Raw genomic sequence first — 57,671 nt, forward strand, 5'->3', positions numbered from 1 at the left:
GCGCATGAGCGCCACATCGTCGGCTCGGGCCGCAAGGCCGTCGAGCATCCGGCCTTCACGGCCGTCAACATCGTGCTCGGCAATCTCAAGACCGCGATCACCGGCACCTATCACGCCTTCGATTTCGCCAAATATGGCCATCGCTATCTGGCCGAAGTCGCCTATCGCTTCAACCGTCGGTTCGATCTGTCCAGCATCCTCAGGCGCCTGATCCGCGCCGCCGCGCGGACCGCACCATGGCCTGATCCCAAGCTCAGGTTGGCTGCGATTCGCACCTAATCAGGTTCGGAAATGCCATCAGGCCTGATGGCCCGTACCGTTCCCGACTCTACCGAGGCGATACGGCACTTGCCACCTCGCGCGGATCACGTCGGAATCGAGCATTGGTGCCGACAGAGGGACTCGAACCCCCGACCCACTGATTACAAATCAGTAGCTCTACCAACTGAGCTATGCCGGCGCGCGCCGGATTGTAGCCGGGATGCCGCCGCGCCAGACAAGCCGAGCTGTATCACGGCCAGCACTGCCACGATAATGCGCGCTTTCCACGTTCTGCCTGCTGCGACCCATGAGCGAAATCGAACTGCACCGCAAACTGCTCGGCGATGCACCACGCAATGCCGCTTTTCACCGCGCGCTGCAGCAACTGATCCGGCCAGGCCACAGCACGGTGCTCGACATCGGCGCCGGGACCGGCTTCCTGTCGTTTCTCGCACGTCGCCTCGGGGCGCGCCAGGCCACCTTGATCGAATACACCGACGCCCTCGAGCTGGCCGAGGAACTGGCACGCCGCAACCGCATCGACGGGCTCAGCTTCCTGAAGGCCCACTCCAGCGAGGTCCGGCGCAAGATGTCGGTTGACATCGTTGTCACTGAAACTCTCGGAAACTACGCGCTGGAAGAGAATTTTCTGGAGACGGCGATCGACGCGCGACGCTTTCTCAAGGCCGATGGCGCCATCATCCCCGGCCGCCTGCGCCAGTTCGTCGCGCCGGTCTTCGCCTCCCGCCTGCAGGCCGAGATCGATGTCTGGCCGCAGATCGGTTATGACCTCGATCTGGCGCCGGCGCGCAGCATCTCGCTCAACAATATGTACGTGCGCAGCATCGAAGCGAGTGACCTCGGCGGCAGTGCCGAGCATGCTCAACTCTGGGATGATCTGGACGTCCGTCCGCAGCGTCCGGCACCGCCGAGTGCGCGGCGCCGGACGCTGCACTGGAAGGCAGCAGCGCTGCCTTCCTCGCGCATCGAAGGCTATGCACTGTGGTGGGAGGCGGAACTCGTCGAGGGCGTGACGATCTCCACCTCGCCGTTCTCGCCGCCGACGCACTGGCAGCAGATCTACCTGCCGCTGCTCGCTCCCTGCGTGCTCGACGCGGGCGACACGCTGGAGCTGACACTGGGCTCCGATACCCGGCCGGAAGTCGGCGTGCGGGTCTCATGGAAGACCCGTGTGCTGCGCGCCGGCAAGGTGATTCAGGAACAAGCGCTCGACAGCCTGCGCGGCCAGCTCTAGGGGTTGCGGTTCGCCACCTGGCCAGGCGCCGTGTCCCGTTCGAGTTCACTCAGATGCCGCAACGCGTACTCGCGACCGTCGCCGCACATCTCCAGGCTCGGCTGCAGGCCGCCGCAGACCGCCGGCCGACGCGGATCGCCGAACAGGTCGCAGCCGAGGTCGGTCCGCAAATGCAGACAGGGCACACCCGCCGGCTTGCCGCCCGGCATCAGCGGCAGCGGTGAGCTGATCGACGGCGCGATACAGCAAGCGCCGCAGCGCGGCCGGCACTTCATCGCGTCAATGCCTTAGGCTTGCGCCACGAAATTTCTGGCTTTGGATTCCATGACATGAACCGCATTCTCAAGGACCTCGTCAATCTGCTCAATCTCGAGACCCTCGAGGACAATCTGTTCCGCGGCGAATCGCGCGATCTCGGCGGCAAGAGCGTGTTCGGGGGGCAGGTCATCGGCCAGGCGCTGGCCGCGGCGTCGCGCACGGTCAGCGACGCGGTGCCGCACTCGCTGCATGCCTACTTCCTGCGTCCGGGCGACATGAGCCGCTCGATCGTCTACGAGGTCGACCGCATCCGCGACGGGCGCAGCTTCACGGCGCGACGCGTACAGGCGATCCAGGGCGGGCAGCCGATCCTGTCGATGATGGCTTCGTTCCAGCGCCCCGAGGCCGGTCTGGAACATCAGGCGCCGATGCCGCCGGTACCGTCGCCCGATCAGCTCAAGCCGATGTCCGCGTACTACGAGCAGTGGCTCGACGAAGTGCCGGATCTGCCCGAACGCGTGCACACCGCCCTGACGCGCGAGGTCGCGATCGAATTCAAGCCGGTGAATCCGTACAACCCGCTGAAGCCCTCGCAGCTCGACCCGGCGCAGGGTATCTGGTTCCGCGCCGGCGGCAAGCTGCCAGACGACCCGCTGCTGCATCGCTGCGTGCTCGCCTACGCCTCCGATTTCCATCTGCTGTCGACGGCATTGCGCCCGCACGCCAGGACCTGGCTCACCGACAGCATGGCGGTCGCCAGCATCGATCACGCGATCTGGTTCCACCGCGAGCTGCGTGTCGACGACTGGCTGCTGTACGCGATGGACTCGCCGACCGCGCAGGGTGCGCGCGGCCAGTCGCGCGGACTGATTTATGACCGCGCCGGCCGGCTGGTCGCCAGCGTCGTGCAGGAGAACCTCATGCGCGAGCTCTCGCCCGGCTGAAGCGCCAGCGCTGCATGGCGCCGCCACCCGCCGCTGCCGCCCCGCCAATGCAGACCGCGCGGTAGAGGCCTAAGCTGCCGGCATGAACAAGCGAGCCGGACATCCGCCGCCGAAGCGTGTCGCGCCAACCGACCTGCAGCGCTGGCGCGGGCTCGTCTCGTTGTGCGGCGACGCCTACGCGCAGGCGAGCGCGCGCATTCACGACTTCCATCGCGCGATTGCCCGCCGCCCGTTCGCGGCGCTCGATGCCGTTCCGGGCATCGCACAGGCGGCGACGCCCGTGCGCGTGCTGCATGACGGCATCACCGACGGCGTCTATCTCGGCGTGCACCAGATCGGCGCGCTGGCCTTCGACACCGCCACCGCCGCGCTCGACGCCGCAGCCCGCATACGCGGTGCCGAAGCGCCGCGCGCACGGCCGCGCTTCGACGCCATTGCCAGCGCCCTGAGCGGCGCCTTCGGCGACCACCTCGCGGTCCGGCGCAGTGCGCTCGCCCCGCGCGCGGCCTTCCATGCCGACGGCCTGCCCCTGCCGCTGACGCGCGAAGCGCTCGCGCAATCGTTCGCGGCGCCGCAGCCGCGGCTCGTCGTGTTCGTGCATGGCCTGTGCTGCAACGAGACCAGCTGGCAGCTCTATCGGGATCCGCAACGCCCGCAGACGCGCCCCTACGGCGAACGCCTGCAAGACGTCGGCTACAGCGCGCTCTATCTGCGCTACAACACCGGCGCGCATATCTCGCACAGCGGCCGCCGCCTCGCGCACTTGCTGCGTCGGCTCGTCGCGCAATGGCCGGTCGCGGTCGACGAGATCGTGCTGATCGGGCACAGCATGGGAGGTCTGGTCAGCCGCGCCGCCATCGCCCACGGCTTGCGCCGCGGCGACGCCTGGACGACGGCCGTGCGCCATGTGTTCTGCCTGGGTTCGCCGCACCGCGGCGCTCCGCTCGAAAAAGCCGTGCACGGCGCGACGCAGCTGATGCAGGCCTTCGAGCTTTCGCGGCCCTGGGCGCAGGCGCTCGATCTGCGTTCGGTCGGCATCCGCGACCTGCGCCATGGCGCGACCGCCGACGCCGACTGGCGCCAGGCCGCGCGGCGTGAATGGCGCCCGCCGCAGCCGCTGCCGCGCGCCGGACACGCGCGCTACCACTTCATCGGCAGCAGCCTCGGCCTCGATGCCCGCGACTGGCGCGGTCGCTGCTTCGGCGACGGCCTCGTGCGCCTGCCGAGCGCGCTGGCCCATGAACTCGCCGACGCCGACACCGCGGTGCTGTTCGGCCGCCATCACCTGCAGCTGCTCAACGACCCGGACGTCTACCGCCTGCTCGCCAGTACGCTCGGGCTCGGCACCGGCGCGGACGAACGCTTGACCGACGCGCCGATCGCGTCGGCCTGAGCGCGCTCAGGCGACGGCCGACTCGACGCCGTCTTCGAAGAAGCGCGCCACGGCCTCGCGCTGCAGGCGCACATCGGTGAGCTGATTGATCGCGCCCCAGAAGGTGGCCGCATCCGGCTGCGCCTGGCAGTACCACTGGATGTGCTTGCGCGCCACGCGCACGCCGCGCCCTTCGCCGTAGAAAGCGTAGAGCGCGTCCAGATGCTCCAGCAGCCAGCGCCGGATCTCGAAACGCGACGGCGGCGGCAGGGGCTCGCCGGTCGCCAGGAAATGAGCGATCTCGCGAAAGATCCACGGTCGCCCCTGCGCCGCACGACCGATCATCAGTGCGTCGGCGCCGGTGCGGCGCAAGACCTCGCGCGCCTTCTGCGGCGCATCGATATCGCCATTGGCGATGATGGGAATCCGCAGCGTCTGCTTGACCGCCGCGATCGTCTCGTACTCCGCCTCGCCCTCGTAATGATCCTCGCGCGTGCGCCCGTGCACGGTCAGCGCCTGGATGCCGCAGTCCTCGGCGATGCGCGCGATGCGCAGCGCGTTGCGCTCGGCGCGCGAGAAACCGGTGCGGATCTTCAAGGTCACCGGAACCTCGACCGCGGCCACCACCGCAGCGCAGATCCGCGCCACCAGCGCCTCATCGCGCAACAGCGCCGAGCCGGCATCGACGCGGCAGACCTTCTTCGCCGGGCAGCCCATGTTGAGGTCGATGATCTGCGCCCCGTGCGCCACGTTGTAGCGCGCCGCCTCGGCCATCTGCTGCGGATCGTAGCCGGCAATCTGCACCGCGATCGGCGCGTGCTCGCCGTCGTGATCGATGCGCAGCCGCGACTTCTCGGTATGCCAGAGGCTGGCGTCGGAACTCGTCATCTCGCTGACCGCGAGTCCCGCTCCCAGCCGGCGGCAGAGCTGCCGGAACGGACGATCGGTGACGCCCGCCATGGGCGCCAGCAGCAAGGGAGTAGCGATGGAGTAAGGGCCGATCTGCATCGGCGTATTGTCGCGGAGCGGCGCCAGCAAGTCATTCAAATACTTTGAAGTCATACCTCAAATCATTTTGCTGTCGTCGCTCAGAGGAGATGACTATTGTGAACGCTAACAGCCGGTCCCCCAACGTCATCCGTCCCCCCCCCCCCCCCCCGGATGACGTCCCCCCGACGGCGGATCGCAAGATCCGCCGTTTTTTATTGCGCGGCGCCGAGAGCTCGTCCGGAAGGGCGCGAACCCGGCCGCGGCCGGCCATCGACCTCGATGCGCCGGGCGCTGGCCATCGGCTTGGCGCCAAGCTTTATCGACGGCGGCAGAACGCGCGTGCGGCCGGAAACGGCGTCGGCGCTACTCGGCGCGCCGCGCTTCGCCGGACTCAGAAACCGTCGAGCGGCATCGTCAGGCAAGTCTCGTCGAAGCGAACGAGCAGCGCCGCCAGCCGCTCGATCTTCGGCAGCTCGTAACGGGTGAAGAAGCGGCAGGCGTGGCGCTTGCCGCGATAGAACGCCTGTCCGGCCTCGTCGGCCGCCGCCGCCAGCGCGCGCTCGGCGACGAGGGCCTGCAGCAGCCACATCCAGGCGACGACCACCTGCCCCAGCATTTCCAGGTACGCCGTCGCGTTGGCGAGGAAGCGTTCGATCTCGCCGCGCTGCGCGCCCGCGGCGAGCTGCGCGGTGACGTCGGCGACCCGCGCGACCGCGGCGCGCAGCGCCTCGGCATCCTCGGCGAGCGCCGGCAGCGCCGCCGCCTCGTCGGCGGTCGCCGTGATGCGCGCAAGCAGCAGACGGAACGCCGCACCGTTGGCCATCAACACCTTGCGGCCGAGCAGGTCGAGCGCCTGGATGCCGGTCGTGCCTTCATGGATCGGATTGAGCCGGTTGTCGCGGTAGAGCCGTTCCAGCGGATAGTCGCGCGTGTAGCCGTAGCCGCCGAGCACCTGGATCGCCAGCTTGTTCGCCTCCAGCCCGAATTCGCTCGGCCAGCTCTTGGCGATCGGCGTCAGCACCTCGAGCAGCTGATGCAGCGCGTGGCGCTGCGCCTCGTCCTCGGCGATCGCCTGCTCGTCGACCAGCCGCGCGCAGTACAGGCACAGCGCCAGCGCGCCCTCGGCATAGACCTTCTGCTGCAGGAGCATGCGGCGCACGTCGGCATGCTCGATGATCGGCACGGGTTTGGCGTCGGGATCCTTGTTGGCGACCGGCCGACCCTGCGGCCGATGCCGCGCGTAATCGAGCGAATAGCGATAACCGGCGCAGGCCAGCGCTGCCGCGCCCATGCCGACGCCGATGCGCGCCTCGTTCATCATGTGGAACATGTAGGCGAGGCCATGGTTCGGCTCGCCGATCAGCTCGCCGACCGCCGGCTCGCTCTCGCCGAAGTTCAGCGCCGCATTGACGGTGCCGCGATAGCCCATCTTGTGATTGAGGCCGGCCACGTGCACGCCGTTGCGCGCACCGATGCGGCCTTCGCCGTCGACCCGGAACTTCGGCACGATGAACAGCGAGATGCCGCGCACGCCGGACGGCGCGCCGTCGATGCGCGCGAGCACGTGATGAACGATGTTCTCCGACAGCTCGTGATCGGCGCCCGAGATCCACATCTTGTTGCCGACCAGGTGATACGTGCCGTCGGCCTGCGCAATCGCACGCGTGCGGATGTCGCCCAGCGAGGAGCCGGCCTGCGGCTCGGACAGGCACATCGTGCCGAACCAGCGTCCTTCGAGCATCGGCCGCATGTAGCGCGCCTTCTGTGCGGCGCTGCCGTGCGCACGCTGCAGATTGGCAGCCGCCGCGGTCAGGAACGGATAGCCGGCGGTGCCGGCGTTGGCGGCGGTGAAATAGCCCATCGCCGCCCCGGTCAGCGTGTACGGCAACTGCAGGCCGCCGTCTTCGATCGGGAACGCGGCGGCGATGAAGCCGCCGTCGATGTAGGCGGCGAGCGCCTGCTTGACCTCCGGAATCAGCGCCACGCGACTGCCGTCAAAGCTCGGCTCGTTGGCGTCGAGCTTGGCCGCATGCGGCAGGAACTCCTCTTCGGCGATCTTCTGCGCCGCGTCGAGCACGGCATCGAAGCTCGCACGGTCGTGCATCGAAAAGCGCGGCGCCGCGGTCAGCTCGGTGAGGCGCAACACTTCATGGAGCAGGAAGTCGAGATCCCGGCGTTCGATCAGCTGCGGCACGGCCGCTCTCCTTTGATGGTTCGTTCTGGACCGCAGCCGACGGCGCCGCGGGCCGGCAGGATAACGAGCGTCGCGCACCAGCGTCGAGCCGCGCCGCGGTCAGCACGCATCCGCTAAGCTGCGCGCCGCTTTGTCATTTTCGTCGCGTCCATGCCCGTCCAGAATCTTCCGGCGCCGAGCACGCCGCTGCTGCTGCTCGAAACCCGCCTCGGCCTCGAGCTTGCGTCGCTCGCCCTGGCTTATCCGCGCCTGCGCCGCACGCTGCCGCGCGGCAGCGGCCAGCCGGTGCTGGTCATCCCCGGCTTCGGCATGAGCGATCGCACCATCACGCCGCTGCTGGCCGTGCTTCGGCGCCTCGGCTATGCCGCCTGCGGCTGGGGCCTCGGCCGCAATCTCGGCATGCGCCGCGGCGTCAAGGAACAGCTGGCGACGCGTCTGCGCGAACTGCACGAGCAGCACACGCAGCCGGTGACGCTGGTCGGCTGGAGCCTCGGCGGCGTCTTCGCGCGCGAACTGGCCCGGCATCAGGCCCCGTACGTACGCCGCGTCATCACGCTCGGCAGCCCGATCAACGGCCACCCCGACGCCAACAACATGGTCACGCTGTTCCGCCTCGCCAACCGCGGCCAGCCGGTCAAGACCGATCTCGACGGCTTCGCGCGGCGCATCGCGCCGCCGCCGGTGCCGTGCACCGCCGTTTACACGAAGACCGACGGCATCGTCGCCTGGCGCGCCTGCCTCGAAGATCCGGCACCGAACACCGAGAACGTCGAGGTGCACGGCAGCCATCTCGGCCTGCCGTTCAATCCGCAGGTCCTGCGCGTCATCGTCCAACGCCTCGCGCGCGCCGACTGAAACCCGTCGCTGTCGCCGCAGACCCTGCGGCTCGATCTGACGCGGCACCGGATTAGACACGTGTTGAATTACTGACACTGCGTCAGTAAAGTCGGGCACAGAATCTGGGAGGAGAACCCGTGAGCCGCGCCCGAACCGCGAGCCGCAGCCATAGCCGGCAGCGCCGCGACGACGAGAAGGAATTGCGCCGCGAAGCGATCATCGATGCCGCCGAGGCGGTCTTCGCGCGCGCAGGTTTCGAGACCGCGAAGATGGAGGACGTCGCGCGCCGCGCGCGCATCTCGCGGGCGCTCGTCTACCTGTACTTCAAGAACAAGGCCGAGCTGCAGCTGGCCGTCTGCCGGCGCGCGCTTAACATCCTGCGCGAGCGGCTCGTCGCCGCCGCGGCGGCGGCACCGAGCGGCTATGCGCAGATCGGCGCGATCGGCCGCGCCTACATCGCCTTCGCCGACGAGTTCCCGCTGTACTTCGCGGCGCTGTCACGCTTCGAAGCGCACCGTCCGGAATCCGTGGCGCCGGGCTCGACCGAACGCGCCGTACTCGAAGCCGGCGTCGCCGTGCACGAAGTGACGATCGCCGCACTCCGCCAAGGCATGCGCGATGGCACGATCCGCCGCATCGACAAGCCGATGCTGGTGGCGCTGACCCTGTGGGGTTTCACGCACGGCGCGATCCAGATCGCGCAGACCAAGGCCGCCTTTCTCGAGGAAGTGGGCCTGTCGGCCGACGAATTCCTCGGTCATGCGATCCGCTTCGGCACCGGTGGGCTGCAGCCCGCTGCCGCACCCGCCAAAGGCAAGCGCAAATGAGCATGGCGATCACCAGACGGGCGTGGCTCGTCGCCGCACTGCTGGCGCTGCCGGCCGGTCTTGCCGCCGCCGGCGATGAGAACCTGCAGGCCTATCTCGACGAGGCACTCGCCGCCAACCCGGTGCTGGCGGCGCGCGGCGAGGACGTGCGCGCCAGCGACTACGCGCTCGACGACGCCCGCGCCCAGCAGTATCCGCAGCTCAGCTTCAACGCCCGCTACACGCAGGCGCACGGCGGACGCACGATCGACCTGCCGGTCGGTGACCTGCTGAATCCGGTCTACGACACGCTCAACCAGATGCTCGTGCAGCAGGGCCAGCCGGCGCAGTTCCCGAACATCAACAACCAGCGCATCCGCTTCCTGCGCGAGCACGAGCAGGAAACCAAGCTGTCCCTGAGCGCGCCGCTGTTCACGCCCGAATTGTGGGCCAACGTCGACGCCAAGCGCGCGCTGGCCGGCGCCAGCCGCGCCGAACGCGAGGCGTACGCGCGCAGTCTCGTGCGCGAGCTCAAGCGCGCCTACTACGGCGCCGTCCAGGCCGAGGCCGCGGCCGGCATCCTCGAAGCGAGCGAACGCCTGCTCGCCGAAGACGTGCGGGTCTCGCAGTCGCTGACCGATGCCGGCAAGGCGACGCGCGATCGCGTGCTGCGCGCCGAAGCCGAGCGCCTCGCCGCCGTGCAGCGCCTCGATGAAGCGCGCGCCCAGGCCAAGCAGGCACGCCGGCTCGTCAATCTGCTGCGCGCGCAGCCGGACGATGCGCCGCTGACGCTGCCGGCGCCGGACTCCCTGCATCTGCCGCCGGCCGCGGCGCCTGCCGCGCAGACACGCCCCGAACTGCGCCAGCTCGACCGCACACTGAACGCCGCCGAAGCCGGCGAGCGCGCCGCGCGCGCCGCACAGTGGCCGACGCTCGGCCTGGCTGCCGACTACGGCATCCAGGGCGAGGACTATCGCAGCGACAGCGAATCGGACTTCGATACCGTCTCGCTGGTCTTGCGCTGGAATCTCTGGGATTCCGGCAGCCGCCGCGCGCAGCGCGGCCAGGCCGCTGCGCAAAGCGCCAGCCTGCGCGCCGAGCGCGACGATCTGGTCCGTCGCCTGCGGCTGGCGCGCCTCGCCGCCGAGGACAATCTGGCCACGGCGCTGCGCGCAGTCGACAGCGGCACCGCGCGCCTCACCGCCGCCGAGGAAAGCTTCCGCATCGCCGAACGCAAGCGCGCCGCGGCGGCGCTGTCGCAGATCGAGTTCCTCGACGCCGAGCGCGCGCTGCGCGAGGCCCGGCTGGGGCTGGCGATCGCGCGCTGCGGCGCGCTCGATCGCGGCGCCGAGCTGGAGCTGGCGAGCGCGAGCTATCCCCTTCCCGACTCTCTCGTGGCGCCCTGACCGATGAACGACTTCCACGCCTGCATCCGTCGTGCGCCCTGGCTCCTCGGTGGTGCGTTCCTGCTCAGCGCCTGCGGTCCGGGCCAGGCTCCGGAACCGGCGGCGGCGGCGCCGCGCGCGGTGCGCGCGGCGCTGGTCGCAAGCGGTCCGGCCGAAGCACCTATCATCGCCAGCGGCGTGCTCGCCTCGCGCGACGAGGCGCGGCTCGCGTTCAAGTCCGGCGGCGTCGTGCGCCGTATCGCGGTGCGCGCCGGCGACAGCGTGCGCAAGGGCGAGGTGCTCGCCGAGATCGAGACCACCGAGATCGGCGCCGGCGTCGCCCAGGCGCGCGCCGCCCACGACAAGGCGCGGCGCGATCTCGAACGCGGCCGCCAGCTCTACGCCGACGACGTCATCACCCGCGAGCAGCTCGACGATCTCGGCACCGCCGAGACGGTCGCGCGCGCGCAGCTCGACGCGGCGCAATACAACCTCGGCCACGCCCAGATCGTGGCGCCGGCCGACGGCGTCGTGCTGCGCCGCTACGTCGAGCCGCGCGAAACGGTTGCCGCCGGCCAGCCGATCGTCGAGATCGGCCAGACCGGCTCCGGCCACGTGCTCAAACTCGGGCTCGCCGACCGCGATGTGGTGCGCGTGATGCTCGGCGACCGCGCCGATGTCGAGTTCGACGCCTATCCGGCGCAGCGCTTCGCGGCGCGCGTGGTCGAGATCAGCCGCGCCGCCGACCCGCGCAGCGGCACCTTCCCGATCGAGATCGAACTCGACGCCGCCGCGATTGCGGCCGGGATGCGCCTGCCGAGCGGCCTGGTCGGCCGCGCCACGATCACCGCGCGCGGCGCCGGCGCGACGCGCAGCTACGTGCCGCTCGCCGCGCTGGTCGAAGGCGACCAGCACGCGACCACGATCTTCACCCTCGACGGCCAGGTCGCGCATCGGCGCAAGGTGGCCATCGCCTTCGTCGCCGGCGAGCAGGCCGCGCTCGAACAGCCGCTGCCCGAAGGCACGCGTCTGATCACCGACGGCGCCAGCTATCTGGTCGACGGCGAGACCGTGCGCGTCGTCGACTGAGCCGCCGCCATGCGCATTTCCGAATTCGCGGTCCGCAACGTCCCGTTCATGCTGGTCGCGTCGCTGCTGCTGACGGCGCTCGGCATTTCGGCGTGGACGAAGATCTCGCGCACCGAAGATCCACATTTCCCGATCTCGGCGTTCTCGATCGTCGTGCTCTATCCGGGCGCCGATCCCCAGGAAGTGGAGCGTCAGGTCGCCGAACCGATCGAGGACGCGATCCACACGCTCGACGATGTCAAGGAGATCGTCAGCACCGCCGACGACAGCCTCGGCATCGTGCGTGTCGAGTTCGAGGCCTACGTCGATACCGACAAGAAATACGACGAGCTGACGCGCGAGCTCGATGCCCTGTCGCGCAAGCTGCCGCCCGGCGTCGCCAGCGTCGAGATCAACAAGATCAATCCGGGCGACGTCAACATCGTGCAGTACGCGCTGGTCTCGGCCGATGCCTCGTACCGCACGCTCGAGGATGCCGCCGAGGACCTCAAGGACGCGCTCGAGCGCGTGCCGGGCGTCAACAAATCGGAGACCTGGGCCTACCCGCAGCGCGAGCTGCGCGTCGAACTCAATCTGGAACGCATGGCCGAGCTGCGCCTGCAGCCGGCCCAGGTGCTCGGCGTGATCCAGGCCGACAACACCAACGTGCCGGGCGGCGCCGTCGAAGCCGGCCCGCGGCGCTTCAACATCAAGACCAGCGGCGCCTTCCACAGCCTGCAGCAGATCCGCGATGCGGTCGTCACCGGCAACGGCGCGCATGCGATCCGCGTCGCCGACATTGCCGACGTGCGCTGGGACGCCGGCCCGTACGACTACGTCGCCCGCTTCGACGGCCGCCGCGCGGTGTTCGTGACCGCCAACCAGAAGAGCGGCCGCAACATCTTCGAAACCAAGCAGGCGATCGACGCCGCGGTCGCGGACTACGCGAAGACGCTGCCGGCCGGCGTCACGCTCGAACTCGGCTTCGACCAGTCGCGCAACGTCAGGACCCGCCTCGACCGGCTCGGCCACGACTTCATGCTGGCGATCGTGCTGGTCGCGGTGACGCTGCTGCCGCTCGGCCTGCGCGCCGCCGGCATCGTCATGGTGTCGCTGCCGCTGTCGCTGCTGAGCGGCCTTGCGGCGCTGTACTTCGCCGGCTTTTCGCTCAACCAGCTGTCGATCGCCGGCTTCGTGATCGCCCTCGGCCTGCTGGTCGACGATTCGATCGTCGTCACCGAGAACATCGCGCGCTTCCTGCGCATGGGCCATTCGCCGGACGAAGCGGCGATCCGCGCGACCCGGCAGATCGCGCTCGCCGTGCTCGGCTGCACGGCGACGCTGCTGTTCGCGTTCGTGCCGCTGCTGGCGCTGCCCGGCAACCCCGGCAAGTTCATCCGCTCGATGCCGCTCGCCGTGGTGCTCACCGTCAGCGCCTCGCTGCTCGTGTCGCTGACGGTGATCCCCTTTCTCGCCTCGCGCGTGCTGCCGCGCGACGGCGGCGAGGAAGGCAATGCCCTCCTGCACGGGCTGATGTACCTGATCCGCCGCATCTACTCGCCGTGGCTGCGCCGCGCGCTGGCGCATCCGCGCCTGACGGTGCTGCTGTCGGCGCTCGCCTTCGCGCTGAGTTTCGCGCTGGTGCCGCTGATGGGCCTGTCGCTGTTCCCCAAAGCCGATACGCCGCAGTTCCTGATCACGATCACGACGCCGAACGGCAGCAGCCAGACGCGCACCGGCGAAGCGCTCAGCGCTGTCGAGGCGATCCTGCACGCGCATCCCGAGATCAACCACACGCTGTCGAATCTCGGCCACGGCAACCCGCGCATCTACTACAACGTGTTCCCGCACGAGAACGCCGCGAACTACGCCGAAGTCTTCGTCCAGCTGCAGCGCTACGACCCGCAGACGACCCCGGCGCTGCTCGACACCTTGCGCCGTGAGTTCGACGCACTGCCGGGCACCGAAATCGTCGTCAAGGAATTCGAGAACGGCCCGCCGATCGAGGCCCCGATCGCGCTGCGCGTCATCGGTCCGGACCTCGACCGCCTGCGCGAGCTGGCTGCCGAGGTCGAAACCCTGATGCGGGCGACGCCCGGCGTGCGCAACATCAGCAATCCGCTGCGCCGCGCGCGCGTCGATCTGCAGCTCGACGTCGATACCGCCAAGGCCGGCCTGCTCGGCGTGCCGGTGCTCGATCTCGACCGCGCCGTGCGTCTGGCCGTCGCCGGACTGTCGGCCGGCGACTTCCACGAGCCGGACGGCGACAAGTATCCGATCGTGCTGCGCGCACCGATGCGCGAGCGGCCGACGCTGGCGACCCTCGAAGGCATACACGTCGCCACCGCCGCCGGCGTGCAGGTACCGCTCGCGGAGCTGGCGACGCTCAAGCTCAGCGAATCCTCGCCGCGCATCTATCGGCGCAACCGCGAACGCGCGGTGTCGATCTCCGCGTATACCGAGAACGGCTACAACACCGAGTCGCTGACGCAGCAACTGCTCGCCGGCCTTGCGAAGATGGACCTGCCGCCGGGCTACCGCTACGAGGCCGGCGGCGAACTCGAAGGCCGCAAGGACAGCTTCGCCGGCTTCGGCACCGCAATCATCGTCGCGATCGCCGGCATCATGGCCGTGCTGGTGCTCGAGTTCGGCAGCTTCAAGAGCACGCTGATCGTCGCCGGCGTGATTCCGCTCGGCGTCACCGGCGGCATCGTCATGCTGTTCGTCTGCGGCTACACGCTGAGCTTCACGGCAATGATCGGCTTCATCGCCCTGATCGGCATCGAGATCAAGAACTCGATCCTGCTCGTCGACTTCACCAATCAGCTGCGCGAGCAGGGCAAGCCGCTCGACGAGGCGATCGCCGAGGCCGGCGAGATCCGCTTCCTGCCGATCCTGCTGACCTCGGTGACGGCGATCGGCGGCATGCTGCCGCTGGCGCTGCAGGACTCGCCCCTGTATTCGCCGATGGCGCTGGTCATCATCGGCGGCCTGATCAGCTCGACGCTGATCGGCCGCCTGGTCACGCCGGTGATGTACAAGCTGCTGCCGCCGGAACTGCGCACGCAGCCGGCAACGGTCGGCGCGCTTAGGCGCCGACCGCACGGCGCTCGTACCAGCGCCGCGAGCGGCGCACGATCGCGACCACGCTGAGCATCACCGGCACCTCGACGAGCACGCCGACGACGGTCGCCAGCGCCGCGCCCGAGTTGAGCCCGAACAGGCTGATCGCCGCGGCCACGGCGAGTTCGAAGAAGTTGCTCGCGCCGATCAGCGCCGACGGCCCGGCGACGCAGTAATCCTCGCCGCTCAGGCGGTTCAGCCAGTAGGCCAGTCCGGCGTTGAAATAGACCTGCACGATGATCGGCACCGCGAGCAGGCCGATCACCAGCGGCTGCGCGAGCAGCCGCTCACCCTGAAAGCCGAACAGCAGGACCAGCGTCGCCAGCAGCGCGAACAGCGAGACCGGCTGCAGGCGCCGCTGCAGCGCCGCGAGCCAGCCGCCGCGCAGCGCGAGATGGCGCAGCGCCTGGGCGAGCGCGGTCGGCACGACGATGTAGATCAGCACCGACAGCGCCAGCGTGGCCCACGGCACGCTGATCGCCGAAAAGCCGAGCAGCAGACCGACGATCGGCGCGAACGCGACGACCATGATCGCGTCGTTCAGCGCCACCTGGCTCAACGTGAAATGCGGCTCGCCTTCGCACAGATTGCTCCAGACGAAGACCATCGCCGTGCATGGCGCAGCGGCGAGCAGGATCAGGCCGGCGATGTACGAGTGCAGCTGTTCGGCCGGCAGCCAGGCCGCGAACCAGTGACCGATGAACAGCGCACCGAGCAGCGCCATCGAGAACGGCTTGACCGCCCAGTTCACGAACAGCGTCACGCCGATGCCGCGCCAGTGCCGCGCCACGCCGCGCAGCGCGCCGAAGTCGATCTTCAGCAGCATCGGCACGATCATCAGCCAGACCAGCAGCGCCACCGGCAGATTGACCTTCGCCAGCTCGATGCCGCCGAGCGCGGCGAAGCCCTGCGGCCAGAAGTGGCCGGCGCCGATACCGGCCACCATGCACAGCAGCACCCACAGCGTCAGCCAGCGCTCGAAGAAGCCGATCCGCGGCGCGCGCGGCGCCGAGCGCATGGTCGCCGCGCTCATGAGCGGACGATCTCGCGCACGCGCTGCTGCAGCGTCATGCGATCCAGCGACTCGAGCGGCAGACTCGCGAACAGCTCGATGCGACGGCACAGCTCGCGCCAGGTTTCGGAGAACGCGCGGCGCCGGACCTCGTCGCTGCCGACGACAGCGGCCGGGTCCGGCATGCCCCAGTGCGCGGTCACCGGATGACCCGGCCACAGCGGGCAGGCTTCACCGGCGGCCTGATCGCAGACCGTGAAAACGAAATCCATCGCCGGAGCACCGGCCTGCGCGAACTCGTCCCAGCTCTTGCTGCGCAGCGTATCGGTCGCAATGCCGATCTCGCGCAGCAGCACCAGCGAGTTCGGGTTGACCTCACCCTTCGGCTGGCTGCCGGCGCTGTAGCCGCGGAAACGCTCGCGACTCACCGGCAGCGAGTTGATCGCGGCTTCGGCCAGGATCGAGCGCGCCGAATTGCCGGTGCAGAGGAAGAGGACGTTGTAGGGCGCGTGCGGCATGGTCTTGCTCATGAAGGTGGCGGAGGAAGGGCAAATGGCGGAGAACTGCGGCTGCGCCGCGATCGCCGCCGGCGCCGCGTCGCGCGGCAGGCGGCAATAGCCACGCGCCGCGAACAAAGGCTCGGCGCTGTTGGTCAGCAGGTACAGCGCCGACAGGCGGTGGCGGCGCGCCAGGGTCTCGGCGGCAGTGATCAGCGCCGCGCCGGCGCCTTCGGCGCGGCGCCGCGGATCGACCGCGAGCGAGCGCAGCAGGCCGACGTCGCCGACGATGTCGATACCGACCGTGCCGAGCAGCTCGCCGGCTTCGCGCCAGACGAGAAAGTGCGCGCAGGAGGCCTGCCCCAGATCGTCGACCGGCAGACCGCAGGCCGCGAGCAGGCCGCGGATCGCGGCGCCGTCGTCGTGCGTGGCGGGTGCGATGTCCATCAGCAGCAGCCGCTGCGGGCGCAGGGCGCGGATGCCGGGGCCACGGCGATCGCGGCGAGATCACGGGCGCGGTCGGTGACCGGCGTGCCCGCTTCCTTGCGCTCCGAATAGCGATCGGTCAGCGCCGCGACCTGCGGCCGCAGCAGGACCGTGAAGCGCATCAGCTCTTCGACGACGTCGACCAGGCGCTCGTAGTACGAGGACGGCCGCATGCGGCCTTCGGCGTCGAACTCGTCGAAAGCCTTGGCGACGCTCGACTGGTTCGGGATCGTGAACATGCGCATCCAGCGGCCGAGCAGGCGCAGCGTGTTGACCGCATTGAACGACTGCGAGCCACCGCTGACCTGCATCACCGCGAGCGTCCGGCCCTGCGTCGGACGCAGGCCGCCGCTGTTCAGCGGCAGGTGGTCGATCTGCGCCTTCATCACCGCGCTGATCTGGCCATGCCGCTCCGGGCTGCACCAGATCTGCCCTTCGGACCACAGCGAGAGTTCGCGCAGCTCGCGCACCGCCGGGTGATCATCGCGCGGCACCTGATCGGGCAAGGGCAGCTCGCGCGGATCGAAGATCCGGGCCTCGCCGCCGAAGTAGCGCACGAGGCGCGCCGCTTCCTCGACGAGCAGGCGCGAGTACGAGCGCTCGCGCAACGAACCGTACAGCAGCAGGATGCGCGGCGGATGACCGAGCGGGTCCGGCAGGCCGGCCGCCGGGCGCCGCTGCGCGTAGCGGGTGTCGAGCGCCGGCAGGCGCTCGGGATCGGGCAGTTCGCGCAAGCTCATCGCGCGGCCTCCTCGGCGGATACCGGCGTGCAGCCGACGCCGCAGGAGGCGCCGCCGCAGCAGTTCTCGGTCAGATAGCCGAGCAGCGCGTTCATCGCCTTGAAGTCGGGCGCGTAGTAGATGAAGCGGCCTTCCTGACGCGACTTCAGCAGGCCGGCGCGGCTCAGTTCCTTGAGGTGGAACGACAGCGTCGCCGGCGCCAGTCCGAGCCGCGTCGCGATGTCGCCGGCGCAGAGGCCTTCCGCGCCCTCCTGCACCAGGCAACGGAAGATCGCCAGGCGTGATTCCTGGGCCAGTGCGGCGAGCCGCTCGACAGCGATTTCAGCTTTCATGTTTTTATAATCATCAAAATAAAGTGGCGCGTCAAATTTCGATGTTCATCGAAATGTCATCCGCGCCTGTACGGCCCCGGCGATCGCCGCAAGGCAGCCGCGCGCGACGCGCCGGCTGCGCGCCGCACGCCGTCCGCGCCCCTCAGTGCGGCAGGTACTGTGCCGCCATACGCGCCAGTCCGTCGCGGTAATAGCCGAAGCGGTCGGCCAGCTCGCGGAATACCTGCTGCACGCCGAACTCGGCGGCGAGCGGATGACGCGACGCGGTGCAGTAGTACGAACGCCCCATCCTGCAGTAGTACTCGACCGTCACCGGCCGGCGCTTGTAGCGATGGCGGTGCTCGACCCATTCGGCGCACAGGCCCGCGGTGTACATCGCGTAGTTGCCGATGTGCGAATGCACGAGAAAGCCGCGCTCGGGGCCGGCACGCGAAGCGGCGGCGACCAGATCGACGAGATACTGGTAGGCGGCTTCGTCATCGCGGCTGACGCGATACAGGCGATCGGTGCGCGTGAACAGGCCGAGCAGGTTGGCGAGATACTGGATCGCCTGGCGCTCGGCGGCATTGCGGCGGCCGGGCAGGCAACGGCGCAGCATGATGCTGAAGAACAGCGCCGGCGATACCTCCAGCCATTGCGTCTGCCGGTCGCGCAGCGCCTCGTAAACGTAGTCGGCCTCGAGCATGGAGTCGAGCGTCGATGGCTGCGCGATGACGCGCTGCGCGGCTTCGACGGCGTCGATGCCGGGCACCGGGAAGTGCTCGAACAGGAAGATCAGATCCTGCCGCGTCAGCGATGGCGACTGCCATTGCGCAAAGTCAGGTGCGTGCATCCGTCCCTCCGACTTTCTGACATCCACGATCGACGAAGCAATTCCTTTGCCACGCGCCGCGCCGCAGCGTGCCGGCAAGCGGAGTTCAGTGCCCGTTCACGCCCGGCACAGCCGCATGGCGCGCCGGCCGTCCCTCGTTATGATGGCGGCGACGGCCCGCCGGCCGGCCGACATCCTCCGATCACGCGAACACGAATGGAAAGACGAGACCTGCTGAAGTCGGCCGCGGCCCTGGCGGCGGCCGGTTGGATCGCCCCGGCCGCCTTCCTCGGCCGCGCCGCGCAGGCGGCCGAGGTGATGCCGCTCGGCAAGCCGCAGCCCTTCGACTATGCCAGCCTCAAGGGCCGCGCCCGCTTCATGGCACAGCAGCCGCATCAGGCGCCGTCGAACGCGCTGCCGAAGCCGATCGCCGATCTCGACTGGGACCGCTGGCAGTCGATCCGCTTCAAGGACGAGCACGCGCTGTGGAAGGACCAGAACCTGAATTTCCAGGCGCGCTTCTTCCATCTCGGCTTCACGATCCGCACGCCGGTACATATGTACGAGGTGGTCGATGGACAGGCCACCGAGATCGCCTACGACAGCGCGATGTTCGACTACGGCAGGAGCGGCGTGAAGGACGGCGCCCTGCCGAAGGATCTCGGCTTCGCCGGCTTCCGCCTCAACTACCGTGACGATTTCGTCCGCGACGTCGCCGCCTTCCAGGGCGCCTCCTACTTCCGCGCGGTCGGCGCCGAGAAGCAGTACGGCCAGTCGGCGCGCGGTCTGGCCGTCGACTGCGGCCTCGATCGCCCGGAAGAGTTTCCGATCTTCGTCGCCTATTACCTCGAACGGCCGGCGCGCGGCGCCAACACCGTGACGGTCTACGGCCTGCTCGACTCGGCGAGCGTGACCGGTGCCTACCGTTTCGTGATGACGCCGGGCGAGAACTTCATCATGGAGATCGACGCGGCGCTGTATCCGCGCAAGGCCATCGAGCGCGTCGGCATCGCGCCGCTGACCAGCATGTACCAGTTCGGCGAGAACGACCGCCGCATGGCCAACGACTGGCGCCCGGAGATCCACGACACCGACGGCCTGCAGATCTGGACCGGCGGCAGCGAGTGGATCTGGCGGCCGCTGGTCAATCCGCGCACGCTGCACGTCAACTCGTTCCACGACGACAATCCGCGCGGCTTCGGCCTGATGCAGCGCGACCGCAACTTCGATCACTACCAGGACGATGGCGTGTTCTACGACAAGCGCCCCTGCGCCTGGATCGAACCGAAAGGCGACTGGGGCAAGGGTTCGATCATGCTGGTCGAGATTCCCACGGCCGACGAAACCTTCGACAACATCGTCGCCTTCTGGCACCCGGACCAAGCGATCGTGCCGGGCAAGGAATACCTCTACGCCTACCGCCTCAGCTGGGGCGCCGCCAATCCGTATCACCCGCCGCTGGCGACGACGCAGGCGACGCGGACCGGCATCGGCGGCGTCATCGGCCAGCCGCGCCGCTACTTCTCGTGGCGCTTCGCGATCGATTTCGCCGGCGGTCCGCTCGCGCAGCTGCCGCGCAACGCGAAGGTCGAGCCGGTGATCAGCGCCTCGCGTGGTCGCGTCGAAATCACCTCGGCCCGGCCGCTCGACGCGATTCACGGCTGGCGCGCGATGTTCGACGTGGTGCCGGACGCGAGTCCGGACCCCATCGACCTGCGCCTGTACCTGCGCCTCGACGGCAAACCGCTGACCGAGACCTGGCTCTATCAGTACACGCCACCGCCGCCGGGCGAGCGCCGCTTCTAGCCTCAGCGCTGGGCCGCCTCCGGTGGCCGCGACACGTCGCGGAAAACCAGCATCTCGCCGAGGCGCAGGGACGCGCCGTCGTGGAAGCCGGTCGCCGGAGCGAAATCGGGCGGGTTGCGGAACGTGCCGAACACGAGATCGATCAGCGGCAGGTCGGCGTAGTTGTCGCGATGCCGGTCGCGCGCGTGGTGCCAGGAGTGCGACTCGGGACGCTGCAGGATGTAGCCGAGCCACTGCGGGGTCCGCACGTTCATGTGCTGGAAGATCGTCATCAGCGAGACTGTCAGCAGGACGACGGTGGTCGCCTGCGCCGACAGGCCCACGATGATCGTCAGCGATACGCTGGCCACCGCCGTCCAGCCGACCATGTCGAACGGGTGAAACCAGAAGGCCCCGTAAGTGTCGAGCCGTTCGGCGCTGTGGTGCATCTGGTGCATGCCTCTCCAGAGCAGGTTCGAGGCATGCATGCCGCGGTGATAGACGTAGCCGACCGTCTCGTAGACCAGCAGGCCGACGAGCGCGCCCGTCCAGGTGCCGAGACCGCTGAGATCGAACAGCTGCAAGGGCAGCAGGTACGCCGTCCATAGCAGCGGCAGATAGCTCGACAGCAGAAAGTACAGCGCGAACGCCGCAAGCCCGCGCAGGCGCCAGCCGGGAACGTCGGGCAGCGCCCGCGCCGGCACCCGCCACTCCCACAGCATCAATACCGCATACATCGCGAACACCGCGAGCGAAACCGGATCGAGCAGAACGTCGACGAGCGTAGGCATGGCGAGCCCCCCTTTGCGCGAGTCCCTACGATAGACTGCGGCGCAGCACGAACCCACAGCCATTTCGGCAAAGGATCGGACGATTCGGCCATGCCCACGCCCCGGCAGCCCCTGGTTGCGGTCCTGGCAATGCCCGAGAGCTCGGCCTCGGTCCTCTACGGCATGTATGACGTCTTCCTCTCCGCTGGCCGCGACTGGGACTATCTCGTCGCCGGCGCGCCGGGCACCGGGGCCGTGCGCACCATCGTCGTCGCCGCACGCACGGAGAGCTTCAAGGTCCTCAACGGCGTCAGTATCACGCCGGAAGCGAGCCTCGACGAGATTCCGATCCCCGACGTCGTCTGCGTGCCCGATCTCGCCGTCGATCCGCTGGCCCCGATCGAGGACGGCCGCTTCGCGCGCGAGGTCGCATGGCTGCGCCGCTGCCACGCCGGCGGCGCCATCCTCGCATCGGCCTGTTCCGGCACCGTGCTGCTCGCCGAGACCGGCTTGCTCGACGGCTGCGACGCCACCACGCACTGGGCGTATGCCGCCGCCATCGCGCAGCGCCATCCGCGCGTGCGCATGCGCACGCAGAGCGCGTTGATCGTCGCGGGCGAAGGCCACCGCCTGGTCATGGCCGGCGGCGGGACCTCATGGAGCGATCTGACGCTGTATCTGATCGCACGCCTGACCGGCGTCGAGCGGGCGATGCAGGCCGCGCGCATGAACCTCATCGAATGGCATGCCGTCGGCCAGCAGCCGTATGCGCGGCTGGCGCGCACGCCGCAGGCCGCGGACGCCGTCATCGCCCGCTGCCAGGTGTGGATCGCCGAGCACTACGCCATTCCTTCGCCGGTCGCCGCGATGGCGCGCCTCAGCGCACTGGCCGAGCGCACCTTCAAGCGCCGCTTCCAGAAAGCGACCGGACTCGCGCCGCTCGAATACGTGCACACCTTGCGCCTCGAAGAGGCCAAACAGATGCTCGAGGCCGGCAACGAATCGGTCGAGGCGATCGCCAATGCCGTCGGCTACGAGGACGCCGGCTTCTTCGGCCGCCTGTTCCGCCGCAAGGTCGGCCTGTCGCCGCTGCAGTACCGCCGCCGCTTCGGCGCGATGCGCAGCGCGCTGGCGGAGAAGTGAACGCAACAGCCGCGGACTGCCGCGCTCGCCTCAGGCGGGCGCCGGCTTGTCGGCCTCGCCAAGCTCGATGCTGCCGGCCAGCGCGCACATGTCGCGAACCTGTTCGCGAATGATCTCGGACAGCCGCCAGGCGCCGCGGCCCGGATAGTCGCGGTCGGCGAAGACGAGGTAGAGCTCGGCGTAGCGCTCGCCGCCCTCGCGCAGCGGCAGGCGCTTGAGTTCGCCGCGTTCGAGCTCGCCGCGTATGGTTTCCTCGGCGAACCAGGCGAAGCCGAGTCCCATCCGGGCGGCGGCGATCTGCGTGGCCTTGTGCGTTACCGTCCAGCGCTGATCGGCGCCGAGCCAGGCGCCGGAATCGCGGACGCGGTTCTGCGCCGAATCCCGTATCACCAGCTGCCGGTACGGCCGCAGGTCGCGATAGGTCAGTTCGCGGCCGAGCCGATGCAGCGGATGATCCGGATGCGCGGCGGCGACGAAGCGCACGCGCAGCAGCGGATCGCCGATGAAGCCGCCGGGCACATGCCCGGCGATCGCGAAATCGACCTTGCGCTCGATCAGCGCTTCGTCGGTGCCGCCGAGCACGGTCTCGTAGAGCTGGATGCGGGTCTGCGGATGCTCCTGGGCGAAGGCCTCGAAACAGCGCAGCAGCAGCCAGGTCGGGAACACGATCTCGGCGGCGATGTTGATCTCGGCCTCCCAGCCCTCGGCCAGGCCGGTTGCGCCGTCCTCGAGCGCCGCCGCTTCAGCCAGCAGCGTCTGCGCGCGGCGGTACAGCACCTCGCCTTCGCGCGTCAGCTGCGCCTTGCGACCGTGGATCTCGAAAATCTTCAGGCCGAGCAGCGTCTCGATCTTCTGCACGGCATAGGTGATCGTCGACTGGGTCTTGTGCAGGACCTCGGCGGCCTGCGCATAGCCGCCGGCTTCGACGACGGCGGTCAGCGCGCGCCACTGCTCAAGCGTGATCTTGGGATGGCTCATATCGAACGGTTCGATGTTTAAGGCCGATAAATTCCGCTTTTTTATCGAATCCCGCAATCGTTAAATGGCGCCACTTCTTCAAGAACAGTGGCGCAAGCCACGGAGTCGTGTCATGACCACCCTGCTTCAGATCAAGACCAGCGTCTTCTCCGACCACGGCCATTCGACCCAGCTCGCCAACGAGTTCGTCGCCCAGTGGCAGAAGCACCACCCGGACGGCCGTGTCGTCGTCCGCGACCTCGGCAGCGAGCCGCTGCCGCACCTGAGCGCCGAGCGCGTGCAGGCCTTCTTCACGCCGCCCGAGCAGCGCACGCCGGCGCAGCAGGCGCACGCCGACGCCAGCCAGGAGCTGATCGACGAGCTGAAGGCGGCCGATGTCGTCGTCATCGGCCTGCCGCTCTACAACTTCGGCGTGCCGTCGACGCTGAAGGCCTACTTCGACCACCTCGCCCGCAACGGCATCACCTTCCGCTATACCGCCAACGGTCCGGAAGGCCTGATCGCCGACCGCAAGGTCTACGTGTTCGCGGCGCGCGGCGGCTTCTACAAAGACACGCCGGCCGACTCGCAGACGCCGTTCGTGAAGGCCTTCCTCAACTTCATCGGGCTGAAGAGCCTCGAATTCGTCTATGCCGAAGGTCTGAACGTGAGCGAGGATGCCAAGCGCACGGCGCTCCAGGCCGCCTCGCAGCAGATCGAACAGCTCGCAGCCTGAACTCAACGTCACGGGAGGCTGAACATGGACAAGATTTTCGACAGCTTCAAACCCTACGCCGAGCTCGCCGGCCGGATCCTGATCGCGGCGCTGTTCGTGATCTCCGGCTGGGGCAAGATCAGCGGCTACGCCGGCACCCAGCAGTACATGGCGGCGATGGGCGTGCCGGGTGCCATCCTGCCGCTGGTGATCGCGCTCGAGCTCGGCGGCGGCCTCGCCATCGTGCTCGGCCTGTTCACGCGGCCGATCGCCCTGCTGCTGGCCGGCTTCAGCATCGTCGCCGCCGTGCTCTTTCACGGCGCGCCGGATCAGGTCAACCAGATCATGTTCCTGAAGAACTTCGCGATCGCCGGCGGCTTCCTGTTCCTCGTCGCCAACGGCGCGGGCAAGCTGAGCGTCGATCAATTGCTGCGCAAGTCCTGAACCCACGCGCCGCGGACTGCACATCCGCGGCGCCACGAAGGAGAAGCCCCATGAGCACCCTCCGCACCCTGCGCCACGTCATCCCGTCGATCGCCACCGCCGACGGCGCCGGCGTCAAGCTGCGCCGCAGCATCGGCAGCCAGCGCGGTCTGTATCTGGACCCGTTCCTGATGCTCGACGAGTTCTACTCGGACAATCCGGACGACTACATCGCCGGCTTCCCGCCGCACCCGCATCGCGGCTTCGAGACGGTGACGTACATGCTCGACGGCCACATGCAGCATCAGGATCACCTCGGCAACGTCGGCGATCTCGGCCCGGGCAGCGTGCAGTGGATGACGGCGGCGCGCGGCATCATCCACTCGGAAATGCCGAAGCAGAGCGAGGGCCGCATGCGCGGCTTCCAGCTCTGGCTGAATCTGCCGGCCGCCGAGAAGATGAAGCCGGCCGGCTATCGCGACATTCCCGCATCCGAGGTACCGACCGTGCCACTCGCCGACGGCATCGAGGTGCGGGTGATCGCCGGCACGCTGCTCGACGGCGCGCGCCGCATCGACGGCCCGGTCAATCCGGCCGGCGCGCGGCTGTCGACCGATCCGCTGTACTGGGACGTGCGCATCCCGGCCGGCAGCCGCTTCACGCATGCGCTGCCGCAAGGCCACACGGCTTTCGTCTACGTTTACGAAGGCGACGCGGCGATCGCCGGCAAGACGCTGCCGAACCGCGCGGCCGGCGTGCTCGACGCCGGCGACACGGTGACGATCGACGCCGGCGCCGGCGGCGCGCGTGTGCTGCTGCTGGCCGCGAGGCCGATCGGCGAGCCGATCGTGCAGTACGGTCCGTTCGTCGTGAACACGCGTGAGGAGATCGAGCAGGCGATCCAGGACTACCAGAGCGGCGTCTTCGGCAAAGCCGCCTGAGTCGGCCAGGCGGGCATCAAAAGGGCTGGCATCCGCCAGCCCTTTTTCGTTGCGGCGGCGTCACCGCGCCAGGAGCCGGCGCGATGATCGATCGATATGGAATCTTTATGACCCTGATTTCAACAATCAATTTTGCAAATCGATTCGACGCGCCTAGGATGTCGGCTCCGTATCCACCACCACGACTTCAAGAGGGATTTCCGATGTCGCTGATCAACACCCCCGTCAAGCCGTTCAAGACCCAGGCCTTTCACAACGGCAAGTTCATCGAAGTCACCGAGGCCAGCCTGAAGGGCAAGTGGTCGGTCGTGATCTTCATGCCGGCCGCGTTCACGTTCAATTGCCCGACGGAAGTCGAGGACGCCGCCACGCATTACGCCGAGTTCCAGAAGGCCGGCGCCGAGGTGTACGTCGTCACCACCGACACGCACTTCTCGCACAAGGTCTGGCATGAGACCTCGCCGGCGGTCGGCAAGGCCAAGTTCCCGCTGGTCGGCGATCCGACGCACCAGCTGACGCGCGCCTTCGACGTGCATATCGAAGAAGAAGGCCTCGCGCTGCGCGGCACCTTCATCATCAACCCGGAAGGCATCATCAAGACGCTCGAGATCCACTCGAACGAGATCGCTCGCGACGTGTCGGAAACCCTGCGCAAGCTGAAGGCCGCGCAGTACACCGCTTCGCATCCGGGTGAAGTCTGCCCCGCCAAGTGGAAGGAAGGCGCCAAGACCATCGCCCCCTCGCTCGACCTCGTCGGCAAGATCTAAGCGATCTGCGCGATGCGTGCCGCCACGGCGGCACCACGAGGTGAGTTGAGCGGCAAGCCGTAAGACCCTCGTCCGGTTCCCCGGACCGGACGAGGTTTTTTGTCCCGAAATTTCCCTTTCAAGATGCTGCAGGAGGAGTCCATGCTGGACGCCAATCTCAAAACCCAGTTGCAGGCCTATCTGGAAAAGGTCACGCGGCCGATCGAGATGGTCGCGTCCCTGGACGACAGCGCGGCATCGAACGAGCTGCTCGAGCTGCTGCGCACGATCGAATCGCTGTCCGACAAGATCACGCTGTCGACGCACGGCACGGACGCGCGCAAGCCGTCGTTCGCGCTGACCACGCCCGGCCAGTCGATCCATCTGCGCTTCGCCGGCATCCCGCTCGGCCACGAGTTCACCTCGCTGGTGCTGGCGCTGCTGCAGGTCGGCGGCCATCCGTCGAAGGCGGCGCCCGAGCTGCTCGAACAGGTGAAGAACCTGCAGGGCTCCTACAAGTTCGAGACCTATTTCTCGCTGTCCTGCCAGAACTGCCCGGACGTCGTGCAGGCGCTGAATCTGGCGGCGGTGCTGAACCCGGCCATCGAGCATGTCGCCATCGACGGCGCGCTGTTCCAGGACGAGGTCGAGCAGCGCCAGGTGCTGTCGGTGCCGCAGGTCTTCCTCAACGGCGAGCCGTTCGCGTCCGGCCGCATGGATCTCGAACAGATCGTCGCCAAGCTCGACACCGGCGCCGCCGCGCGCGACGCCGACAAGCTCAAGGCCAAGGCGCCGTTCGACGTGCTGGTCGTCGGTGGCGGCCCGGCCGGCGCGGCGGCGGCGATCTATGCCGCGCGCAAGGGCATTCGTACCGGCGTCGCCGCCGAGCGTTTCGGCGGCCAGGTGCTCGACACCATGGCGATCGAGAACTTCATCTCCGTGCCGGAGACCGAGGGCCCGAAGCTCGCCGCAGCGCTGCAGCAGCACGTGCAGGCCTACGACGTCGACATCATGAACCTGCAGCGCGCCGAGAAGCTGGTGCCGGCCGGCGCCGACGGCCTGATCGAGGTCCGGTTCGCCAACGGCGCGACGCTGAAATCGAAGACCGTGGTCGTCGCCACCGGCGCGCGCTGGCGGCAGATGAACGTGCCCGGCGAGAACGAGTACCGCAACAAGGGCGTGGCCTACTGCCCGCACTGCGACGGCCCGCTGTTCAAGGGCAAGCGCGTCGCCGTGATCGGCGGCGGCAACTCCGGCGTCGAGGCGGCGATCGACCTCGCCGGCATCGTCAGCCACGTGACGCTGCTCGAGTTCGATGGCCAGCTGCGCGCCGACGCGGTGCTGCAGCGCGCGCTGTTCAGCCTGCCGAACGTCACCGTCATCACCTCGGCGCAAACGACCGAGGTCACCGGCGACGGGCAGAAGGTCAACGGCCTCGTCTACAAGGACCGCAGGAACGGCGAGACGCAGCGCATCGAGCTCGAAGGCATCTTCGTGCAGATCGGCCTGCTGCCGAACAGCGAATGGCTGAAGGACACGGTTCAGCTCTCGCCGCGCGGCGAGATCGAGATCGACGCGCGCGGCCAGACCTCGGTGCCCGGCGTGTTCGCCGCCGGCGACGTGACCACGGTGCCGTACAAGCAGATCGTCATCGCCATGGGCGAAGGCTCGAAGGCCGCGCTGTCCGCCTTCGATCACCTGATCCGCAGCTCGGCACCGGCGCAGTCGAAAGCCGCGTAAGCCGCGGTCCGTTCGCGGCCCCGTCAAGGCCTCCCGCTCCGGCGGGAGGCCTTTTTGTTCCGGCCGACGCCGCGCAGAGGATCCGGCTCACTCGCCGCGCAGCGCCACCAGATCGGTCTGTCGGCGACCGAGGACCGTCAGCAGCACGCGCTCATCGTCCGCCAGCGCGATCGAGTTGTAGATGCGGATCGCATTGCGCGGCAGCTCGACGACCGCACGCTCGTCGCCGCCCTGCAGCGAGCGCTGCATCAGGCGGTCATGCGTCGGCGTCCGCAGCACGTAGTACAGCGCGTCGCCGCGAATCCGCCAGTTGCCCCAGTCATCGATGCCCAGCGCGTCGAGCACGCGCTCCGGCTCTGCGGCGCTGCCGATGCGCAGGCGCCACAGGCCGGGCACGCCGGGCCGCGTGTGATAGAGGCCGTCGCCGACGCGCTGGCCGTAGATGCCGCCGACCTGCGTCAGCGGCGCCAGCGCGCCACCGTCGATCGCGTAGCGCCAAAGCTGCCAGCTGCCGCTGCGATTGCTGCTGACGATCAGGGCGCGGCCATCGGCCTCGAAACTGATGTGCTGGTAATCGTGTGCATCCGCAAGCACGACATGCCCGGCGCGCGTACCGTCGTCGCCGACATACAGCGCATCGTGCCGCGCACCGAACGGCCGCACCGCGACCGCGTAAGCCCCGCCCACCGGTGCCGCCGCCGGAACACCGGAGGTGCCGCGCGGCAGCGGCAGGCGCCGCGCATCGCGTCCGGCCGCGTCCGTGCTCCACAGCTCGAGACGGCCGCCGCGCGTCGAAATCAGCAGAATCCGCTGCAGCCCGGCCAGCCACTGCGCGTAAAGATCGCGCCCGCTCGACGAGATCGTCGACATCAGACTGCCGTCGCGCAGCGAGCGGATCTCGATCTGCTCGGCGGTGCGGTGCTGGGCGACGACAATGCCGCCGCCGGCAAGGGCGTCCATGTTGAACGGCGATTCGAGACGCGAGTAGAGGCGCGGTTCACCGCCGTCGGCGGCGATCCGCCAGATGGCGAAATTGCCGTCGCGCGTCGAGTTGAAGGCAAGCTCGCGGTCGCCGGCCAGCCAGGTGAGGCCGAACACGCCGGCCGCGCCGTCATCCGTCAACTGCTGCAAGCGCCCGCTGGCGAGATCTGCGACGTACAGCTCGCCGCTGCTGTAGCCGCGACGCACGAAGGCGAGACGACGACCGTCGTGCGAGAACGCCATCTGGCTGTCCTGCTTGCCATCGGCCGGCTGCGTCAGACGCCGCAGCGGCCGGCCATCGACTTCATAGAGGAAGATCGACACCGTGCCGCCCCCGGCATCGCGTTGCGCGATGGCGAAGGTTCTTCCGTCGGGCGACCAGTCGAAGATCGCATGCAGGCGCTCGTAGAAGCAGGCCGCGACGCGCCGTTCCTCGAAGCTCCGCAGGTCGCGCACCCAGACCGCACAGTCACCGGCCGGCGTCACGCGCGCGAACGCCAGCGACTGACCGTCCGGGCCGAACACCGGCCGCAGCTCGCTGTCTGCGCCCAGCGTCAGTTGCCGCAGCGGCGCCGCCGGATCGTGCAGGTCGCGGGCGTAGATCTGGCTCGGACGATCCTCGCGCTCCCAGGTGAACGCCAGCCAGCGCCCGTCGGGTGACAGGTTCGGGTACTCCTCCATGCCGTCGTACTCGGTCAACGATTCCGGCCGCGGCGGCGGCGCAGAGCTCGGCGGCGGCGCGTGCACCGGCCACGGGCGCAGCGCCGCCGCCACGGCCCCGAGCGCCAGCACCGCCAGCAGCACCGCCAGGATCCAGCGCCGTCGCGGCACGGGTCGGCGCGCCGGTTCGTCGAGCGCCAGCACCGGCAGCGTCAGCCGGTACCCGGTTTTGGCGATGGTCTCGATGGCGCTGTCCGCGGTGCCCTCGGCGTCGAACAGCCGGCGCAGCTGCCAGATCGCATTGGTCAGGCCGCGCGGCCCGGTGTAGGCGTTGCCGAGCCAGACCTGCTCGATCAACTGCTCGCGGCCGACGACGACGCCGGGCTGTGCCGCCAGCGCCTGCAGCACTTCGGCGACTTTCAGAGGCAGCGTCTCGCTACGGGTCTCGCGCCACAGCCGCCGCGACGCCGGCTCGAAATGCCAGTCGCCGATCTTCAGCACGGCCGCGCCGCGCCCCTCCGCGGAACCCTTCATTGCCCTTCACATCCCTGCTGAAGGCCGCGGCCGGCGCTCGATGGACGGCTCGCAAGCCCATGTTCCAAAAGAAAATGACAAAAAAATGATGTTGCTTCGAGAAAAAAGCGGTGGCCTCCGCATTGCCGGTCGCCAGCCGCCGACGCTATCACGGCAGCCGTCGACTCTCTGAAGGGGCTTCCATGCGTCATCTGCTCACCGGCCTTGTTGCCGCCCTGCTCGCCACCAGCACGCTCGGCGCCTCGCACACGCCGCCCGAACGCCTGCATCGCCAGACCCTGGGGGCGGCCAGTTCCTCCGCGAGCGCATCGCGATACACGCTGCAACTCACCGATGCCTCGCTCGATGACCGCAAGCTGGGGGCGGCGCTCGCCAAGGCCGCTCCGGGCGCCAAGCTGCGCTGGCGCTCGCGCCTGTGGCCGCAGTTCGCAATAGTCGAGGCACCGGAAGACAGTGCCAGCCGCCTGCAGCGGATACCCGGCGTCAGTGGCGTACAGCTCGCACGCTACACGCCGGCGGCCGTTGCGCGCAGCACCGGAAAAACCACCACTGCAGTTCCTCGCCCCGCGCCTGCGAATTCGGCCGCCCTTGCCGAGCTGCCGCTCAGCAATGATCCCCTGGCCGGAAACAACGTTCGCGTCGGCATCATCAGTACCGGCATCGATTACACGCACGCTGCGCTCGGCGGCCCGGGCACACAGGCCGCATACGACTCCGCCTGGGCCAATGCCGCGGCGCCGTTCGACGGATTTCCGACCGACGTCGTGGTAGGCGGCATCGACCTCGCCGCCGAGAGCAATCTGGCATCCCGCGGCCGCAATCCGATCGACTCCAAGCTGCCCTGGGAAGACAGAGGCTTCGTCTATCCGACGGGTCGGGGCACCTATCTCGCCAGCATCGTCCACCGTCTAGCCCCCGGCGCGAAGCTGGTGGCGCTCAAGGGCAGCGCGGTGTTCGAGAGTGAGGGCGCACGGGTTCTGAAGTACGAGCTCGAAGCGATCGCGGCCGCCTTCGAGGCAGCGCTCGATCCGAATCTCGATGGCGATACCTCGGACCACGTCGACGTGCTGCTCTACGATGACGATGCCGGCAGCTTTGCCTACTACGATCCGGGCAGCACCAGCCCGTCTCCCGACAGCATGATCGCAGCGATGGTCGCCGGCGTGGCCGCGCGCGGCATTCCGGTCGTCGTCGGCAGCGGCGAGCTCATCTTCGACACCCCCTACAGCATCGCCCATGCCGGTGCCGTGCCGGATGCCGTCACCGTCGGCGGCCTCCAGCGCATCAGCGACGCCGATGTGGTGACGTCGTTCTCCGGCCGGGGGCCGGTACGTGGCACGGCGCGCTTCCTGAAGCCCGAGCTGGTGAGCGACAGCGTCTCCATCGACGGCGCCACGGTTGGCAGCGCAGACGGCATGGAAGTGCGGACCGGCGTCGATGCAGCGGCGGCGCGAATTGCCGCGGCGCTCGCGATCCTGAAGCAGCAGCGCCCTTCGCTGAGCAGCCTCGAGCTGAAGGCCGCGCTGGTCAACACCGGCACGCGCGATGTCGGCCACGAGCCCGCACACCCCGACCAGCCCGCTGATGTCAGCCGTTCCGGTCTAGGCCGGGAGAACCTCGAAGGCGCAATCGCCACGCCCCTGCTCGCCTGGGATGAGGATACCCGCCAGCCTTCGATCTATCTGGGCTTCAAGGAAGTGTCCGGAACGCAGCGCTATGTTCGCCATCTCCGCATCCGGAACCTATCGAATCAAGCGCAGAGCTACTCCCTTCAGGTTCAGAGGGTCGGCGAAAAGCCGGGATTCTCCGCGCTGAAGATCGAGGCGCCGGTCAGTGCCCAGGTCCCCGCCGGCAGCAGCATCAGCATTCCGGTCGCCTTCGAACTGGATGCCGCAAAGCTGCCGCCCTGGACCCTGCGTGAAACCGGCGATTTCAGCGCCGCGAAATGGTCTCAGGCCGAGCTTTCCGGTTATCTGGTGCTGTCGCGGCCGACGGCGCCGGACGTGGCCGTCAGCTGGCTGTTGATGGCGCGCGCGAAGACCAGCATTACCAAGTTCGCCGACACGATGCGCGAGAGCTACAGCAGTCAATTCTGGCAACAGTACCTCGGCATCGACGAAACCTTCGAACTGACGCAGGACTTCCGCAACGACAACCTTCACGCCGCGGACTTCGCCGTTTACCCCGTCGTCGCACGCGTCGACTACCCCGAATACGACAAGCAGAGGGCGTCCGGCAACATGCTGCGCTATGTCGGCGTTCGCGTCTTCGACGAAGCCGGATGCAGCTCCGGGCAGAAGCTGTCGATCGCGGCAAGTTTTTTCTCCCCGGCCGCGATCGCGCTGGCCAATTACTTCGAGCGCGGCTCGCAATTGCTGTACTGGGAGATCACGCCCAACCCTTTCAGGTCCGACGTCACGACCGACACCATCGGCTACGGCTGGGTTGAAATTGATGCCCAGGGCCAGCCCTTCACGACCTACATCGATCTGACGATCCCCTACGACCCGAGCAATCCGACGGGGCGCTATCGTCGTGCCAAGCTCCCCGCCAAGATGGCCAGCCATACGCGCAACGTCGTCAGCGAGGTCTGCCTCGATGAGCTCTATCACGACGACGTCACGAGCCCTGCCGCGTTCGATGCCAGATTGCGCTGGGTGTTCTCGACGGATCGCGACGCGATTCCCCGCCAGGAGAACGACCTCTTCCTGCACAATCCCATGCGGCCCGGCTATGACGCCTTGTTACGCGAACCGGACGGCTCGCCGAGCAATTACGTCGAGCGGCTCGGCGCCGCAGGCGGCGCCACCCTGACCTTGACCGGGGCGAAGCAGGATGGCGGCATCGGCCCGATGTCGGAGGGGCGCCTCTACGAGCGCGACGGCTTCCTGCTCATCAGCCTGACCGACGACTTCGCGCTGTTCTCTCCGATCGACTACAGCGAAGTGTCGTCCGTTGCGGCGCCTCGCGCCGATCAGACCTTCTCGGTGCGAGAAGATGCCGCATCGGGCACCGTGCTGGGACGCATAGAGACCGATGTCGAGCAGTTCTTCGGCATCGGCAAGACATCCGAATTTTATCGGCTCGTGCTCGCCGGCGCGGTTCCGGGCGATCCCTTCAGCATCACGGATGAAGGAGATCTGGTGCTGAGCAACCCCGCCGGGCTCGACCACGAGATGGCGGCCACCCTGATCGTGCCGGTATACGCGCAGTACGGGCAGGCCCTGGGCGTGACCGTGGACCTCGCCGTGCAGGTGATGGACGTCAATGACAACTCGCCGGAATGGATCGGCGAAGGCAGCGCACTCCCGGACGCTGCGACGAAAACCCCATATCGCGTCGCGCTCGGCGCCAGCTTCCGCGACGCCGACGGCACGCCGCTGACTTATACGGCGAGCGATTTGCCGGCCGGCCTCGCACTGGACGCGATGACCGGCGACCTGCACGGCACGCCGACACTGGCGGGCGATTTCAGCGTCACGATCAAGGCCGACGACGGCGAGCGCAGTGCCGAGAAGGTGCTGGCGCTGAAAGTGCGCGGGACCGATGTCGTGCACAAGGACGGCGGCGGCGCCTGGTCGCCGGCGGCCGGTCTGCTGCTGGTCGTGATGGCGGGCCTGCGCGCGACACTACGCCGGCGCACGAAGCGCGCGGGCTTGGTGCTCGGCCTGCTGTCGGCGGGCATCCTGTCGGCGGCGGGCGCACTGCCGGCGCACGCCGCCGAAGAGCCGAGCCGGCCGCAGCCGCGCAGCAGCACGGCGACGGCGCTCAAGGGCGGGGCCGCGGCCGCGCACCTGCGCGACGAGCACGGCCGCGCGCTGTACTTCGTGCACCTGAAGGATGAACCGCTGGCCCGTTACGACGGGCGTCTCAAGAATCTGGCGGCGACCAGCCTCGCCGCCAGCGCCGGCCGCAACGCGACGAAGCGCGGCGTGCTGGACGTCAAGAGCGCGCGCAGCATCGCCTATCTCGACTACCTGCAAGCCCGCCAGGCCAGCGCGCTCAGCGGCATACAGCGCAAGATCGGTCGCGCCGCGGCGCCGCGCCAGCAGTTCCGTATCGCGCTCAACGCTCTGACGCTGTATCTGAGCGAGGCCGAGGCACAGTCGCTGCGCGGCCTGGCAGCGGTGCGCACGGTCGAACGTGCCGAGCCACGCTACCTGCAGACCGATCGGGGCCCGCAGTGGATAGGAGCCCGCAACGTCTGGGCCGGCGTGCCGGCTGCATTGCCGACGCAGGGCGAAGGCATCATCGTCGGCGTGATCGACACCGGCATCCGGCCGGAAGCGCCGTCGTTCGCAGCCGTCGGCGGCGACGGCTACCAGCACCGCAATCCGCTCGGCGACGGCGTCTACCTCGGCGACTGCGTGCCACGCCCTGATCTATGCAATGACAAGCTGATCGGGATCGTGAGCTACGAGGAAATCACGTCGAGCTACGCCCATCTGCGCGAACCCAACGGCATCGATTACAACGGTCATGGCACGCACACCGCTTCGACCGTTGCCGGAAACGTCCTCAGCGAGGTGCCGATCTACAACGCGCTCGGCCAGCTCGCGCAGCAGTCCTTTCCCCAGATCAGCGGCGTTGCACCGCATGCCAATATCGTCTCCTATCAAGTCTGCTTTCCGGGCGACGGCGATCCCTGCGTGCCGGATATGACGGTGCTCGCCGTCGAGCACGCGATCGAGCACGGCGTGCGCGTACTGAACTACTCGATTGGCGGGCCCATCAGAAGTCCCTGGGAATCTGCCGACGGCCTAGCCTTCCTTTCCGCACGCGAAGCCGGCATCCACGTGGCCGTCTCGGCTGGCAACAATGGGCCGGACGCCAGCACGATCAGCTCTCCGGGCAATGCCCCGTGGGTAACGACGGTCGCTGCGAGCACGCATGACCGCGCGTACACGTCGAAGACGATCGGCGACTTCAGCGGCGGCGTGCCGCCATCGACGATCACCGGCCGCGGCGTCACCGGCGGCTATACCGGCGGCGTCGTTGATGCCGCCCGCTACGGCGATGCGCTGTGCCAGGCACCGTTCTCGGCCGGAACCTTCGCGGGGCAGATCGTGATCTGCTCGCGCGGGCAGAACGCACGGGTCGAGAAAGGCGCAAACGTGCTCGCTGGTGGCGCCGGCGGCATGATCCTCGCCAATGTCGATTCTGCTGCCGATGACGTCATCGAGGATTTCCACGTCCTGCCGGCGATCCACGTCGACTTCGCGTCGGGCACCGCGCTGCGCAACTGGCTCGCCAGCGACAGCGGCGCACCGCACTTGGCGACGATCAGCGCCAGCGCGCCGGCCCCCGACCCGTCGGCCGCCGACATCGTCGCCGATTTCAGCTCGCGAGGTCCTGCGCTGCCGTACAAGGACTGGACCAAGCCGGATATCGCCGCCCCTGGCGTGAACATCTATGCGGCCTTCAGCCCCGATCTTCTGTGGCCGGCCGAAGGCGTGTATCCGGCACCGTACGGCTTCCTCAGCGGCACTTCGATGGCGAGCCCGCATGTGGCCGGCACGCTGGCGCTGCTCGCCGCCGCGCATCCGGACTGGACGCCGGCCGAAGCGCAGTCGGCGCTGGTCGCGACCGCGAAGGCCGACATGCGCACCGAATCGGGCGAAGCCGCCGGCGTGTTCGAGGTCGGCACGGGCCGCGTCCGCGCCGAGGCCGCCCTGCAGGCCGGTCTGCTGCTCCACGAGGACGCGACCCGCTATCAGGCAGCCGATCCGCAATCCGGCGGCTCGCCCGGGACGCTGAACCTGCCCTCGTTGGTCGCCGGCTCGTGTGTGCTGCAATGCCGCTGGATACGTACGGTTCGCGCGGCACGCGCCGGCACCTACACGGCCAGCACCAGCACCGATGTACCGAACACCGGCATTGCGGTGGAACCCGCGAGCTTCACTCTGGCCGCCGGGCAGACGCAGGCCTTGACCGTCACGCTCGCCGCCAGCGGATCGGCCAGCGCAGGCAGCGTCGGCGGCAGCGTTGAATTGCGCTCGGACGACGCGACGCAGCCGACGCTGCGCTTCCCCGTCCGCGCCGAGCTGCGCACGAGCGATGTGCCGGCGTACACGCGCATCACCGCCACCGGCAAGCAAGGCACGCAGCGCATCGAAGGACTGCAGTCCACCGGCGGCGCCGTGCAGTACGGTCTGTGGGGCTGGAGCATCGCGCAGCGCTATCCGGCGACCTTGTTCCCCGATCCGACGCCGGACGATTTCGTGCCGGATCATCCGGAAAGCCTGCAGGTCGTGCCGCTCGAGGTCCGCAGCAACACCAAGCTGCTGGTCGTGCGCATCGTCGATGCGACGGCCAATGATCTCGATCTGTTCATAGGTCTCGACGGCAATCTCAATGGCCGGCCGGATGTCGCCGAAAGCGCGTCCTTCTACTGCATGAGCGCCGACGACGACGCCGACGAGGAATGCGTGATCGTCGATCCGCAGCCGGGCAGCTACTGGATCGCCGTGCACAACTACGAGGGCAACGCCGCCGGCGACACGCACGCGCTGGTGGTGGCGCAGGTCAGGAACGGGGTCAACGGCCTGACCATGAGCGGCCCGGCCTCGACCACTTTCGGCGAGCCGTACGCGGTGGACATCGGCTGGAACCTGCCGGCACTGCGCTCCGCAGATACCGCGTTCGCGGTGTTCTCGGCGCGCCCGCTCGACGCCGTCGGTACCGACAACGGCCCGTTCGGCATCGTCGAACTGGCGCGTACCGAGGATGGCGTCACGGTGGACACGGAAACGACCGAGCTGCTGTCCGGCGCTGCGCTGCGCTACACGCTGCAGCTCGCCGGCAGCGCGCAGGCGACGACCGTCGACGTCGAGATCCCGGAGCCGCTCAGCGTCGAATCCGCCGAGGGCGCCAGCGTCGACGGCGCGCGTCTGCGCTGGACGCTGCCCGCCGGCGCATCCGCCACGCAGTACGCGCTGGTGCTGGCGACGTCGGCGGTGCAGCTGACGCAGACCGTGGCGCTGCCCGTCGAGTACCGTCTCGGCGACGGCGAAGCCCGCGTCGCCGACGTCCCTTCCGTGCGCATCGAAGGCTATCCGCAGGCGCGCATCGACGGCGCTGCCAGCCTCGAGCTGCAGGCGCGGCGCGGCGAGACCCTGACGCTGACGACGGCGGGCAGCAGCGGCGCGCTCGACGGCGACACGCTGCAGTTCCGCTGGCAGCAGACCGCCGGCCCGGCCGCGCCGATCGTCAGCGCCCCGGACGGCGGCTACACGCTGGCCATACCCGACGCCGCCGCCGGCCAGACGCTGCGCTACGCGCTCGTCGCCAGCAACGGGCGGCGCGAGTCCGAACCGGCGACGCTGAGCGTCACGGTCGCGGCCAGCGGCGGCGGAGGCGGCGGCGCCATGGACGCTGCCGGCCTGCTCGGCCTGCTGGCGGTCGCGGCGATCTGCCGGCGGCGACGATCCTGAAGCCAGAGGGGCAACAAGGGCCGGCCACCGCTGGCCCTTTTTTGTGGCCGCGTCAGCGCTGGCGAGGAAAGGGATGCGGCGCGTGCGGACGGCGGGCCGCCGCCCGCCGACGAACGGCCTGTCGGAAATTCATCACGGATGCTGCATCGCGGCAGAAACATACGGTACAGTATGGTCCATCGAATTTCGGGCGTTCCCGCGAACGCGCAAACCTTTTCCCTTTCAGATCCGGAGCTTTTCGATGCCGCAATACACGCCCCCGCTGCGCGACATGCAGTTCGTCCTCCACGAGATGCTCAATGTCGAGCAGGCCTTCAAGGAAATGCCGCCGCACGCCGACCTCGACGCCGACACCGTCAACTCGGTGATCGAGGAAGCCGGCAAGTTCGCCGCCAACGTCATCTTCCCGCTCAACCAGTCCGGCGACGAAGAGGGCTGCACCTACGTCGGCGACGGCGTCGTCAAGGCGCCGAAGGGCTTCAAGGAAGCCTATGCGCAGTACTGCGAGGCCGGCTGGCCGTCGCTGTCCTGCGACCCGGACTTCGGCGGCCAGGGCCTGCCGGAGCTGGTCAACAACGTGCTGTATGAAATGCTGAACTCGGCGAATCAGGCCTGGACCATGTACCCGGGCCTGTCGCACGGCGCCTACGCGGCGCTGATCGCGCGCGGCAGCGCCGAACTCAAGCAGACCTATCTGCCGAAGATCGTCTCCGGCGAGTGGACCGGCACGATGTGCCTGACCGAGCCGCATGCCGGCACCGACCTCGGCATCATCCGCACCAAGGCCGAGCCGAACGCCGACGGCACCTACGCGATCTCCGGCACCAAGATCTTCATCTCGGCCGGCGAGCACGATCTGTCCGCCAACATCATCCACCTCGTGCTCGCGCGCCTGCCGGACGCGCCGGCCGGCACCAAGGGCATCTCGCTGTTCATCGTGCCCAAGTTCATCCCGAACGCCGACGGCACGCCGGGCGAGCGCAATACCGTCAAGTGCGCGTCGATCGAGCACAAGATGGGCATCCACGGCAACGCCACCAGCGTCATCAATCTCGACGGCGCGAAGGGCTGGCTGGTCGGCGAGCCGCACAAGGGCATGAGCGCGATGTTCATCATGATGAACGGCGCGCGCCTCGGCGTCGGCATGCAGTCGCTGGGCCTCGGCGAAGTCGCCTACCAGAACTCGCTGGCCTATGCCCGCGAACGTCTGCAGTCGCGCGCGCTGACCGGTCCGAAGCTGAAGGACAAGCCGGCCGACCCGATCATCGTGCACCCGGACGTGCGCCGCATGCTGCTGACGCAGAAGGCGTACAACGAAGCCGGCCGCTTCCTGACCTACTGGGTCGGTCTGATGATCGATCAGTCGCACAAGCACACGGACGAGAAGGTCCGCGAGGACGCCGATGAGCTGGTCGCGCTGCTGACGCCGATCGTCAAGGCCTTCATCACCGACAACGCCTTCGAGAGCACCAATCTCGGCATGCAGGTGTTCGGCGGCCACGGCTTCATCAAGGAGACCGGCGTCGAGCAGTACGTGCGCGACGCGCGCATCAACCTGATCTACGAAGGCACCAACACCATCCAGTCGCTCGACCTGATCAGCCGCAAGGTGCTGCTCGACGGCGGCAAGAAGCTGATGAAGTTCGGCAAGCTGGTGCAGGATTTCATCAAGGCCCAGGCCGGCACGCCGGAGATGAAGGAATTCATCGAGCCGCTGATGGACATCGGCGACAAGGTGACGAAGCTGACCGCCGAACTCGGCCAGAAGGCGATGAAGAACCCGGACGAGCTCGGCGCCGCCGCGGTGCCGTACCTGCGCGTCGTCGGCCACCTCGTCTACTCGTATCTGTGGGCGCGCATGGCCGCCGTCGCGCTGGCCAAGCCCGAGGACGACTTCTACAAGGCCAAGCTGGCGACCGCGCGCTTCTACTTCGCCAAGCTGCTGCCGGAGACGGCGTACCAGATCCGTTCGGCGCGCGCCGGCAGCGACACGCTGATGGCGCTCGACGCGGCGCTGTTCTGAAATCTCGCTGCAGCAACGCAAAAAGGGCCGGCATTCGCCGGCCCTTTTTCGTTGGCGCCGTCCTTCAGAACTCGCCGATCACGCGTATGCCGTAGCTGTCGGCCTTGTAGGAATCGCCGAACTCGTCTTTGTAGTCCATGCCGGTGTAGCTGGCGACGATCCAGCGCCAGCCGACTTCGAGCGTATAGCCGTAGGCATCGTCGAAATCGACGTCGGGCGCGATGTGATCGCCGTGGAACTTGATGGCCGTGTGCCAGACGCCGCCGGCACCGAGCCGCACGCCGTTATCGAAGTGGTAGCTGCCGATCAGCTCGATCGGCACGCGCGACAGATAGATGTCGGCGTTCGAAGCCTTGGTCGTGACGTACTTGTAGCCGACCGTGGCGCGCGCCGACCATTGTGGCGCCGGCCGCACATAGAAGCCGAGCGCCGCGCTGAGGCCCTCGCCGGCATCGACGCTCTGCTCGCTGTTGTCGTCGAAGTAGATGCGCGCGACCTCGTCGCCACCGAATTCGACGGCGCCCTGGACGGCGAAGCCGAAGTGGACCGGATAGTACGCCGGCGCCTGCTGCGCCCGGGCCGGCGTCGCGGCGGCAAGCGCCAGCACCCCTGCCAGTGCCGCGAAATGATGATGTTTCATGGAATCTCCCTGTCGTGGATGCGCGCCCCCGAGCGCCCGGCGACGATAGCAGCGCGCGCGGCGGGCGGGCGACGCCGGCGCACGCGCCAGCGTGACGCTCAGCCCAGAACGAAACGCCAGGCGATGCAGACCAGTACGCCCAGCGTCAGGACGATGCGCAGACGAAAATAGCTGCTCATCGGATCGAGCTCGCGCTCGCGCCACAGTTCGGCGAGCCCCAGCAGCACAAAGACGCCGGCGAGCGCCGGCAGCGCCTCGCGGAACGGCAGCAGCGACGCGCCCCAGGCCAGCAGCATCAGGCCCGCCGACAACACCATGCCGAACAGGCCGGCCGGGTTCTCGGCGACGACCAGCGCCAGACCCCAGAAGCTGCCGGCCATGAAGGCCGCGATCATCGCCGCGTACAGCAGCCACGCGCGATCGAGCCAGTCCGGCGCCGTCTGCGGCGCCACGCTCAACCACAATGGACCGGCGACGAACGGCAGAAGGCCCGCGTAGCCGAGGGCGAACAACAGGCGTGGCAGATTCATCGCGGGGCACCGGGCCGAAATCCTGCGGCAGCCTAGCGCGGCCGCGTGCCGATCAAAAGGGCGCCCGACGCAGGCCGGCACCGACGGGACGGCGCGGCCGCCCCGAGAGCACGCTGCCGCCGCTCGCATCGGCCGGCCGCCGGCCGCGAACGGCGCGCCGGATCGTCATCGCCGCCCGCTAGCGGGCGGCGCGGCGCGGCGGTTCGGCCGCCGGCTCGCCCTGGCGCCCGAGCTCGCCGAGCAGCGTGCTCAGATCCTCCGCATGCTCTTCCTCCTTGGCGAGGATCGCCTCCATCAGGCGCCGCGTCGTCGGATCGCGATCGCCGAGGTACTGGACGATCTCGCGATAGCTGTCGATCGCGATGCGCTCGGCAACCAGATCCTCCTCGAGCATCTGCACGATGTCCTCGCCTTCCACGTACTCGGAGTGGCTGCGGCCGAGCAGGCCGTCCGGCGAGAGATTCGGCCTGCCGCCGAGTTGCGTGATGCGCTCGGCGAGCTGGTCGGCGTGCTGCTGCTCCTCCTCGGCGTGTTCGAGGAATTCGGCGGCGACGCTCTTGGCATGGATGCCCGAGGCAGCGTGATGGTGGTCGCGATAGCGCAGCGTGCAGACGATTTCCGTGGCCAGCGCTGCGTTGAGCAGCGCGATGACCGCATCGCGGTCGGCGCCGTAGCCCTCGGTCACCGCGCCGCGCCGCAGATGCTCGCGCGCCCGGCGCCGGATCGTCTCGATATCGGTCAGGAACGGTTTGGCTGCCATGGCTGGACTCCTTCGGCAGTGGTCGGTGCGGGCGATCCGCCGCTCCGGTCCACCTTGCCGCGCGGCGCTGAATCGCGCCTGACCGCGCAGTCCGCTCAGGGCGTGGCGAAACGGCGCAGCTTGTCGGGGTTGTGGATCACGTAGATGCCGCAAATGCGCAGCGCCGCATCGAGCTCGATCGCCATGGTCTGGATCGGCGTGCCGTCGGCGGTGCGCAGCAGCAATCCGGGCAGGCCGTTGATCCGCAAGGCTTCGACGCGCGTATCGGCGGGCAGCGGATGCTTGCGCAGCATGCCGGCGAAGACGCGCGCGATGCGCTCGCGACCGTCGATCGGAATGCCGATCGCGGCCACGCGCCGGCCGCCGTCGGAGATCAGCTGCGCGTCCTCGGCGAGCAGGGCCTTGAGCTGGTCGAGATCGCCGTCGCGGCTCGCGGCGAGGAAGGCCAGCGCCAGGCGCTCGCCCTGCGCCGGCGTCGCGGCATAGCGCGGACGCGCCCCGCGCAGATTGTCGCGCGCCCGCGACGCGAGCTGGCGGCAGGCCGCCGGACTGCGCTGCAGGGTCGTGGCCACTTCGGCGAAGTCCACCTCGAAGACGTCGTGCAGCAGGAAGGCGGCACGTTCGAGCGGCGACAGTCTTTCGAGCGCGAGCAGGAACGCGTACGACAGATCGCTGGCCAGCTCGCTCGCCGCTTCCGGGCCGGGCACCCGCCAGGCCTCGTCGTCGGTCACCGGTTCCGGCAGCCAGGGTCCGAAGTACTGCTCGCGCCGGACCCGCGCCGACTTCAGCTGATCGAGGCACAGGCGCGTCACGGTGCGCGCCAGAAAGGCCCGCGGCGCCTGCACGGCCGCCGCGTCCGCCGCCTGCCAGCGCAGCCAGGCGTCCTGGACGACATCGTCGGCCTCGGCCTGCGATCCGAGCATGCGATAGGCCAGCCCGCGCAGGAACGACCGCTGCGCTTCGAACGCAGCCGCGGCGCTCATGCCGGCCGTTCCGCCGCCAGCGCCGGCGCGCCGGCCGCCTTCATTGCCGCGATCACCCTCTGCGCTGACTGCATCGCCGCTTCCGGCATTCGTCCCGCCTGAAGACGAGGCAGGCCGCCGCGCTGTGACATGCCGCGGCGCGCTTCAGCCGAAGCGACGGTCGGCGACGAACGGATTGTTGCGGCGCTCTTCGCCGAAGCTCGACAGCGGACCGTGCCCCGGCACGAAGCGGATCTCGTCGCCGAGCGGAAACAGGCGCTCGCGAATCGAGCGCACCAGATCCTCGTGGTTGCCGCGCGGAAAGTCGCTGCGGCCGATGCTGCCGGCGAACAGCACGTCGCCGACGAAGGCGAGCTGCGACGGCGCGTGGTGAAAGACGACGTGACCCGGCGTATGGCCGGGACAATGCAGCACGTCGAGGCGCAGACTGCCGAGTTCGACGGTGTCGCCCTGCGCCAGCCAGCGGTCCGGCGTGAACGGGCGCGCCGGCGGAAAGCCGTAGCGCGCCGCCGCATCCGGCAGCGCGTCGATCCAGAACTGATCGTCGGGGTGCGGTCCTTCGATCGGTACGCCAAGACGTTCGGCGAGATCGGCGACGCCGCTGGCGTGATCGAGATGGCCATGCGTGACGAGCAGCTTGTCGATCGTCACGCCGTGATGGCGCGCGCGTTCGAGCAGGCGCTCGATCTCGCCGCCGGCGTCGATGAAGGCGCCGCGCATCGTCGCCTCGTCCCAGACCAGCGAGCAGTTCTGCTGGAACGGCGTGACCGGAATGATTTCGCAGCGCAGGCTCATGCGCGCCGCGCCTCGGGCCACGCGTCGCTGCCCGGACCGCGGTCGGCTGGGCCGCGGACCTGCAGCGGCGCGGCCATGTGCAGCTTGCGCGCCGGATAAGCGAGGCCGATGCCTTCCTGATCGAGGCGACGCACGATCGCCAGATTGATGCTTTGCTGCGTATCCATATATTGGTTGTAGTCCGGGTCCAGCATCCAGTAGACGACTTCGAAGTTGTACGACCACTCGCCGATGCTGGCGAAGTGGGCGCGGTCGAAACGCACCTGCGGCTGCGCGCTGACGATCTCGCGCAACAGCGCGGCGACCCGCTCCAGCTTGTCCGCCGGGGTTTCGAACAGCAGACCGAACTGGAAGACGACGCGGCGTTCGCGCATGCGCTTGTAGTTGCGCAGGCGCGCCTTCAGCAGATCGCTGTTCGAGAACACCAACTGCTCCCCACCGAGACTGCGGATACGCGTGGTCTTCAGGCCGACGTGCTCGACCGTGCCCATGTACTCGTCGACGATGATGAAGTCGCCGATCACGAACGGCTTGTCGATCACGATCGACAGCGACGCGAACAGGTCGCCGAGAATGTTCTGCACGGCGAGCGCGACGGCGACGCCGCCGACGCCCAGGCCAGCGATCATCGCCGTGACGTCGATGCCGAGATTGTCGAGCGCGACCAGCAGCAGGATCGCCCACAGCGCCGTCTTGGCGACGAAGGTCAGCGCCGCGAGGCTGGTCGCCGCGCCGGAGCCCTCTTGCGCGGCGCGCGCCCGCGAACGCTCGACCCAGAAATCGATCCCCGCCGCCAGCCAGAGGCCGAACTGCCAGATCATTGCCAGGATCGCGGCCCCGCGCAGCAGCGCGTCGATGCGCTCGGGCAAGGTCAGCGATTGCGCGGCGACCCAGAGCGCCGGCAGCCAGACCAGCCACAGCCGGGTGCGCCGTGTGACCGCGATCAGCGAGTCGTCGACGCGGGTCGAGGTCAGCGCCGCGTAGCGCGACAGGCGCCGCACGATGAACTGGCGCAGCGCCCAGACGACGAAGACGGTCAGAACCGCGGCAGCCGACGCGAACAGCCAGCTGGCGAGCGGATTGCCGAAAATCATGTGCTGGAGCATCGCGGGCGTCGTCCTGTCGATGGCAACGGGACGTCCAATAGTAATGATATCGGCGCGTGTGTCGACATTTTCCGACAGCGCCTCCGACCGCGAAGCCGTTACGCTTCTCCGCAAAGCTTTAAGAAATACGACCGGCCGCCGGTATGCGGGACGGATGGGTGGTTGGTGCTGCTTAAGGGGAGTTGGATGTCTTCTGCGAAATTGCTGCGCGCGCTCGGTGCTGCGCTCCTGGTGGTGCTCGGGGCCTCGGCCTGCGGCGGCGGTGGCGGCGGATCGGGCGGCGGCAGCGTCGTCGATACCAAGCTCGCCTGCACCGAGCAGTTCAACCCCGACAAGGCCGCTGCCGGCGAAGACTGCAAGCCGACCTACGGCGCCTTTTGCCCGGATACGGGCTCCGGTTCGCCGATCTTCAACGACAGCGAAGTCACTGCCTGCGACGGCGTGACGGTCAGCAGCGGCACGGTCGAGGCCAACGGTCTTGCCTCTGATTACGTCGTGCTCAAGCCCGCCAACGGCAGCGGCGACAAGGCGCTTTACATCGGCCTGCACTGGGCGCTCGCCAACGGCGACACCATGGCCAACCGCATGCGCATGGCCGAGCTCGCCAAGAGCCGCAACGTCACCGTGGTGCTGCCGACGGCGCCGGGCTCGTTGCTGAATCGTACCTGGGGCCGCTCGGCCGGCATCCCGCCGGCGGCCAACCGCGCCGATCGCGTCGCCCTGATCGACGCGCTGATCGCGCAGACCAAGCCGCTGGTGTCGGGCTCGACGCCGGTGCTGATCGCCGGCGTCTCCGGCGGCGCGGTACTGAGCTTCGAGTACGCCTGCGATCGCGCCGAGAACATCTCCGGCGCGATCGTCGTCGCCGGCGAGATTCCGCCGGACGATCTGAGCAACTGCGCGATGGCCCGCGGCGTCGCCACCGTCCAGGTGCACGGCACGTCCGATCTGATCGGTCCTTACGACGGCAACCTGCTGTACGCCTCGGTGCCGGACACCTTCGCGGCGCTGCAGACGCAGAACGGCTGCGACAGCACCGCGATCAAGACCGCGTCGCTGCCGACCGTCGACGGCGAGCTGCCGACCGGCTACGAGCTGCAATGGGTCACCGCCTGCAGCACCGGCAAGGGCAGCGCGCTGCTGACCGTCGACGGCGGCGGCCACAACTGGCCGGGCTATCAGGGACCGCTCGACCAGCTGCCGATCAGCCTGTTCGGCGCCAAGGCCAGCGGCTTCGACACCACGCTGCAGGGCTACGACCTGGTGCGCTATCTCGGCGACTGATCGCGCCGACCCCGAATGGAGCAAAGGCCGCGGCATTGCCGCGGCCTTTTGCGTTGCGGAGCCCGCGCGTTGGACGCCCGGGCTCAGGCCTGCGGGAACGTGCCGTCGACATAGAACCAGCGACCTTCGCGCCGCACGAAGCGGCTGATCTCGTGCAGGCGCTGCGCGCTGGCGCCGCCGCTGCGGCTGCGCGCGACGAATTCGACGAGCGCTTCGTCGCCGTCAGCCTCGTGGCGCACGATCTTCAGCCCGAGCCAGCGGGTCGCCGGATCAAGAGTCAGCTCGGCAGCCGACGGCCGCGTCGCCGCATCCCAGCTGGCCAGCAGGTAGTCGACACGTCCGAGCACATACGCGCTGTAGCGCGAGCGCATCAGCGCCTCGGCATGCGCGGCCGGCACACCGGCATGCAGCGGCGCGCAGCAGCGCGCGTACGGCAGTCCGGAGCCGCAAGGGCAGGCTTCGTCCGCAAGGGATCGGCTGGATTTCGTCATCGTGTTCTCGCGCTGCACCGTCGCTGGCGCCCGTCATGCCAGAAGACCACCGGCATGTGCCGCCGGGCGCGCCAGCCTAGGGCAGCCCCGCGCACCGGACAAGCAACGTTCCCGCCCGATAGCACCGTGCGTCGCGCCGCTGCAGGCCCGCCCGCAGCCGCCCGCCGTTCCGGACACAGTGCAACGGCCGCACCGTCAAGGACAACCGCGCGAAGCCGGCCTGCCCGACCGCAAGCGCGACGAAAACCGCCGAGACGCGCTCAGCCCTTCTGCGCCGTCACCGTCAGCGTCGGCACCAGAAAGAGGAAGTTCGGGCCGCTGACGCGCACCTGTGCATAGCCGCGCTCGCGCAGCCAGGCGGCATACGCGTGGCCGTGGCGGATGTCGATCAGCGCGACGCGACCGCCGGGCTTGAGCACGCGGTCGATCTCGCGCAGTGCCTGCACGCGTTCGTCGGCGCCGGCGAGATGGTGCAGTGCCCAGCTCGACACGACGGCGTCGAAGCCGGCGGCGTCGAACGGCAGCCGGCGCATGTCGGCGGTGCGCACCTCGGCGCGCGCCGCGACGCCTTCGATGCGCAGATTGCGGCGCGCCGCGTCCGGGCCGTTGCGCACCTGATCCTGGCTGCGCCAGACGTCGACGCCGATGACCTGTCCGTTCGGCACGCGTTGCGCCACGCCGGCCGTCATCAAGCCACGTCCGCAGCCGACATCGAGCACGCGCTCGTCGCCGCGCCAGGGCAGCGCATCGAGCACCCGGTCGCGCAAGCGCAGCTTGCCGACGCGGCTGCCCCACAGCATCAGACAGGCGGTCGCGACGAAGCCATAGCCCATCCAGCCGAGCGACCGAGCGGTTCCCTGCAGGATCTGCGCGTACGACACCGGCACCATCGCCAGCAGTGAAGGCGCGGCGAACTGCAGCACGATGGCGACCGAGCCGACCGTGAGAAAGCGCCGCACCACGTCGGGCGCATCGACGCCGTAATCGGGGCGCTCGCCCCGCTCCTGCGATTTTCGTTCGCTCACTTCTGTCCCGGCCCGCTGCAATCGGCCCAGCATACGGGCAAACCGGCAGGCAAAAAAAATCCCGGCTGACATCCAGCCGGGATCTTGCCTTCCTGCCGCGCTGCCTCAGAAGTTGTACTTCACGCCGAACGTGAAGAAACGACCGACCGCACCCGACTGGTGGAACGCCGGGTTGTAGTTGAGGCCACCGTAGGTGTACGGATCGAACGGCGCCATGCGGTTGAACAGGTTCTGGACCGAGCCGCTCAGGATCCAGTTGCTGCCGACCTCGACCTTGGCGAACCAGTCCACCGTCGTGAACGACGACAGCGAGCACCCCGAGCGCGGCGTGCCGTCCGGGTTGTAGACGCCGCACACCGGACCGTTCGGATCGGCGACGTAAGCGCCCTCGCCGGTGGACGTCGTCACCGTGCCGTCGCCGATGTCGTACAGCTCCTCGCCCTTGTGGTCGATCATGTCCATCGCGCCGACGTAGCTGACCAGCAGCGAGGTCGACCACCAGCTGCGGTCGAGACCGAGCTCGAACGTGGCGCGGTCCTGCGGCGTGCCGGCGGCGGCACTGAGCACGTACGGCCCGTGCGTGCCGGCATACTCGCGCGTCTCATCGCCGACCTTGCGCTCGAAGTTGAGGACGTGCGTCCAGGTCAGCGAAGCCGTGATCGTGCCGATGCCGTCCAGCTTCATGCGGTGCCGCAGGTCGAGGTCGAGACCGTCGGTCGTGGTCGAGTTGGCGTTGACGTAGGGCGCCGAGATCGAGCCGATGCGGCCCAGCTCGTTGTAGTAGACCATCGAGTTCGGCAAGGCGCCGGGGATGGCGCTGTCCGGCTCGCCGTTCGGATCGATCCCGTCGAGCACCAGCGCCTGATCGGCCGCGATGATCTCGTCGCGCCGCTTGATCTTGTAGTAATCGAGCGAGGCGCTCAGACCCGAGAGCGGCTCGACCACCAGGCCCAGGGTATAGCTCTTGGCCTTCTCCGGCTTGATGTCCGGATTGCCGATCGTGAGGATGCCGATGCCCGTGTATCCGAACGTCGCGCTGTCGCCGCTCTCGGCCGGACCGGGGGCGCGGAACGCCTCGGCATAGGAGCCGCGCAGGGCCAGCTGGTCGATGGGCTTGAACTTCACGCCGAACTTCGGCGTCGTCGAGCTGCCGACATCGCTGTAGTGGTCGTAACGCACGGCGGCGTTCAGCTCGAGCACCTTCAGCACCGGCGCGTTGATCTCGGCGTAGCCGGCGTAGACGTCGCGGTCGGCCTTGAACGCCGAGTAGCCGAGGCCGATCACGTCGGCGATGTCCGTGTAGGGACTCGGCGGCGTATCGGTCTTTTCCTTGCGCCACTCGGCACCGAAGGCCACGCCGAAGGGACCGCCCGGCAGATCGAACAGGCTGCCCGAGATCTTCGCATCGGCGAACGTAATCGAGGTCTTGGCGTCGCGAACGAGCTTCGGCGAGATTTCGTCGCGCAGCGACTGCGGCACGGCGGCGGGGTTATTGATCCGGTACGTGCCGTTGTTCAGCGCCTCCTGCAGCTTCGAGAAGCGGACATATCCCGTCGCCTCGGTCGTCAGCTTGTTCTCGATGTAGCCGAGGCCGGAATCCCAGTTCCACATGCCGACGTCGCCGCTGAGCCCCGCCAGCACGCGGATCACGTCGCTTTCGGACGTACCGTCACGTCCGCCGAGCTCCCGCGTCATGTAGTACAGCTGGCGATCGCCTTCCTCCGGATTGTCCGGATGCCCCGCCGGCAGGACGATCCGATGCCGCACCGGCGTGCCGGGGTTGCTCGGATCGAACACGCCGCTGTCGCGCACGCCGCTCGGCGTGCCGCGCGCCTCCGTCTTCGAGTAGAAATAGCCGGCCTCCGCATAGGCCTGCAGCATCTCGGCGATACGGAAGGCCCCACGCGTATAGAGGTTGAAACGATCCTGCTGCGGCTGGATCTCGTAGTAGTCGATCGGATCGAACACGCACATGCCGGTGACGCCCGAAATCTCGGGGCAGTCGGTCAGGTTGATGCGATGACTCTGATTGGGATCGCCGATCGGGCGGATCGAGCCCCAGGGCGTCTGCGCATTGAACGCCGGGCCGGTTACATCCCCCGTCTCTTCGTCGTAGAACATGCCGGAGCCCGCCGCCGCCGCGCCGACCCGGTTGTCGTACCAGCCGTACGAGGTCAGATCGTTGGTGCCGAGATAGCCCGGCCGCGTGTTCTGCTTGATGGCCTGCTGCGTCGAGCCTTCCGCCGTCACGAAGACGTTGTAGCCGTCGGCGGCGATATCGCCGATGCCGTAGCTGGCGTTGAGGCGCTTGATGTCGCCATCGTCCATGTACGACGTGCCGAAGTTGGCGCCGAAGCTGGCGCCCTGATAGTTGCGGCGCAGGATGATGTTGACCACGCCGCCGACGGCGTCAGAGCCGTAAATCGCCGAGGCGCCGTCCTTGAGGACCTCCACCCGCTCGACCGCTTCGAGCGGGATCGAGTTGAGATCGACGAAGCTGCGCTGACCGTCGTCGGCGAGGCCGTATGGCGCCATGCGCCGGCCGTTGACCAGGACCAGCGTCGAGCTCAGACCGAGACCGCGCAGCGACACGCCGGCCGAACCGGAGGCGAAGCCGTTCGAGAAAGACGTCGGCAGCGAGCCCTGGTTGTCGGCGGACACGCTGCGCAGGATTTCGGCGATGTTCTGCTTGCCGGTGCGCTCGATGTCCTCGCGCGACAGAATCTGCACCGGCGAGGCGGTTTCCTTGTCGGTGCGGCGGATGTTCGAGCCGGTGACGACGATCGTCTCGATCTCGTCGGCAGGCGCCGCAGCCGGGGCGTCGCTCCCAGTGCCCTGCGCGGCGGCCGCGAACGCGACGGCGCTGAGGCCGGTGCCGACGAGGCTGCCGAGGGCCAGCCGCCACGCCAGCGCCGAGCGACGCACGGCACGCACTGCGTGTAAAGAATCCGTCATTGATGTCTCCCAAATGAACTGCATGATTGAGTGCAGGAGCCGGACGGCTTCCAACACGAGCGGTATCCCGGGCCGGTGCCCCCCACCGGCCCGTTCTTTGTGCTCCGCTGCGCTCAGGCGACGGCGCGGACGGGATACGCCGCCGCGCGATAGGCCGGCAGCCGCATATCCGGATTGCCGTAAAGGCGCGCATCGATCAGCGCCCGCAGGGCGCGCACTTCCTGCTCGAGCGCGGCCAGACGCTGCTCGCCGGCCGACTCGCTGCCGTACTTGGCGCGCCAGTAGTAATAGGCCTGCCGGGAGATGCGGTGTTTTGCGCAGAGGCTCACGACCGACGGCGATTCGCCGCTGTCATACTCGCGCAGGATGGCGAGGATTTCCGCCTTCGAATATCGACATTTCATGGGCAATTCCTGGTCGGGAAGAAAGGTGTGAGCGGCACGCTACGGCGCCCGCCCGCCAGCGTCCTTAGGCGTGCCTGAGGCTTTTTTGAGGTTTTCTTGAGGCGGAAAATCTCCCGTCATATCAAGAATCTGTGAGAACGGTGGGGCGGCTCGTGGCGATCGTGCGCAGCGGAGGAGCGAATGAACGCAGCGGTTCCTGAGGCGAATCTGCAGCCGGCGCGCTGGCGTTTCGGCGACGCCGAGCTGGACGAGTTCCGGCTCGAGGTCGTCCGCGGCGGCAACATCGTCGCCGTCGAGCCGAAGTCGCTGGAGCTGCTGCGCCTGTTCGTCCGCCATCCCGGCGAAGTCCTGACCAAGGACGAACTGATGGAGGCCGTCTGGCCGGGCCGCGTGCTCAGCGAATCGGTGCTCGCCCGCGCGATCTCGCTGCTGCGGCGCGCGATCGGCGACGGCGGCCAGAGCGTCATTCGCACGGTGCACGGCTACGGCTACCGCTTCGATGTCGCCGTCGAGCGCCTGACGCCGGTCCGGACCCAGTCGCCCGCCGTGCTGGCCCTGCAGCCGGGCGGGCAACCGCCGCTGCGCCCGAACTGGAAGCTCGTCGAACGCCTCGGCGAGGGCCGCAACGAAACCTGGCTGGTCGAGCACGACAAGACTCATGAGCGCCGCGTCATCAAGTTCGCCGGCGACGGCGCCGGCCTGTCGACGCTCAAGCGCGAGATCACCCTGCAGCGCCTGCTGACCGAGAGCCTCGGCGCGCGCGCCGCGCTCGTGCCGCTGCTCGACTGGAACCTGCAGCAGGCGCCCTACTTCATCGAAACCGAATGGTGTCCGGCCGGCAGCCTCGAAGCCTGGCTCGGCGCGCACCCCGGCATCGGCCTGGAGATCCGCCTCGAACTCGTCGCCCAGGCCGCCGAGGCGCTGGCCGCCGCGCACGCCGTCGGCGTGCTGCACAAGGACGTCAAGCCCGCCAACCTGCTGATCGTCGAGACCGCTGGCCGGCCGGCGATCCGGCTCGCCGACTTCGGCTCGGGCGCGCTCATCGACGACACCCGCCTGCAGGCGCTGGCGATCACCCGCCTCGGCCTGACCCGCGACCTTCGCGGCGGCGATCCCTCCGGCTCGCTGATGTACCTGGCGCCCGAGATCATCGCCGGCCAGCCGGCGACGCTGCGCAGCGACGTCTACGCGCTCGGCGTGCTGCTCTACCAGCTGATCGTCGGCGACCTGCGCCGCCCGCTGGCGCCCGGCTGGGAGCGCGACATCGCCGATCCGCTGCTGCGCGAGGATATCGCCGCCGCCGCCGAGCTCGACCCGGCCCGCCGCCTCGCCGACGCCAGCCAGCTCGCCGAGCGCCTGCGCGCGATCGACGGCCGCCGCCTGCAGCGCGAACGCGACCACGCCGAGGCGCAGCGCGCCGCGCGCACGCGCCGGCAGATCGAGCGCTGGCGCGCCCGGCGCGGCTGGGTGTTCGCCGCCTGCGGCGCGCTGGCGCTCGGCATGGCGCTGAGCACCGGCCTCTATGTCGCCGCGCGCCAGGCCCGCGATCAGGCCCGTCAGGCCGAGGCGTCCGCGTCCGCCGTCAACCAGTTCCTGCTCGACGACCTGCTCGCCGCCACCGATCCGCAGCTGTCGGGCCGGCCCGACATCACGGTCCGGGAGCTTCTGTCGGTCGCCGCCGAACGCGTCGGCGCGCGTTTCGCCGCGCAGCCGCTCGCCGAGGCGCGCGTGCGGCGCGCCCTCGGCAGCGCGCTGGACGGCCTCGGCGAGCCGGTCGCCGCCGGCGAGCAATTTCAGGCGGCCCAGGCCCTGGTCGAAGCCCACGCCGCCGAGCAGCCGCGCCTGGCCGCGCAGATCTATCTCGGCCTCGCCAGCCGGCTGCGCGCCGACGAGCAGCTGGCGCCGGCGCAGGCCGCGCTGCACGAGGCGCTGGCACTGGCGCGCTCCAGTCGTTCGCCCGAGCTCGAACTCGAGGCCCGCCTGGAGCTGGCCAAGTTCGGCCCGCCGGCCTCGACGCTCGAAACCGCCCTGAGCGAACTCGAGGCGCTGCGCGACGAAGCCCGCTCCCGGCTCGCCGCCGATCACCCGCTGCAGCTCAAGATCCTGCGTTCGCGGGCCACCACGCTCTGCGACCTCGGGCGCATCGAGGATTGCGAACGCAGCAGCGCGGAGGCGCTCGAGCTCAGCCTGCGCTTCTATCCCGCGACGCATCCCGAAGCCCTCATCTCGCGCTATGTCGCCGGCTCCGCCCTGCTCCTTTCCGGGCGCTACGCCGAAGCGCGCGTCAAGCTCGAATCCCTGCGAACGGACGCGCGCCTGGCGCTCGGGCCGCAGCACCAGATCAGTCTGCTGGTCGCACAGGCGCTCGGCATCGTCATGGACTACCAGAACGACGATGGCGCGGCGCTGGCGCTGATCGAGCAGACCCTCGCCGAACAGATCCGCGTGCTCGGCCCGCGGCACACGGACGTGCAGAGCACGCGCAATGCGCTGGCGAGCCTGTACAGCGATCTGGGCCGCGTCGAGGCCGCTGCCGCCCTGTATCGCGACGTCTACGACGTGCAGATCGCCAAGTTCGGCGCCGGCGACAGCTATTCGATGATCGCGGCGCAGAACTATGGCCGCATGCTGCAGGATCTGAACCGCTGGGACGACGCCCTGGCGGTGCAGCGCAGATTGTATGCGGACGCCCACGGCGCGCTGCCGCCGGACCACTGGCTGAACGCCGTCGCCGAATACTCGCTCGCGCGCACGCTCGGCAAGCTCGGCCAGCACGACGAAGCGGAGCGCCTGTTCGCGACCGCGATCGCGCGCCTGCGGCGCCTGCCGGACGTCGACCCCCGCTATCTGCAGCGTGCGCTGCAGCTGCAGGCCGAATGGCATGCCGGCCGATCCCTTCCTTCGCCCTCTCCAAAAATGACCGCACGGGCATGAGCACACCGAGCCCCGAACCGCATTTGCGTCCCGCGCGCTGGCGCTTCGGCGACACCGAACTCGACGAGTTCCGCCTCGAAATCCTGCATCGTGGCGAGCCGATCAACATCGAGTCGAAGTCGCTGGAACTGCTGCGTCTGTTCGTTCGCCATCCCGGCGAAGTCCTCACCAAGGACGAGCTGATGGAAGCGGTCTGGCCCGGCCGCGTGCTCAGCGAATCGGTGCTGTCGCGGGCGGTGTCGCTGCTGCGGCGCGCGATCGGCGATGCCGGGCAGAACCTGATCCGCACCGTGCATGGCTACGGCTACCGCTTCGACGCCTCGGTCGAGCGCCTGACCCCGGTGCAGACCCAGTCGCCGGCGGCCCTGCACCTGCAGGCCGGCGAACATCCGCCGCTGCGCCCGAACTGGCGCTTGCTGGAACGCCTGGGCCAGGGCCGCAACGAAACCTGGCTGGTCGAGCACGAGAAGACGCGCGAACGGCGGATCTTCAAGTTCGCCGGCGACGGCAGCGCCCTGTCCACGCTCAAGCGCGAAATCACCCTGCAGCGCCTGCTCTCCGAAAGTCTCGGCGAACAGGCCGCGCTGGCGGCGGTCCTCGACTGGAACCTGCAGCAGGCGCCGTACTTCATCGAGACCGCGTGGTATCCGAACGGCAGCCTGGAATCCTGGCTCGGCCAGCATCCGCAGACGCCGCTCGCGCAGCGCATCGAATTCGTCGCGCAGGCCGCGGCCGCGCTCGCCGCCGCGCATCGCGTCGGCATCCTGCACAAGGACGTCAAGCCGGCGAACCTGCTGGTCGCGGACGATCACGAGGGCCTGCGCATCCTGCTCGCCGACTTCGGCAGCGGACGCCTGATCGACGACACGCGCCTCGAAGCGCTGTCGATCACGCGCCTCGGCCTGACGCGCGACATCTCCGAGGACGATTCGTCCGGCTCGCTGCTTTACATCGCGCCCGAGCTGCTCGCCGGCCAGCCGGCGACGCTGAAGTCCGACATCTACGCGCTCGGCGTCCTGCTGTACCAGCTGGTCGTCGGCGATCTGCGCCGCCCGCTGGCGCCGGGCTGGGAACGCGACGTCAGCGACGAGCTGCTGCGCGAGGACATCGCCGCCGCCGCCGATCTCGATCCGGCGCGCCGCCTCGCCGACGCCTCCGAGCTGGAACGGCGTCTGCGCTCGCTCGAGCAGCGCCGGCAGCGGCGTACGCTCGAACGCGAATCCGCCGAGCGCGCCGAGGCGACGCGGCGGCAGATGGAACGCTGGCGCGCGCGGCGCGGCTGGATGATCGCCGCCTACGCCCTGCTGGTCGTCGGCCTGACGGCGAGCAGCACGCTCTACTACCTGGCGCGCAAGGCTCGTGACGCGGCGCGCGACGCCCAGGCGGAGACCGCGGCGATCAACGATTTCCTGCAGCACGATCTGCTCGACTCGGCGGACCCGCGCGCTACCGGGCGCAGCGACATGACCGTGCGCGAAGTCGTCGAAACGGCGGCGCGGCGCATCGGCGAACGTTTTGCCGACCGCCCGCAACTGCAGGCGCGCTTGCGCAGCACGCTCGGCTCGGTGTTCTCGGGCCTGGCGCAGGACGAGGCCGCGATCGAGCAGCTGCAGGCGGCGATCGCCCTGCTGCAGCCCGAGGACCGTTACCCTGAAACGCTGATCGACGCCCGGCTGCTGCTCGCCGACGTATACGCCAATCTCGATCGTTACGAGGAGAGCATTGCCGAGTACGAGGCGGCGCGGCGCCTGGCCGATCGCCACGGCCAGAAAGAACGCGCGCTCGAAACGCAGATCTTCGTCGCCGAGCTGCAGCGCGGCCTCGGCCAAGCCGAGCTCGGCCTGCGCCAGATCGAGGCACTGCGCCCGCAGGTGGCTCGGCTGGATCAGAAGTCCGAACTCGGCGTCCACTACGCGCGGATCCGCGCCAACCTCCTCGAGGAACTCGGCCGTCCGGAAGCCGACGAGGCTTATCAGACGGCGCTGCAGCGTTACGTGAGTGTGCTGGGCGCCGACGCCCCGGCAACGCTGACGCTGCGCGTTTCGGTCGGTGGTCGACTGGCCGGGCAGGGCCGCGACCAGGAGGCCCTAGCGATCCTCGATCCTCTGTATGCCGACATGCAGCGCATCTATGGTCCGACGCATCCGCAGACCCTGGTCACGGCCAATCAGCTCTCGCTCGCCCTTCAGCATCTGGGCCAGGTCGACCGGGCGATCGCGCTGCAGGAGTTCGCGTCGCGCGAGATCGTCGCCCGTTTCGGCGAGCTCGACGCCAGCGGCCTGCAGGTCCGCGCCAATCTGGCGACGCTCTACGCCCAAAAGGGCGAGCATCAGAAGGCCCTGGATCTCTACGGCAAGGTCTACGCGGGACAGGTGCAGGCCCTGGGCGAGGACCGCCGTGAAACGCTGATGACCGCGCACAACATCGCCCGCAGCCTGCAGGATCTCGGACGCTGGCAGGAAGCGCTGGCCTTGCAGCGCAAGACCTCGGCACTCGCGCACCGCGCGCTGACCGATGCGCACTACGTGACCTGGACCATCGACATCTCGCTGGCGCGCACGCTCGGCGCGCTCGGCCAGTACGCCGAGGCGCAGGCCCTGATGGACCGTGCGACGCAGAATCTCGAAAAACTGCTGGGCCGCGAGCACCGCCTCACGCAGCGCGGCTACAGCTACCAGAAGGAGCTGCGCGAGCGGTTGCAAAGCCGCACGGCGCCGCAATGAGCACGGCCGGCCGGCGGGGCGCGGCCGCGAAGCGCCGCTACGCGCGACGCTGCCAGACGAGGCTGCGATTGTTGGCCGGCATCGCCAGGTCGGCGAGTCGTTCGCAGCCGATGCCGCGCGCCAGCGCGTCGACCGCCTCGAGGTCGCGAAGGCCCATCTGCGCGCCGCGGGCCCTGAGCCATTCGTCGAACGCGGCATTGCTGTCGCTGGTGTAGCGCCCGCCCTCGTTGAACGGGCCGTAGACGACCAGACGACCGCCCGGGGCGAGCACGCCGGCGCCGAGACCGGCGAACAGCTGCTCGACTTCGGGCCAGGCCATGATGTGTAGCGTATTGGCGGTGAACACCGCGTCGTACGCCTGCGCCGGCCACGGGTCGCGCCCGATCTGCAGCGCGATCGGCGCCAGCACGTTCGGCAAGGCGGCTTCGTCGAGCCAGGCACGAATGCCCGCGTGCGCCTCGGCGCGCTCGGACGTCTGCCATTGCAGCTGCGGCAAGGCGGCGCCGAAGTGGACGGCGTGCTGCCCGGTGCCGCTGCCGATCTCGAGCACGCGACGGCGATCGGCGAAGTATTCACGCAGCACCGCGAGGATCGGGTCGCGGTTGCGCTCGCACGACGGCGCATGGGGTTTGTCGTTCATGCGCCGAGCTTTGCCGGAGCGGGCGCGCCTGGCAAGCCTTTACGCCGCGTGCGGCAGCCAGGCGGCAATGCGCTCGGCGACCCAGTCGGCGTCGTCGAGCGGCAGGTCGTGACCGGCACTCGGGTGTGCGGCGATCGGGCTGTTCCAGGCTTGTGCGAGTCGCTGCGAACAGCGCGGATCGACGAGCCGGTCGCCGAGGCCGACGAGCACGAACAGCCGCGTCGCCGGGGCGCGACGCGGCGCGCGAAAGCGGATCGCGGCATGCAGCTGGCGCAGCGCGTTGGCGCGCGTGACCGGGCAGGCGAGACGCCAGGCGACCCAGTCGTCGAGTACGCCGCGATGCTCGGCGCTGCGCGTCGTCGTCAGCCGCAGCACGGTCTCCTCGCCGCGACGGGGGTCCGCGCGCAGCAGCATGCCGAGAATGCGCGGATAGGCCGGCGGCCGCAGGCGCTGCCAGAACGGACTGAACGGCCGCAGGCTGGTATTGACGAGCACCGCGGCATCGAGCTCCTGCGGATGCGCCTGCGCCCACGCGGCGGCTACCATCGCGCCGAGCGACATCGCCAGCACGCGATACGGCGGCCGCAGGCCGCGGCGGCGCAACTCGTCCCGGCAGTAGGCGACCATGCCCTCGACGCGGTCCGGGCTGGCCTGCGCGTGCAGCACGCCGTTGCCCGGCAGATCGAGCGCGACGACCGGCGGGTGACCGAGGCGGGCCGCCAGCGTCCGCGGGAAATCGCCCCAGTGCCGGCTGTCGCGAATCAGGCCGCGCAGCAATATCCAGGGGGTGTCGTTCATGCGCGCAGCTTCGCATACCAGCGCGCCAGGGCCTGCGCCTGATGCGCAGCGCGCTCGCCGTCGCGCGGCAGCCAGCGCCGGTAGCCGATCGCCGCGCGCATGAAGAAATCGAGCAGCGCGATGTGGCGGCGCATCACCCGCTGCTGGCGATGCGCGATCAGCGGATTGAAGATGCCGTAGCGCGTGAACAGCTGGCGCGGGTTCTTCTTGACCCACAGCCACGAGCCCATTTCCAGCGTCAGCGGCAGGAAGGTCTGCGCCGGCTCGCGCAGCGCGCGCAGATAGAGGTGATCCCACAGATCGCCGTGCGTCAGGTACTGCAGGCTCTGCGGCTCGAACACGTAGCGATGGTGGGCGTGGCTGCTCGCGAAGATCGCGTTC

General features: G+C 68.9%; 45 protein-coding genes and 1 tRNA gene (1 of these 46 running past the window's edge). 21 read left to right on the forward strand and 25 right to left on the reverse strand.

Features of this window, described 5'->3' with window-relative positions; translation table 11 throughout:
* Positions 1–279: transposase (locus tag H149_RS21270; protein ID WP_020650020.1), on the forward strand; the 279-nt coding region annotated here is incomplete at its 5' end.
* A 105-nt stretch (positions 280–384) separates the two neighbouring features.
* On the opposite strand, the gene H149_RS0115485 is transcribed toward H149_RS21270, so the two are convergent.
* Positions 385–460 (reverse strand) — tRNA-Thr (locus tag H149_RS0115485).
* A 108-nt stretch (positions 461–568) separates the two neighbouring features.
* Here H149_RS0115485 and H149_RS0115490 point away from each other — a divergent pair.
* Complete coding sequence (locus H149_RS0115490) at positions 569–1,516, forward strand: methyltransferase domain-containing protein (protein WP_020650681.1); 948 nt, start codon at positions 569–571, stop codon at positions 1,514–1,516.
* Here the strand turns inward: H149_RS0115490 and H149_RS0115495 are convergent.
* A complete protein-coding gene (locus H149_RS0115495; protein WP_020650682.1) occupies positions 1,513–1,791 on the reverse strand; it encodes a hypothetical protein in 279 nt (92 codons plus the stop codon). The two genes, H149_RS0115490 and H149_RS0115495, sit on opposite strands and share 4 nt — an antisense overlap.
* A 54-nt stretch (positions 1,792–1,845) precedes the next feature.
* Between H149_RS0115495 and tesB the strand changes: the two genes are divergently transcribed.
* Together tesB and H149_RS21275 are read left to right on the forward strand one after the other, a co-directional pair.
* A complete protein-coding gene (tesB, locus tag H149_RS0115500; RefSeq protein ID WP_020650683.1) occupies positions 1,846–2,718 on the forward strand; it encodes an acyl-CoA thioesterase II in 873 nt (290 codons plus the stop codon).
* A gap of 82 nt (positions 2,719–2,800) precedes the next feature.
* A complete protein-coding gene (locus H149_RS21275) occupies positions 2,801–4,111 on the forward strand; it encodes a lipase family alpha/beta hydrolase (RefSeq protein ID WP_020650684.1) in 1,311 nt (436 codons plus the stop codon).
* Between the two features lie 6 nt (positions 4,112–4,117).
* Here the strand turns inward: H149_RS21275 and dusB are convergent, their stop codons facing one another.
* Positions 4,118–5,152 carry a tRNA dihydrouridine synthase DusB gene (dusB, locus tag H149_RS0115510; protein WP_436278845.1) on the reverse strand — a complete coding sequence of 345 codons (1,035 nt, stop codon included), beginning with the start codon at positions 5,150–5,152 and terminating at the stop codon, positions 4,118–4,120.
* 319 nt (positions 5,153–5,471) lie between these two features.
* On the reverse strand, positions 5,472–7,274 hold the full coding sequence (locus tag H149_RS0115515; protein WP_020650686.1) for an acyl-CoA dehydrogenase: 1,803 nt from the start codon (positions 7,272–7,274) through the stop codon (positions 5,472–5,474).
* Between the two features lie 150 nt (positions 7,275–7,424).
* On the opposite strand from H149_RS0115515, the gene H149_RS0115520 reads away from it, so the two are divergent.
* The 5 genes from H149_RS0115520 (at position 7,425) to H149_RS0115540 (ending at position 14,523) form a co-directional block, all read left to right on the forward strand.
* Complete coding sequence (locus H149_RS0115520) at positions 7,425–8,129, forward strand: esterase/lipase family protein (RefSeq protein WP_020650687.1); 705 nt, start codon at positions 7,425–7,427, stop codon at positions 8,127–8,129.
* A 119-nt stretch (positions 8,130–8,248) separates the two neighbouring features.
* The gene (locus H149_RS0115525; RefSeq protein WP_020650688.1) at positions 8,249–8,938 is read left to right on the forward strand and encodes a TetR/AcrR family transcriptional regulator; all 690 of its coding nucleotides are present in this window, start codon (positions 8,249–8,251) and stop codon (positions 8,936–8,938) included.
* A gap of 2 nt (positions 8,939–8,940) precedes the next feature.
* The gene (locus H149_RS0115530) at positions 8,941–10,323 is read left to right on the forward strand and encodes a TolC family protein (RefSeq protein ID WP_039749176.1); all 1,383 of its coding nucleotides are present in this window, start codon (positions 8,941–8,943) and stop codon (positions 10,321–10,323) included.
* Between the two features lie 3 nt (positions 10,324–10,326).
* Positions 10,327–11,391 carry an efflux RND transporter periplasmic adaptor subunit gene (locus tag H149_RS21280; protein ID WP_020650690.1) on the forward strand — a complete coding sequence of 355 codons (1,065 nt, stop codon included), beginning with the start codon at positions 10,327–10,329 and terminating at the stop codon, positions 11,389–11,391.
* 9 nt (positions 11,392–11,400) lie between these two features.
* Positions 11,401–14,523, forward strand: coding sequence for an efflux RND transporter permease subunit (locus H149_RS0115540; protein ID WP_020650691.1), 3,123 nt, complete (start codon positions 11,401–11,403; stop codon positions 14,521–14,523).
* Here H149_RS0115540 and arsB read toward each other — a convergent pair.
* The 5 genes from arsB to H149_RS0115565 form a co-directional block, all read right to left on the reverse strand.
* Positions 14,459–15,484, reverse strand: a complete 1,026-nt coding sequence (gene arsB / locus H149_RS0115545) for an ACR3 family arsenite efflux transporter (RefSeq protein WP_026353220.1) — start codon at positions 15,482–15,484, stop codon at positions 14,459–14,461. The genes H149_RS0115540 and arsB overlap by 65 nt on opposite strands.
* A gap of 38 nt (positions 15,485–15,522) precedes the next feature.
* Positions 15,523–16,449 carry an arsenic resistance N-acetyltransferase ArsN2 gene (gene arsN2, locus H149_RS24415; protein WP_020650693.1) on the reverse strand — a complete coding sequence of 309 codons (927 nt, stop codon included), beginning with the start codon at positions 16,447–16,449 and terminating at the stop codon, positions 15,523–15,525.
* Entirely contained in the window at positions 16,449–17,228 is a 780-nt protein-coding gene (arsH, locus tag H149_RS0115555) for an arsenical resistance protein ArsH (RefSeq protein ID WP_020650694.1), read from the reverse strand. The genes arsN2 and arsH overlap by 1 nt, the downstream gene beginning before the upstream one ends.
* Positions 17,225–17,560 (reverse strand): ArsR/SmtB family transcription factor, encoded by a 336-nt coding sequence (locus H149_RS0115560; RefSeq protein ID WP_020650695.1) that lies wholly within the window; start codon positions 17,558–17,560, stop codon positions 17,225–17,227. The genes arsH and H149_RS0115560 overlap by 4 nt, the downstream gene beginning before the upstream one ends.
* Positions 17,561–17,702: 142 nt before the next feature.
* A complete protein-coding gene (locus H149_RS0115565; protein WP_020650696.1) occupies positions 17,703–18,392 on the reverse strand; it encodes a hypothetical protein in 690 nt (229 codons plus the stop codon).
* Positions 18,393–18,587: 195 nt separating this feature from the next.
* On the opposite strand from H149_RS0115565, the gene H149_RS0115570 reads away from it, so the two are divergent.
* Positions 18,588–20,177 carry an OpgD/OpgG family glucan biosynthesis protein gene (locus tag H149_RS0115570; RefSeq protein WP_020650697.1) on the forward strand — a complete coding sequence of 530 codons (1,590 nt, stop codon included), beginning with the start codon at positions 18,588–18,590 and terminating at the stop codon, positions 20,175–20,177.
* A 2-nt stretch (positions 20,178–20,179) separates the two neighbouring features.
* Here H149_RS0115570 and H149_RS0115575 read toward each other — a convergent pair whose 3' ends face one another.
* Positions 20,180–20,947 (reverse strand): sterol desaturase family protein, encoded by a 768-nt coding sequence (locus tag H149_RS0115575; RefSeq protein WP_020650698.1) that lies wholly within the window; start codon positions 20,945–20,947, stop codon positions 20,180–20,182.
* Positions 20,948–21,037: 90 nt separating this feature from the next.
* On the opposite strand from H149_RS0115575, the gene H149_RS0115580 reads away from it, so the two are divergent.
* Complete coding sequence (locus H149_RS0115580) at positions 21,038–22,069, forward strand: GlxA family transcriptional regulator (protein WP_026353222.1); 1,032 nt, start codon at positions 21,038–21,040, stop codon at positions 22,067–22,069.
* A gap of 30 nt (positions 22,070–22,099) precedes the next feature.
* Here the strand turns inward: H149_RS0115580 and H149_RS0115585 are convergent, their stop codons facing one another.
* A complete protein-coding gene (locus tag H149_RS0115585; RefSeq protein ID WP_020650700.1) occupies positions 22,100–23,047 on the reverse strand; it encodes a LysR family transcriptional regulator in 948 nt (315 codons plus the stop codon).
* 112 nt (positions 23,048–23,159) lie between these two features.
* On the opposite strand from H149_RS0115585, the gene H149_RS0115590 reads away from it, so the two are divergent.
* From H149_RS0115590 to ahpF, 5 genes are all read left to right on the forward strand, one after another.
* Positions 23,160–23,762: an FMN-dependent NADH-azoreductase gene (locus H149_RS0115590; protein WP_020650701.1), complete on the forward strand. Its 603-nt coding sequence runs from the start codon at positions 23,160–23,162 to the stop codon at positions 23,760–23,762.
* 24 nt (positions 23,763–23,786) lie between these two features.
* On the forward strand, positions 23,787–24,185 hold the full coding sequence (locus H149_RS0115595; protein WP_020650702.1) for a DoxX family protein: 399 nt from the start codon (positions 23,787–23,789) through the stop codon (positions 24,183–24,185).
* 50 nt (positions 24,186–24,235) lie between these two features.
* Entirely contained in the window at positions 24,236–25,105 is an 870-nt protein-coding gene (locus tag H149_RS0115600; RefSeq protein WP_020650703.1) for a pirin family protein, read from the forward strand.
* Between the two features lie 203 nt (positions 25,106–25,308).
* A complete protein-coding gene (ahpC, locus tag H149_RS0115605; protein ID WP_020650704.1) occupies positions 25,309–25,872 on the forward strand; it encodes an alkyl hydroperoxide reductase subunit C in 564 nt (187 codons plus the stop codon).
* A gap of 141 nt (positions 25,873–26,013) precedes the next feature.
* The gene (ahpF, locus tag H149_RS0115610; RefSeq protein ID WP_026353223.1) at positions 26,014–27,591 is read left to right on the forward strand and encodes an alkyl hydroperoxide reductase subunit F; all 1,578 of its coding nucleotides are present in this window, start codon (positions 26,014–26,016) and stop codon (positions 27,589–27,591) included.
* Positions 27,592–27,678: 87 nt separating this feature from the next.
* Here the strand turns inward: ahpF and H149_RS0115615 are convergent, their stop codons facing one another.
* Positions 27,679–29,766, reverse strand: a complete 2,088-nt coding sequence (locus H149_RS0115615) for a winged helix-turn-helix domain-containing protein (protein ID WP_020650706.1) — start codon at positions 29,764–29,766, stop codon at positions 27,679–27,681.
* A 182-nt stretch (positions 29,767–29,948) separates the two neighbouring features.
* On the opposite strand from H149_RS0115615, the gene H149_RS22325 reads away from it, so the two are divergent.
* Entirely contained in the window at positions 29,949–37,199 is a 7,251-nt protein-coding gene (locus H149_RS22325; protein WP_020650707.1) for a S8 family serine peptidase, read from the forward strand.
* 241 nt (positions 37,200–37,440) lie between these two features.
* A complete protein-coding gene (locus H149_RS0115625; RefSeq protein ID WP_020650708.1) occupies positions 37,441–39,222 on the forward strand; it encodes an acyl-CoA dehydrogenase C-terminal domain-containing protein in 1,782 nt (593 codons plus the stop codon).
* A 64-nt stretch (positions 39,223–39,286) separates the two neighbouring features.
* Here H149_RS0115625 and H149_RS22330 read toward each other — a convergent pair whose 3' ends face one another.
* The 6 genes from H149_RS22330 to H149_RS0115655 form a co-directional block, all read right to left on the reverse strand.
* Positions 39,287–39,862 (reverse strand): hypothetical protein, encoded by a 576-nt coding sequence (locus tag H149_RS22330; protein WP_083931037.1) that lies wholly within the window; start codon positions 39,860–39,862, stop codon positions 39,287–39,289.
* A 98-nt stretch (positions 39,863–39,960) separates the two neighbouring features.
* The gene (locus tag H149_RS0115635; RefSeq protein ID WP_020650710.1) at positions 39,961–40,392 is read right to left on the reverse strand and encodes a DUF3429 domain-containing protein; all 432 of its coding nucleotides are present in this window, start codon (positions 40,390–40,392) and stop codon (positions 39,961–39,963) included.
* A 178-nt stretch (positions 40,393–40,570) separates the two neighbouring features.
* A complete protein-coding gene (locus H149_RS0115640) occupies positions 40,571–41,152 on the reverse strand; it encodes a ferritin-like domain-containing protein (RefSeq protein WP_020650711.1) in 582 nt (193 codons plus the stop codon).
* Between the two features lie 95 nt (positions 41,153–41,247).
* On the reverse strand, positions 41,248–42,135 hold the full coding sequence (sigJ, locus tag H149_RS0115645) for an RNA polymerase sigma factor SigJ (RefSeq protein ID WP_020650712.1): 888 nt from the start codon (positions 42,133–42,135) through the stop codon (positions 41,248–41,250).
* Positions 42,136–42,279: 144 nt separating this feature from the next.
* Positions 42,280–42,930 carry an MBL fold metallo-hydrolase gene (locus H149_RS0115650; RefSeq protein WP_020650713.1) on the reverse strand — a complete coding sequence of 217 codons (651 nt, stop codon included), beginning with the start codon at positions 42,928–42,930 and terminating at the stop codon, positions 42,280–42,282.
* Positions 42,927–44,036: a mechanosensitive ion channel family protein gene (locus tag H149_RS0115655; RefSeq protein WP_020650714.1), complete on the reverse strand. Its 1,110-nt coding sequence runs from the start codon at positions 44,034–44,036 to the stop codon at positions 42,927–42,929. Before H149_RS0115655 ends, H149_RS0115650 begins: the two co-directional genes overlap by 4 nt.
* A 186-nt stretch (positions 44,037–44,222) precedes the next feature.
* Here H149_RS0115655 and H149_RS0115660 point away from each other — a divergent pair, with 186 nt between their 5' ends.
* The gene (locus tag H149_RS0115660; protein ID WP_154654853.1) at positions 44,223–45,320 is read left to right on the forward strand and encodes a CE1 family esterase; all 1,098 of its coding nucleotides are present in this window, start codon (positions 44,223–44,225) and stop codon (positions 45,318–45,320) included.
* 83 nt (positions 45,321–45,403) lie between these two features.
* On the opposite strand, the gene H149_RS0115665 is transcribed toward H149_RS0115660, so the two are convergent.
* The 4 genes from H149_RS0115665 to H149_RS21300 form a co-directional block, all read right to left on the reverse strand.
* Complete coding sequence (locus H149_RS0115665) at positions 45,404–45,811, reverse strand: YchJ family protein (protein ID WP_039749193.1); 408 nt, start codon at positions 45,809–45,811, stop codon at positions 45,404–45,406.
* 260 nt (positions 45,812–46,071) lie between these two features.
* Complete coding sequence (locus H149_RS21295; protein WP_020650717.1) at positions 46,072–46,836, reverse strand: class I SAM-dependent methyltransferase; 765 nt, start codon at positions 46,834–46,836, stop codon at positions 46,072–46,074.
* 105 nt (positions 46,837–46,941) lie between these two features.
* Positions 46,942–49,791 (reverse strand): TonB-dependent receptor, encoded by a 2,850-nt coding sequence (locus H149_RS0115675; protein ID WP_154654854.1) that lies wholly within the window; start codon positions 49,789–49,791, stop codon positions 46,942–46,944.
* Positions 49,792–49,904: 113 nt separating this feature from the next.
* The gene (locus H149_RS21300) at positions 49,905–50,195 is read right to left on the reverse strand and encodes a transposase (RefSeq protein WP_020650719.1); all 291 of its coding nucleotides are present in this window, start codon (positions 50,193–50,195) and stop codon (positions 49,905–49,907) included.
* Positions 50,196–50,375: 180 nt separating this feature from the next.
* Here H149_RS21300 and H149_RS22335 point away from each other — a divergent pair, with 180 nt between their 5' ends.
* Positions 50,376–53,129 carry a protein kinase domain-containing protein gene (locus tag H149_RS22335; RefSeq protein WP_020650720.1) on the forward strand — a complete coding sequence of 918 codons (2,754 nt, stop codon included), beginning with the start codon at positions 50,376–50,378 and terminating at the stop codon, positions 53,127–53,129.
* The gene (locus tag H149_RS0115690) at positions 53,126–55,852 is read left to right on the forward strand and encodes a tetratricopeptide repeat protein (RefSeq protein ID WP_026353224.1); all 2,727 of its coding nucleotides are present in this window, start codon (positions 53,126–53,128) and stop codon (positions 55,850–55,852) included. Before H149_RS22335 ends, H149_RS0115690 begins: the two co-directional genes overlap by 4 nt.
* Positions 55,853–55,889: 37 nt before the next feature.
* On the opposite strand, the gene H149_RS0115695 is transcribed toward H149_RS0115690, so the two are convergent.
* The 3 genes in view from H149_RS0115695 to H149_RS0115705 are tightly spaced (at most 39 nt apart) and all read right to left on the reverse strand, a layout consistent with a single transcriptional unit that may run on beyond the window.
* Positions 55,890–56,492, reverse strand: coding sequence for a DUF938 domain-containing protein (locus H149_RS0115695; protein ID WP_020650721.1), 603 nt, complete (start codon positions 56,490–56,492; stop codon positions 55,890–55,892).
* Between the two features lie 39 nt (positions 56,493–56,531).
* Complete coding sequence (locus H149_RS0115700; RefSeq protein ID WP_026353225.1) at positions 56,532–57,290, reverse strand: alpha/beta fold hydrolase; 759 nt, start codon at positions 57,288–57,290, stop codon at positions 56,532–56,534.
* Positions 57,287–57,671 carry the final stretch of a M14 family zinc carboxypeptidase gene (locus H149_RS0115705; protein WP_020650723.1) on the reverse strand. 653 nt of this gene lie beyond the right edge of the window, so 385 of the gene's 1,038 nt are visible here — the last part of the coding sequence; its start codon lies off the right edge, out of view — the gene reads right to left on this strand; the stop codon is at positions 57,287–57,289. The genes H149_RS0115700 and H149_RS0115705 overlap by 4 nt, the downstream gene beginning before the upstream one ends.

Origin of the sequence: Solimonas variicoloris DSM 15731, from assembly GCF_000382285.1 — a bacterium.
GTDB classification, from domain to species: Bacteria; Pseudomonadota; Gammaproteobacteria; order Nevskiales; family Nevskiaceae; genus Solimonas; species Solimonas variicoloris.

Bases quoted from the DNA above. Each gene is read 5' to 3' on its own strand.
- H149_RS0115655 (WP_020650714.1), bottom strand. From the start codon at position 44,036: ATGCTCCAGCACATGATTTTCGGCAATCCGCTCGCCAGCTGGCTGTTC.
- H149_RS0115675 (WP_154654854.1), bottom strand. From the start codon at position 49,791: ATGACGGATTCTTTACACGCAGTGCGTGCCGTGCGTCGCTCGGCGCTG.
- H149_RS22330 (WP_083931037.1), bottom strand. From the start codon at position 39,862: ATGAAACATCATCATTTCGCGGCACTGGCAGGGGTGCTGGCGCTTGCC.
- H149_RS0115650 (WP_020650713.1), bottom strand. From the start codon at position 42,930: ATGAGCCTGCGCTGCGAAATCATTCCGGTCACGCCGTTCCAGCAGAAC.
- H149_RS21300 (WP_020650719.1), bottom strand. From the start codon at position 50,195: ATGAAATGTCGATATTCGAAGGCGGAAATCCTCGCCATCCTGCGCGAG.
- tesB (WP_020650683.1), top strand. From the start codon at position 1,846: ATGAACCGCATTCTCAAGGACCTCGTCAATCTGCTCAATCTCGAGACC.
- H149_RS0115615 (WP_020650706.1), bottom strand. From the start codon at position 29,766: ATGAAGGGTTCCGCGGAGGGGCGCGGCGCGGCCGTGCTGAAGATCGGC.
- H149_RS0115495 (WP_020650682.1), bottom strand. From the start codon at position 1,791: ATGAAGTGCCGGCCGCGCTGCGGCGCTTGCTGTATCGCGCCGTCGATC.
- dusB (WP_436278845.1), bottom strand. From the start codon at position 5,152: ATGACTTCAAAGTATTTGAATGACTTGCTGGCGCCGCTCCGCGACAAT.
- sigJ (WP_020650712.1), bottom strand. From the start codon at position 42,135: ATGAGCGCCGCGGCTGCGTTCGAAGCGCAGCGGTCGTTCCTGCGCGGG.
- H149_RS0115700 (WP_026353225.1), bottom strand. From the start codon at position 57,290: ATGAACGACACCCCCTGGATATTGCTGCGCGGCCTGATTCGCGACAGC.
- ahpC (WP_020650704.1), top strand. From the start codon at position 25,309: ATGTCGCTGATCAACACCCCCGTCAAGCCGTTCAAGACCCAGGCCTTT.
- H149_RS0115595 (WP_020650702.1), top strand. From the start codon at position 23,787: ATGGACAAGATTTTCGACAGCTTCAAACCCTACGCCGAGCTCGCCGGC.
- H149_RS22325 (WP_020650707.1), top strand. From the start codon at position 29,949: ATGCGTCATCTGCTCACCGGCCTTGTTGCCGCCCTGCTCGCCACCAGC.
- H149_RS0115560 (WP_020650695.1), bottom strand. From the start codon at position 17,560: ATGAAAGCTGAAATCGCTGTCGAGCGGCTCGCCGCACTGGCCCAGGAA.
- arsH (WP_020650694.1), bottom strand. From the start codon at position 17,228: ATGAGCTTGCGCGAACTGCCCGATCCCGAGCGCCTGCCGGCGCTCGAC.
- H149_RS0115575 (WP_020650698.1), bottom strand. From the start codon at position 20,947: ATGCCTACGCTCGTCGACGTTCTGCTCGATCCGGTTTCGCTCGCGGTG.
- H149_RS0115640 (WP_020650711.1), bottom strand. From the start codon at position 41,152: ATGGCAGCCAAACCGTTCCTGACCGATATCGAGACGATCCGGCGCCGG.
- H149_RS0115695 (WP_020650721.1), bottom strand. From the start codon at position 56,492: ATGAACGACAAACCCCATGCGCCGTCGTGCGAGCGCAACCGCGACCCG.
- H149_RS21275 (WP_020650684.1), top strand. From the start codon at position 2,801: ATGAACAAGCGAGCCGGACATCCGCCGCCGAAGCGTGTCGCGCCAACC.
- H149_RS21280 (WP_020650690.1), top strand. From the start codon at position 10,327: ATGAACGACTTCCACGCCTGCATCCGTCGTGCGCCCTGGCTCCTCGGT.
- H149_RS0115565 (WP_020650696.1), bottom strand. From the start codon at position 18,392: ATGCACGCACCTGACTTTGCGCAATGGCAGTCGCCATCGCTGACGCGG.
- H149_RS0115570 (WP_020650697.1), top strand. From the start codon at position 18,588: ATGGAAAGACGAGACCTGCTGAAGTCGGCCGCGGCCCTGGCGGCGGCC.
- ahpF (WP_026353223.1), top strand. From the start codon at position 26,014: ATGCTGGACGCCAATCTCAAAACCCAGTTGCAGGCCTATCTGGAAAAG.
- H149_RS0115600 (WP_020650703.1), top strand. From the start codon at position 24,236: ATGAGCACCCTCCGCACCCTGCGCCACGTCATCCCGTCGATCGCCACC.
- H149_RS22335 (WP_020650720.1), top strand. From the start codon at position 50,376: ATGAACGCAGCGGTTCCTGAGGCGAATCTGCAGCCGGCGCGCTGGCGT.
- H149_RS0115690 (WP_026353224.1), top strand. From the start codon at position 53,126: ATGAGCACACCGAGCCCCGAACCGCATTTGCGTCCCGCGCGCTGGCGC.
- H149_RS0115625 (WP_020650708.1), top strand. From the start codon at position 37,441: ATGCCGCAATACACGCCCCCGCTGCGCGACATGCAGTTCGTCCTCCAC.
- H149_RS0115590 (WP_020650701.1), top strand. From the start codon at position 23,160: ATGACCACCCTGCTTCAGATCAAGACCAGCGTCTTCTCCGACCACGGC.
- H149_RS0115660 (WP_154654853.1), top strand. From the start codon at position 44,223: ATGTCTTCTGCGAAATTGCTGCGCGCGCTCGGTGCTGCGCTCCTGGTG.
- H149_RS0115520 (WP_020650687.1), top strand. From the start codon at position 7,425: ATGCCCGTCCAGAATCTTCCGGCGCCGAGCACGCCGCTGCTGCTGCTC.
- H149_RS0115665 (WP_039749193.1), bottom strand. From the start codon at position 45,811: ATGACGAAATCCAGCCGATCCCTTGCGGACGAAGCCTGCCCTTGCGGC.
- H149_RS0115580 (WP_026353222.1), top strand. From the start codon at position 21,038: ATGCCCACGCCCCGGCAGCCCCTGGTTGCGGTCCTGGCAATGCCCGAG.
- H149_RS0115540 (WP_020650691.1), top strand. From the start codon at position 11,401: ATGCGCATTTCCGAATTCGCGGTCCGCAACGTCCCGTTCATGCTGGTC.
- H149_RS0115585 (WP_020650700.1), bottom strand. From the start codon at position 23,047: ATGAGCCATCCCAAGATCACGCTTGAGCAGTGGCGCGCGCTGACCGCC.
- H149_RS0115635 (WP_020650710.1), bottom strand. From the start codon at position 40,392: ATGAATCTGCCACGCCTGTTGTTCGCCCTCGGCTACGCGGGCCTTCTG.
- H149_RS0115530 (WP_039749176.1), top strand. From the start codon at position 8,941: ATGGCGATCACCAGACGGGCGTGGCTCGTCGCCGCACTGCTGGCGCTG.
- arsN2 (WP_020650693.1), bottom strand. From the start codon at position 16,449: ATGGACATCGCACCCGCCACGCACGACGACGGCGCCGCGATCCGCGGC.
- H149_RS0115490 (WP_020650681.1), top strand. From the start codon at position 569: ATGAGCGAAATCGAACTGCACCGCAAACTGCTCGGCGATGCACCACGC.